Below are 56,875 nucleotides of genomic sequence, written 5' to 3' on the forward strand. Positions count from 1 at the left end.
GTCAACAACGCGGGCATGCTGGTGAGCGGCGCGTTCGTGGATCTGACACCCGCCGACTGGGATCGCCAGCTGAGCGTGAACCTGCTCGGCGTGGTACACGGCTGCCGGGTGTTCGGGCAGCAGATGATCGACGACCGCAAGCGCGGGCACATCGTGAATATCGCGTCGGCGGCGGCCTTTACGCCGACGCCGGTGATGTCGGCGTACTCGGTGTCCAAGGCCGGGGTGAAGATGCTCACCGAGTGCCTGCGACTCGAGTTCGGGCCCAAGGGGATCGGGGTCAGCGCGATCTGTCCCGGGGTGATCAACACCAATATCGGCGAGCATGCCGTCACCGTCGGTGTCGACCAGGAGTTGATCGCGCGCGGCAAGGAACTGGCGCGGCGAGTGCAGGAGGTGGCGGCGAAGCTGCCGTTCTCGCCGATGAGTCCGGATCTGGTGGCGCGGGCGGCACAGCGCGCGGTGCGGTACGACCTCGCCGTCGTTCCGGTCCGGACCGAGGCGTGGTTGGGCTACTTCATGCTGCGGATCGCGCCGGGGGTGAATCGGCGGATCACCCAGCCGTTGGACGTCGAGCGGATCGAACGGATCGGGCGCCGGGTGCTCCGGTTGATCGATCCGGTATCGGCGACTCCTGCGGCGGTGCAGTCTGTTTCCGTACCGGTCGAGGTGCCGAGGTAGCACGTTGAGCGAGCGCAGCGAGCGAACAAAAGGCACAGCCGCATTCGCGGCCATGCCGGAACCGAGCGCCAGCGAGGTGGAGGCATGACCGCCGACAAAGGCGTCCATGAGCTGAAGGTCGGCGCGGTGGTCGAGGAGACGGCTGATGCCCGCACGTTGATCTTCGAGGTGCCCGACGAGCTCAGTGAGCGGTTCCGATACCGCCCTGGCCAGTTCCTCACCCTGCGGGTGCCGAGTGCGCGTACCGGCTCTGTGGCCCGGTGCTATTCACTGTGCAGCAGCCCGCACTGTGATGATCGGATCGCGGTGACGGTCAAGCGGATCGCGGACGGTTATGCCTCGAACCTGATCTGCGACACCGTCGCGGTCGGCGATCTGATCACGGTGCTGGAGCCGTCCGGCTCGTTCGGGCCGCGTGAGCTGGATACCGATGTGCTGCTGTGCGCGGCGGGCAGCGGCATCACGCCGGTCCTCTCGATCATCAAATCCACGATGGTCGGCGGCAGTGGGAATGTCGTTGTGCTGTATGCCAATCGGGATCGGCAGTCGGTGATCTTCGCAGACGTACTCGACGACCTGGCACACCGCTACCGAGGTCGGCTGCAGGTCCTGCATTGGCTCGAATCCGAGCGCGGGCTGCCAACCGCTGTGGCCGTCGCGGAACTGGTACGACCGCACTCTGGTCGAGACTGGTTCCTCTGCGGACCTGCCGGATTCATGACGGTGGTCGGTGCCGCAGCCGCCGCGCTGCGGGTGCCGACGACCCGCATCCACACCGAGGAATACCGCTCCCTCCAATCGAATCCGTTCGAGGAACCCATCCGCACCAACGGAAACACGCCACTCGGTGACGTAGCCGTTGTCGAGGTGGACATCGACGGCGAAACCCACGTCCTGGATTGGCCCAAGCACACTCCCCTACTGGATGTGTTGCTGGACAACGGAATCGACGCACCATACGTCTGCCGCGAATCGGCTTGCGGCACTTGCGTCTGCTCGGTGAAACAGGGACGCACCCGGATGCGGCAGAACGAGGCTCTCATCGATGACGAACTCGCCCTCGGACTGACCCTCGCCTGCCAAACCCTCCCGGAGTCACCCCGGGTGCACATCGCCTTCGACCAGTAACTCACTCCGGCTCGAACGCGAGATGCGCCGGTTTCTCCACGTCGAGCGGCAGGTTGTTGAGCTCGGCGACCCCGTCCAGCATGTTCCTGGCGATGATGCTCACATGCTGGGCGAACCGCTCGGTCGACATCACCTCGGCCCTGGCCCGGTTGGCGCCGAGCCACCAGTCGGTGGCCGAGCCGACCGCGCCGAAGATGGCATAGGCGGTCAACTCCAGGCTGCCGGTGTCGACGTTCTGCCCTTCGAGGCGTTCCTCGATCATCTGGGCCGCCAGCAGCGCCGACCGCTGCGCCACCTCGATGGCGCGTTCGGGCTGCTCGGCCTGCTGCGCCAGCCGGCTGTGCACCAGGAAACGAAACACGTCGGGCTGCGCCTCCACCACCGCGACATACTCGGCGATGGCGGTGCGAATCAGCTCTGCCACCGAATCGGTGGTCAGGCTGATCTTCGTGAGCACCCGCTCCCACAGCATGCTCTGCACCCGCTCCAGGATGGCCAGGTACAGGTCGGTCTTATCCGCGAAGTGCCGATACAGCTTCGGCTTGGCGCAGCCCGCCGCCCGCGCGATGTCGTCCATGCTCACGTCGGGCCCGTGTTCGGCGAGCGCCCGGAACGCGGCGTCGACGAACTCGCCGCGCACCTGCTCCCGATGCGCGCGCCATCGTTCGGTCCTGGCATCCGGACGCGGCGCGTCGGGCGAGCTGCTACCGGCGGCCGTCATGCTTGTCATGATATTGAATGCCGGCCGCGGCCACGCGCTTCGGGCCACGACAAGGTCAGCGCAGCCAGCCCTTTCGCTTGATGTAGGCGAGCGGGATCACGGCGGCCACCAGTGTCATGAGGGTGGTGGCGAGAAATCCGTGCTGCCATTCCAGTTCGGGCATCCAGGTGAAGTTCATGCCGTAAAAGGTGGCGATCAGGGTGGGCGGCAGGAAGACCGCGGTGATGATGGTGAACACCTTGACGATCTGGTTCTGTTTGACGTCGAGCCAGGTCATCACCGACTGCTGCAGGTAGCGCACCTTGTCGTGCTCGAAGCCCGCGTGCTGTTTCACCCCGTCGACGTCGGCGATCAGGATGGCCAGCAGGCTCTCCAGTTCGGCGCTGTGCACGGTGATATCGGCCATCAGATGTCGTGCGGCACGGGCTAATTGGAGCTGGGTCTCCTGGGTGCGCGAGACGATCTCCTCGGCCGCGTTCATCCGCGACATGGTGCCGCGCATGTCGGCGACGCCGATCTCGCGGCCGCGCTGGTCGTAACCGTTGGTGGCCATCTCGATCTCGTCGTTCATCGCCTCCAGCGCGTCGCTGGCGTAGTAGATGACCCGCTCGGACGCCTCGTTCAGCGCCCATAACAGCGCGTACATCACGCCGTGCGAGGAGCCGGTGAGGGTCGGGTTGCGGCGCATCTTCGCGATCGCCTTGTCGAATGGGATGAAGTGCTCGTCCGGTTGCAGCGTCACCAGGAATTCCGAACCCAGTGCGAAGACGATGGTTTCGCGTTCGATGGTGTCGCCGCGCTTGTAGTTGGCGACGACCGGTAAGTACAGGAAGTTATCGGTCTCCCAGACCCGGTTGCGGGCCGCGGCGAAGTCGACGCCGAGCCGCTCGCGCAGTACCGCGGCGGTATCGGCGTCGGCGGCCGCCAACGGAATCCAATGTTGTTGCAGGACTTCGGTGTCGAACCGGTCGGTGGTCACGGCGTTGGTGAGGGCACGCATCGCTACTGACCGTAGGACGAGTGGGCGGGCGAGACGGACGACGAGCCGACGGGCGCCTGCGGGTGGGCGTAATGCATCGTCAGCAGTCCCGCGCTGATCAGCAGATAGAGACCGACCGTGAACCAGATCGACTGCCGCTCCAAATTCGGTGCGCGGTGCGGTGTTTCGGCCCTCTTGAACATGATCGCCATGGCGGAACTCCAATGCTTCGTAGCGTCTGATGGTGACAACGTCTGGTGGTGATACGCCCGCCCGCCGCGGGCCGGGCGCGGACAGCAGGCAGCCGCGCCCGGATGCCGGTGCGGCCGTCGGGGACGGTCACACCGACTACTCAGGCCGACGCCATGCGCGCCGGCCCCTCGGGTCGAAGAATGTTGAGAATTGGTGCCGCGTCAGGCGATCGGCCGGCCGCTCAGCTCGGCCGCGGATCGCGCGGGCAGATCAACGACGAACCGGCACAACCCGTTTCGCTAAGGCGGTCCGGCTAGAGACGTCGATACTGTCAACCGGCATCAGCCGCTCACCCCGCTTCGGTTGGTCGCTCACTACGCAGAATTGCGCACCCATTATTAGAAACCCGCCGTCATACGTTCGTCAATCAGTTGCGCAAGTATTCGACTCCGTGCCACGCTACGGAAAGGCGGCCTCGCGCATTCGCGCTCGCAAGCGCTCCCTGTTGGAGGCGGACGTGACCGAGCACGGCGAGCCGGGTCCCATCCCGGCGGCTCAACTACATGACACGGCAGCGGTTTTCGGCATGCTCGCGGCCACCGCCCGGCTGCAGATCCTCTGGCTGCTCAGTCAGGGCGAACGCGACGTCGGCTCGCTGGCCGCCGAGATCGGCCAAACCGTGCCCGCGGCCAGCCAGCACCTCGCGAAGCTCAGACTGGCCGGTCTGGTGCACATGCGTAAAGAGGGGCGGCGCAACGTCTACGTGATCGCCGATCCCGGCATCGCCGACATCGTCCGCCTCGCCTTCCGGCACCACCGGCTGCACGGCGGGCAGCTGCCGGAGGGCCTGGGCGACTGAGAGCAAGATCGCGCCTGCTCAGGTCGCGTTCCGGCGGGCCGCTGGGTACCGTGACCTGGTCTGACCCGTTAATGATCCAGAAAGGGAGCGGTGATGAACCCGTTCTCTGTCCGTAATGCCGGACTTGCCGTTATTGCCCTGGCCGGATTGGTGACGGGATGTAGCAGCGCGAGCACGCCGGACGCCGCCCCCGCGGCGCCCGCGAACCCGTTCGCCGATTGCGCGCCGCTGACCAACCAGCAGATCAGCGACGCCGTGCACGCGAGCAGCCTGACCACGCACCACTCGCCGCAGGTGTGCTACTGGGAGGCGCAGGTCGGCGACGGCGACGCGACCGTCAGCTTCACCTACTCCGCGCAGGACTCGCTGCAGCAGCTGTGGGACCGCGCCCGAGCCGACGGTTTCCGGACCGAGCACATGGTGATCACCAAGCACGTCCTCGGCACGGTCACCGCGACCGCGTTCTACGTCCGCAACCCGCACGACCCCGGCGACTGCGCGGTCACCGCCGCCGCCAACGGCGCCATTACCTGGCGGGTCCAGAACCGTTCGGACACAACAGCACTCGACCCTTGCGCGGCCGCGCTCGACCTGGCCACCATGATGGTCGACCTGTCGCCGTAGCCGTCAGAACAGGAAATACCGCTGGGCCATCGGAAGTTCGGTGGCGGGCTGCTCGGTCCAGACCTCGCCGTCGATGCGGACGGTGAAGGTGTCCGGATCGACTTCGATGCGCGGCATGGCGTCGTTGTGCGGCATGTCGGTCTTCTTGCGATCGCGAACGTTCTTGACCGGGGCCAGTTTTCGATTGATCCGCAGGCGGTCGGCGAGGCCGTCGTCGATGGCCTGCTCGGAAACGAAATGCAGTGAGGTGGCGGCCGCGACGAGCGGCGCCGCGCCGAACATCGGGCGGGGCAGCACCGGCTGCGGGGTCGGGATGGACGCGTTGGCGTCGCCCATCGCGGCCCAGGCGATGGCACCGCCCTTGAGCACCGCGTGCGGGCGGACGCCGAAGAAGGCGGGCTCCCACAGCACCAGGTCGGCGAGCTTGCCGACCTCGACGGAGCCGATCTCGTGGTCCAGGCCGTGCGCGACGGCCGGGCAGATGGTGTATTTCGCGATGTAGCGCCGCACCCTGGCGTTATCGGCCGCGCCGTCGCCGGGCAACGCGCCGCGGCGGCGCTTCATCACATGCGCGGTCTGCCAGGTACGCATGACCACCTCGCCGATCCGGCCCATGGCCTGGGAGTCGCTGCCGATCATCGAGATCGCGCCGAGGTCGTGCAACAGGTCCTCGGCCGCGATGGTGGACGGGCGGATCCGGCTCTCCGCGAACGCGAGGTCCTCCGGGATGGAGGCGCTGAGGTGGTGGCACACCATGAGCATGTCGAGGTGCTCGTCGAGGGTGTTGACGGTGTGCGGGCGGGTCGGGTTGGTGGAGCTGGGCAACACGTTGAGATGTGCTGCGACGGTGATGATGTCGGGCGCGTGCCCGCCGCCCGCGCCCTCGGTGTGATAGGCGTGGATGCCGCGGCCCGCGATGGCGCCGAGGGTGTCCTCGACGAAACCGGCCTCGTTCAACGTGTCCGAGTGCAGGGCCACCTGGACGCCCGCCGCGTCGGCGACGGTGAGGCAGGCGTCGATCGCGGCCGGGGTGGAGCCCCAGTCCTCGTGCAGCTTGAAACCCGCTGCACCGCCGCGCAATTGCTCCCACATCGCCTCGGCGCTGACGGTGTTGCCTTTGCCGAGCAGCACGATGTTCATCGGCCAGCCGTCGGTGGCCTCCAGCATCCGGGCCAGATGCCAGGAACCGGGCGTGACCGTGGTCGCTTTGCTGCCCTCGGCGGGGCCGGTGCCGCCGCCGATCAAGGTGGTGATGCCGCCGCCGAGCGCCTCGTCCATCAGCTGCGGACAGATGAAGTGCACGTGACAGTCGATGGCGCCCGCGGTGAGGATGCGGCCGTTGCCCGAGATGATCTCGGTGGAGGGGCCGACCACCAGGTCGGGGTGCACCCCGTTCATGGTGTCGGGGTTGCCCGCCTTGCCGATGGCGCAGATGCGGCCGTCACGAATGCCGATGTCGGCCTTGATGATTCCCCAGTGATCGATGATCACCGCGCCGGTGATCACGGTGTCCGGCGCACCGTCGGCCCGGGTTGCGCGGGCCTGGCCCATCGATTCACGCAGCACCTTGCCACCGCCGAAGACCGCCTCGTCGCCCGCGAGACCCGGTCCGCCGCTGCGGTCTTCGGTGATCTCGACGAATAGGTCGGTGTCGGCCAGGCGAATTCGGTCACCGGTCGTCGGGCCGAACAGTTCCGCGTAACGGGCGCGGCTCAACTCAGTCATGGTGCCCCTCCAAGGTGGCCGCGCACCAGTCCTGATCCCCCGCACCGAAAATCGCATGCGATTCCAGGTGCGGGAAATCGGAAATGGTGCGGCTGTGCTTGCTCACTGCTTCTCGTCCAGGTGGCCGGGGGGCGTCAGGCTGATGCCGTATACCTCGCGGGTGCCGCCCAGCGGGACGAGCGAAACACGTTGACCCAGGCCGGGTTCGAAGCGCACCGCGGTGCCAGCGGGGATATCGAGGCGGTGGCCGTGCGCAGCGGCGCGGTCGAAGCGCAGCGCGGCATTGGACTGCGGGAAGTGCACATGGCTGCCGACCTGCACGGGACGGTCGCCGGTGTTCACGACGTCGAGTTCGATTCGCTTGGCACCCGCGTTGAGCTCGATAGTGCCCTCGGCACAGAGATATTCACCGGGAACCAGGCCTGCACCGGTCCGCTCGATGTCGACAGGCACGCGACTTTCGGTGCCGACACCTGCCCGCTCGGAGTGATCACTCATCCCGTCCTCCTAGCCGATCGGATGGTGGACGGTGACCAGCTTGGTGCCATCCGGAAAGGTGGCCTCGATCTGGACATCATGGATCATCTCCGGCACGCCCTCCATCACGTCGGCACGCGTGAGAACCGTTCGGCCAGAAGACATCAGCTCGGCGACCGAGCGTCCGTCCCGCGCGCCTTCGAGCACGTGGTCGCTGATCAGCGCCACGGCCTCCGGATGGTTGAGCTTGAGCCCGCGCGCCTGCCTGCGCCGGGCCAGCTCGGCCGCGTAGCTCAGCAGCAGCCGTTCCTGCTCATGCGGCGACAGTCGCATCCAGGCTCCTCACCGGGTCGGTTTATGGGTGACGGTCATTCTGGCACGCCCGTTCCGGCGACGCGGGACGAGCGCCTCGCCGAGCGGCCGCGACTTCTCCGGCCAAGAGGCTGTGGCGTCCTGACCGGAGGCTGTGCCAGTCCCTAGCCGGGCAGGTTCTGCAGCCGAACCTGGCCGCGCGCGACCACTCGCCCTTGCTCGTCGGTGATCACCACCTGCCACAGCTGCTGCAACCTGCCGCGGTGGATCGGGGTCGCCTCGCCGACGAGATTGCCGTCGCGGACCGCGCGCAGGAAGTCGGTGTTGTTGTTCACCCCGACGACCGTGCCCTTTGCGCCGTACCAGATTCCGCCCGCGACGCTGGCGAGCGTTTCGATGACGGTGCTGTAGACGCCACCGTTCTGAATACCCGCTGGCTGGTACAGGTGCGGCTTGACGGTCCACTCACCGCGCACCCGGTCCGGGGTTGTTTCCGTGTAGCGCAGGCCGATCAGGTCGGTGAACGTGCCTTCGCTGACCTTCGTCATCTGCTCCGGCGTGATGGTCGCGAGCCAATCCGCCGCCCGGGTCTCCTGATCTGTCATGCGGTCCACTTTTGCACAGCGGCCGCAATCCGATTAACGCTGGCTCGCCCGTTGCGTCGCCGGAAAAATAAGCGATGGGCTCCACGGCTAGACGTGGAGCCCATCGCGGCAATGGATCGGGGGTCACCGCAGCCCTCGGGACTCTCGACCAATCCTTACGCCGGTTATGAGTATAGGTCAGGCTTACCTAACTAAGCAAGGCCGTCGCGCGACGAACCGGTAATCCGCGCTGCTCCAAGGCAGCCAAGAGCCCTTGACCGCGGCGGGTACCGACCACCGCGTCGGTGCCGGCGAGGTCCGGCACGTATGTCGAAGCGCCCGCGATGGATTCACCGACCAGCAACCAGAATCGGCGTGCGCTCAAACCCGAGTAGCGGGCCATGCTCGACTGGATCAGCGTCAGCGAGGGCTCGCAGCGATGCGCGAGCCAGACATACATCGCACCCTCGCACGGCAGGCTCACCGCGCCGGACTCCTCGGCCAGCGGGTCGCCCTCGAGCACGCGAATGGTGGTGTCGCCCAAGCCCGCCCAGTCGATGCCGCCGTCGTTGTCGGTGTGGATCCACAGGTTCTCCAGGCCGGGATCCCAGGCCCGCCCCTCGGCCACCAGCAGCGCGATCACCCGGCCGATCACCGCGTGGATCAGCGCGGTCGCCACCACCTCGGCCGCGACATCGGCGCGGATCATCTCCGCGGCATGCCTGCGATACATCCGTTCGATGCGACCCTCGCGCACCCCGTCGGCCAACCGCCACCAGCGCCGCTTGCCCTGCTCGACCATCGCCGCCACCGCGTACACACGCGGATGCTCAGGTTGCAGCGCACGCAACCTGTCACATGTGCGATCGAACGCCATGTGGGCATGACGCGGCGGGCAGGTGGTCATGAGCTCGGGCATTGAACCTCCTCGAGGATTGGCCATAGCGGTGCGGACCGCAAGATAGGTTAGGCTTACCAGACCAACCGGTTCTCTGCTACAACGAATCTCAGGAGTAGTTCGTCACCGTGACCACGCTCGGCAACACACGGCGGCGGCGCCTTTCCGGCCTGCTCGTGCTGACCGTTCTGCTCCTGCTCACCGTGCTCGCCAGTGTCGCGATCGGTACCAGGTCGCTGTCGCCCGGCACCGTCTACGACGCCGTGCACCACGCGATCACCTGTCAAGGCGGTCCGTTCAGCTGCCCGGCCGGATCCACCGCCGAGGAGATCGTACGTGGACTTCGGCTACCTCGCACGGCACTGGCGCTGGTCACCGGACTCGCCCTCGGCATCGCGGGCGCGTTGATTCAGGGCTACACCCGCAATCCGCTCGCCGACGCGGGGCTGCTCGGCTTGAACGCGGGTGCGGCTTTCCTTGCGGCGCTGAGCATGTACCTGTTCGCGTTCACGACGCCGGAGCAGTACATCTGGTTCGCGTTCGCGGGTGCGTTGATCGCGGGCGTTGTGGTGTTCGCGGCGTCGTCGATCGGCGGCGGCAAGGCGAGTCCGTTGAGCCTGGTGCTGGCCGGCGCGGCAGTCACCGCATTTTTGCAGGCGATGACGAATGCCATTGTGCTGCTGGATCCGGCGTCGCTGGACACCTACCGGTTCTGGGTGGTCGGCACCGTCGCCGGGCGCGATATCACGGTGTTTTGGCAGGTACTGCCATTCCTGGCGTTCGGGGTGCTGCTCGCGCTCATCGCTTCACCCGGGTTGAACCTACTGAGTCTCGGTGACGATGTGGCGCGTGGTCTCGGCGTGAATATCGGACGCAGTCGTGCGCTCGGACTGGCCGCGATCGTGCTGCTGTCCGGCGCGGCGACCGCGGCGATCGGGCCGATCGCGTTCATCGGCCTCGTGGTACCGCATCTCGCACGCGTCATCACCGGACCGGACTATCGCTGGCTGGTCCCGTATTCCGGCTTGATCGGCGCGGTGCTGCTGCTGATCGCCGACATCGTCGGCCGCGTCGTGGCCAAGCCCGGCGAGCTGCAGGTGGGCGTGATGCTCGCGGTGATCGGTGCGCCGTTCTTCATCGCGTTCGTCCGGCGTCGGAAGTTGGTGAGCCTGTGACTGTTTCAGTGAAGACCGACAGCGTTCGGCCCGCGCTGCGGGTCGGGCCCGTCTCGGTGGTGTTGCGGCCGGTGATGGTTTTCATCGTGATCGCGCTGGTCGCATTGATGCTGCTGTGCTTCTGTCTGGACATCGCCACCGGTGAAACGCATATTCCGCTCGGGCGCGTGATCGACGTGCTGAGCGGCGGCGGAACGCGATCGCAGCGGTTCATCGTGCTCGACTCCCGGCTGCCGCGGGCGCTCACCGCGCTGGTGGTCGGCACCGCGCTCGGACTCTCGGGCGCGATTACCCAATCCATCCTGCACAACCCGCTGGCCGCGCCGGACATGCTCGGCATCACCTCCGGTGCCAGCCTCGGCGCCGTCGCGGTGGTCGTCGGCGGCGGCGGGACCGGCCTGCTCGCGACGTTCGGCGCGCCGCTGGCCGCGCTGGTCGGTGGTCTGCTCACGGCCGCGGCGATCTACCTGCTGGCTTGGGGACGCAGCCCGACCGGGGATCGGGGCGTCACCGGTGTGCGGCTGGTCTTGATCGGCGTCGGCTTGAACGCGGTGCTGATCGCGGGCATCAGCTGGCTGCTCACCCGCGCGACGCTGCAGGACGCGCAGCGGGCGCAGTTGTGGCTCAACGGATCTCTCAACGCCGCCGATCGATCCGGTTTGCTGCCTGCCACCCTCGCGCTGGTCGTCGTGGTGGTGGTCGCGCTCGGTTCGGCGCGCACGCTGGCCGCGCTGCGGCTCGGCGCCGACACCACCCGCTCGCTCGGCGTGCGGATCCAGACCCAGCAGGCGATCTTGATCGGCGCGGCGGTGGTCGGCGCCTCGGTGGCGACGGCAGCCGTCGGTCCGGTGAGTTTCGTCGCGCTGGCCGCGCCGCAGATCGCGCGACGATTGCTGCGCACCCCCGGCGAACCATTGATCGGGTCGGCGCTCGTCGGTGCCATCCTGGTGGTCGGCGCGGATGTCGCGTCGCGCACGGTGTTTCCGGCGAATCTGCCGGTGGGCATCGTCACCGCGGCGTTCGGCGGACCGTTCCTGCTCTACCTGCTCATCCGCATGAATCGAAAGGCGACGCTGTGATGACCACTGACGCTGCGACCAGCGCGGAGCCCACCCGGCTCGCCGCCGACGACGTCACGCTCGCCTACGGCGACCGGGTGATCATCGACGGACTCACCCTCGACATCGCGCCCGGCGTGATCACCACGGTGATCGGCCCGAACGGCTGCGGTAAATCCACGCTGCTGCGCTCGCTCGGGCGGCTGCTGCGCCCGCAGCAGGGGCGAGTGTTGTTGGACGGCAAGGCCATTTCGACGATGAAGACTAAAGACGTGGCCAGGGTGATCGGCATGCTGCCGCAGTCCCCGGTCGCGCCGGAGGGGCTCACCGTCGCCGATCTCGTTGCGCGCGGGCGTCATCCGCATCAGACCTGGTTCCGGCAGTGGTCGGCGTCCGACGAGGACGAGGTGCTGGCCGCGCTCGGGCAGACCGGCATCGCCGACCTGGCCGACCGCGCGCTCGACGAGCTGTCCGGCGGACAACGCCAGCGGGCCTGGATCTCCATGGCGCTGGCGCAGGGCACCGACATCCTGCTGCTCGACGAGCCGACCACCTACCTCGACCTCGCGCACGCGGTCGACGTGCTCGATCTGGTCGACCGGCTGCATGCCGAGCTCGGCCGCACCGTGGTGATGGTGCTGCACGATCTCAATCTGGCGATCCGCTACAGCGATGAATTGATCGTCATGCGCGAGGGACGGATTGTCGCGCAGGGTCGTCCCGCCGACATCATCACCGTCGCGTTGCTGCGCGAGGTTTTCGACCTCGACGCCTCGGTGCTGGAGGATCCGGTCTCCGGTCGGCCGATGGTGGTTCCCATCGGAACGCGGCATGTTGTGGGCAAGGCAGGCGGGCCCGTCATGCCCGAATCCACCGCCGTATGACAATTAACACACCAGCTATTCCATAGTTACGACACCCTGTAGTACGCATGCGCGTCGTTGAGTCCGTAAAATTGTGGGATGGCAGGACTTGGTGAACTCGAGAAAGCGGTCATGGACCAGTTGTGGTCGACCGATGAACCGCAGACAGTCCGGCAGGTGCACGAGGCATTGGCCGCACGCCGCGAGCTCGCGTACACCACGGTGATGACAGTGCTGCAACGACTCGCGAAGAAGAACCTCGTGGTCCAGCAGCGCGACGACCGTGCTCATCGCTACGCGCCGGTGCACACCCGGGATGAATTGGTCGCCAGTCTGATGGTGGACGCACTGCAACAGGCCGACGCCGCGGGCAGCCGCGCCGCCGCGCTGGTGCACTTCGTGGAACAGGTCGGTAAGGATGAGGCTGACGCGCTGCGGGAGGCACTCGCTAAGCTCGAAGCAACCGAGGACACACCGCCCCCGCAGTAGACTCCTCGCGACCTTGCCCCCAACGCAGTGAGCTGAGTCGATGAACGCAACCGCGCCGGTATTCGCCGGACTCGCATTGCTTCTCGCGGGGCCTGCCCCGGCCCTGCTCAGCCGGGCGACCTGGACATACCGGACGCCCCGCGCAGCATTGGTGCTGTGGCAGGCCATCGCGCTGGCCGCCGTGCTCAGTGCGTTCGGGTCCGGCCTGGCCATCGCCGCCGAACTGCTGGTGCCCGGTCTCGACGGTCGGCCGACCACGCAACCCACCCGCGAGATCGACGCGCTCGGGTTACCGCTGTGGTTGGCGTATGTCTTCGTGTTCGCGCTGACGCTGCTGGTCGGTGCGCGGCTGTGTTACGCGATCGTCCGGGTCGGGGTGCACACGCGGCGGCGGCGGGCCAGGCATCGGATGCTGGTCGACCTGCTCGATCAAAGCGGGCCGCGTCGGCGCGCCTCCGACATCCGGGTGCTCGCCGCGACCGAGCCGATCGCCTACTGCCTACCCGGCCTGCGGCAGCGCGTGGTGATCAGCGAGGGGACGCTGACCAACCTCGACGATGCCGAGATCACCGCGATCGTCAGTCATGAACGCTCGCACCTGCGCGCCAGGCACGACCTGGTGCTCGAGGCGTTTACCGCTGTGCACGAAGCGTTTCCGCGGTTCGTGCGCAGCAAGGCCGCGCTCGGCTCGGTGAAACTGCTCATCGAATTGCTCGCCGACGATTCCGCCGTGAAGGTCACCGGGCCGAAGCCGCTGGCCCGCGCGCTCGTCGCGTGCTCGAAATCCACCGCGCCCCAGGGTGCGCTCGCCGCGGGCGGGCCGACCACCCTGATTCGCATCCAGCGCCTCACCGGGCGGATCGGTGATGTTCGGATCGCCAGCGCCGCCTACCTGGGCTCGGCCGCCATCCTGGTCGTTCCGACGATGGCCGTCGCGGTGCCGTGGCTTGTTGAGCTGGGGCGACTCTTCCGCGGCTAGACAGTCATAGGACGTATCCTGAACACTTGGCCTGCCACCCGGTCGGCCTGATTTCGCGCTGCACCCCTTTTGGTCGCAGTGCGCGGTGCACCGAACCGGTCTCCGCCCGATCCACCGAACAGCGCGCAGCCCGAGCGCGTCGTCTTACGAAAGGCCCACACCACCCGTGACCTCCTCGACGCCAGTCGCCGCTGCGCCCGTGACCTTCATGGACCTCGGCCTGCCCGCCGTGCTCGTGCAAGCACTGCGGAACGACGGCATCGAGGCACCGTTCCCGATCCAGGCCGCGACCATTCCTGATGTGCTGGCGGGCAAGGACGTACTCGGCCGCGGGCCGACGGGTTCCGGCAAGACGCTGGCCTTCGGGCTGCCGATGCTGGTTCGGCTGGCCAGTGGGGCGACGAAGCCAGGTAGGCCGCGAGGCTTGGTGCTCGTACCCACTCGCGAATTGGCCGCGCAGATCGAACGCGCGTTGGACACACCCGCGCTCGCGGTTGGACTGCGGGTCGCGTCGGTGGTCGGCGGCGCGCCGATTCGGCGGCAGGCCGAGCGGCTCGCGCGTGGCGTCGATCTGTTGATCGCCACGCCGGGGCGACTCGCCGATCTGATCGCGCAAGGTTCGGCGGGGCTGGGCGACGTGCAGATCACCGCGTTGGACGAGGCCGATCACATGGCCGACATGGGGTTCCTGCCGCAGGTGACCAAGTTGCTCGATCAGACGCCGAAAGATGGTCAGCGGCTGCTGTTCTCGGCCACGCTGGACGGGGAGGTGGACAAGCTCGTCAAGCGCTACCTGCGCTCCCCCGTCACGCACTCCACCGCGCCCGCTTCCGCGTCGGTCGCGACGATGACGCACCATCTGCTCTTCGTACGCGACAAGCTGGCGAAGCGGACCGTCGCCGCGGAGATCGCCGCGCGGGACGGGCTGACCATCATGTTCGTGCGGACCAAGCACGGGGCCGATCGGTTGGCCAAGCAGTTGCGCGGGGCCGGGATAGCGACCGGTGCGCTGCATGGCGGGAAGGCGCAGAACAACCGGACGCGGACGTTGGCGGCGTTCGCGGATGGTTCGATTCCGGTGTTGGTGACCACCGATGTCGCGGCGCGCGGCATTCACGTCGACAACATTTCCCTTGTGGTGCACGTTGATCCGCCTGCTGAGTCGAAGGCGTATCTGCATCGTGCCGGGCGTACCGCGCGGGCGGGCGAGGACGGTGTGGTCGTCACGCTGGTGATGGACGAGGAGCGGCGCGAGGTCGAGGCGATGACGCGTAAGGCGGGCGTCGAGATCGTGGGTATCGAGGTGCGGCCCGGGGATCGACGGTTGATCGAGATCACCGGGGCGCGGCAGCCGTCCGGGATTCCGGTCGCGGCGCCCGCTCCGCCCAAACAGCCTGTCGCGGAAGGGGCCTCGAAGGCGGGGACCGGTCGGCGACGTGGTGGATCGGGGCGGCGGACGACGGAGACTCGGGGCGGAGGCGCTCCGGTGCGGGCCGAGGCGTCGGCGAGTGAACGTCGCAAGGACGGGTCCATCAAGGGATCCTCGCGCGATACGGGTTCATCGAGCCGGTCCGGTGGGGCGGGCGCTGGCTCAGGGGCTGGCGGTGCGCGCGGATCGGGGGCGGCTAAGGGCGGCACGGGTGGCGCTCGCGGGTCGGCTGGCTCCGGCCGCAACGCTGGGGGTGCATCGGGATTCTCCGGTCGCTCAACCGGTTCCACCTCCGGTTTCGCCGGTCGCTCGGGCGGCTCCACCAGCGGCGACACGCCCGGGAGTACACGGCGACGCGCCGTACGCCCGGAGCGCGCGCCGGGGACCCGCAATCGTGGGGCAAACTGACGGTTGTGTCCAACCATCCAGTGGGCGCTATTGCCTGCGCCCTGCTGGCAGCGCTGTTCTTCGCGGTAGCGGCCGTCGCGCAGCAGCGCGCGGCCGCCGCAGTCCCCGAGGGTGATTCGCTCGTCCGCGCACTACTGCGCAACCCGCGCTGGTGGGCCGGCATCGTCGGCGACATCGGCGGATACGCGATGCAGGTCGCCGCGCTCGCATTAGGGGCGGTCCTACTGGTCCAACCAATCCTGGTGAGCGCGTTGGTATTCGCGCTACCACTCGCCGCCAGACTGAACGGCCGCAGCATCACCGCCCGCACCTGGGCCACCGCACTCGCACTCACTGCCGCACTCGTCTGTTTCCTGCTCGTCGGCAACCCCTCCGAGGGCAATACCAATGCGCCACTACATGATTGGCTGCTCCCACTGATCATCCTGGTCGCCCTCATCGGCGCAGCTACGATCATCGGCCGCACCAGCACCGACCCCGGCCGACGAGCCCTACTCCTCGGTACCGCAAGCGGCTCCCTCTACGGACTGGCCGCCGCCCTCACCTCCTACGTCACCTCACTCTTCGACCACGGCATCAGCGAAGTACTGAGCAGCTGGCAAACCTGGGCACTGATCGCCGCTGGAATCACCGGCGTCTACCTGCAACAACGAGCATTCCAAGCGGGCCCACTCTCGGCTTCACTCCCCGCAGTCACCATCGCCGAACCCCTCGCCGCAGCCTTCATCGGCGTAACCGTCCTAGACGAACGCTTCCGCACCAACACCTTCGGCCTAGCAATAACAGCCCTCGCCGTAATAATCATGTGCGCCACCACAATCCGCCTCTCCCGAGCCCAAGCCACCACCTGACGCCCCCTCCGCGCACCTCCTCGCCCGCCGCGCACGAAATTGCTGACAGATTCGTGCGCGGCAGGCAAATCTGTACGCGGCAGGCCGATCCGTGCGCCGCGGCGCCCGATGGCGGCGCGCTCGCAAGCGAACCGCGCGGTTGCCACGCCGCGCACTTGATCGCGTGCTGCGCACGAAATTGCTGACAGATTCATGCGCGGCAGGCAAATCTGTACGCGGCGCGGTGCTCGCTGGCGATGCGTAGGCGGGCAGCCTGTGTGGGTTTGCTACCGCCAGCGCGCCGAATTGTTCGCTGCGCATGAGATTGCTGGCGGGTTTGCGCGCGGCGGGTGAATTCGTGCGCAGGGCTGTTCGCGATGGATGCGCGCGGGGGCGTTGCGGGCGGGGGGGTGGGGGGTGGGGTTGGTGACGGCAGCGGGGTGCTGTTCGCTGTGAACTTCGTCTCCGCCGAGTGCTGGAGAATTGCGCGGTACCGGGCGGACTTGGTTATCATCGGTTAAGTGCAGTTTCTCCCTGGCCATCAGCCGCCGTATGACCTGACCTACGACGACCTCTTCCTCGTCCCTAATCGGACGGATGTCGCCTCGAGGTTCGATGTCGACCTTTCCACCGTCGACGGGTCCGGCACCACCATTCCCATTGTCGTGGCCAATATGACCGCGGTCGCGGGTCGTCGGATGGCCGAGACGGTCGCCCGTCGAGGTGGCCTCGTTGTGCTCCCGCAGGATCTGCCGATCAGCGCGGCCGCCGACACCATCGCGTTCGTCAAGAGCCGCTCGCTCACCGCCGACACCCCGGTCATCCTCGGCCCGGAGCATTCGGTGTCCGAGGCCGTCGCCCTGATGCACAAGCGCGCCCATGGCGCCGTCGTCGTGGTGGACGAGACCGGACGTCCGATCGGTGTCGTCACCGAGGCGTCGTGCACCGATGTCGACCGGTTCGCCCGGCTGCGTGACGTCGCGATCACCGATTTCGTGCAGGCCCCGGCCAGCACCTCGCCGCGCGACATCTTCGAACTGCTCGAGGCCAAGCACACCCAGCTCGCGGTGCTCACCGCCGAGGACGGCACCCTGGCCGGCGTGATGACCCGCACCGGCTCGGTCCGCGCCGGGATCTACCAGCCTGCCGTCGACAATCAGCACCAGTTGCGCGTCGCCGCCGCGGTCGGCATCAACGGTGACGTCGTCGCCAAGGCCAAGGCCCTTGCCGACGCGGGTGCCGACGTCCTCGTGATGGACACCGCGCACGGCCACCAGGCCAAGATGCTCGAATCCCTCAGCGCCGTCCGCGATCTCGGCCTCGGCCTGCCGCTGGTGGCCGGCAATGTGGTGTCCGCGCAGGGCACCCGCGACCTGGCCGCCGCGGGCGCCGACATCATCAAGGTCGGCGTCGGCCCCGGCGCCATGTGCACCACCCGGATGATGACCGGCGTCGGCCGCCCGCAGTTCTCCGCGGTCGCCGAATGCGCCGCCGCCGCCAAGGAACTCGGCGTGCACATCTGGGCCGACGGCGGCGTGCGGCACCCGCGCGACGTCGCCCTAGCGCTGGCCGCTGGCGCGTCGAACGTGATGATCGGCTCGTGGTTCGCCGGTACCTACGAATCCCCCGGCGACCTGCGCACCGACCGCGACGGCAACGCCTACAAGGAAAGCTTCGGCATGGCGTCCAAGCGTGCCGTCGCCGCCCGCACTGCCACCGACAGCGCGTTCGATCGGGCCCGCAAGGCTCTGTTCGAGGAGGGCATCTCCAGCTCGCGCATGCGGCTGGACCCGGAACGCCCCGGCGTCGAGGACCTCATCGACCACATCTGCTCCGGCGTGCGCAGCGCCTGCACCTACGCGGGTGCACGCAGCCTGGCCGAGTTGCACGAGAAGGCCGTGCTCGGCGTGCAGTCGGCCGCCGGTTTCGCCGAGGGTCGCCCGCTGCCCAGCGGTTGGTGAGCTGTAACTAGTTGCAGCGCTTGTAAGTTCGCGGCATTCCGCTGGTGACCGAGGCACACAGTTCCGCCTCGGTCACGCGGCAGTGCTCGATGTGCCATCCCACGCGCGGACCGCTGCGCGGTGATCGCCTTGCGACACGCCCACGACGCCACGACCACCGGCCCACGCGACCCGACGCGTGGGCCGGTAACATAGTGGTTGCCGGTCTCCGGCCCAACATCTTCGGCTTGCGAAAGGATCCAGTTGTCACCCGCGTCCGAGGGCGCAGCACAGGAGGGCTCCTCTACCGAGCCGGGTGACAAACCCGGCGTCCTCCTACTCCCAGCCCCACGTCCCACCGGCCAGTTCCCAGTACCGTTCGGCGGGTGCTGACGATGTCCGTCACACTCACGGTGCTCAGCCTGCTGGGATTCGTCGCTCTCACGGCAGGCACCGCCCTCTTCGTCGCCGCCGAATTCTCCCTCACCGCGCTGGAACGCAGCACCGTAGAAGCGCACGCGCGCGACGGTGATGTCCGCGCCAGAATGGTCCGCCAAGCGCATCGGACGCTGTCGTTCCAGCTGTCCGGCGCCCAGCTCGGCATCACCATCACCACCCTGATCACCGGTTACATCGCCGAGCCCGTGCTGGCCCGGCTGCTGGATCCGCTGTTCAGCGGCATCGGACTGAGCGACGGCGCCGCGCACGGCATCTCGCTGGCCCTAGCGCTGGTGTTGGCCACGTCGCTATCGATGATCTACGGCGAGTTGGTGCCGAAGAACATCGCCATCGCCAAGCCCCTCGCGACCGCGCGCACCACGGCTCCCCCGATGGTCGCCTTCTCCGTCATCTTCAAGTGGCTGATCCACTTCCTCAACAACACTGCGAACTGGGTCGTCCGCAGGCTCGGCGTGGAACCGGCCGAGGAACTGCGTTCCGCGCGATCGCCGCAGGAACTCGGCTCGCTGGTCCGCACCTCCGCATTGCGCGGCGCGCTCGACCAGCGCACCGCCCTGGTGATCGATCGGTCGCTGCAGTTCGGCGAGCGCAGCGCCGAGGAACTGATGACCCCGCGGGTGAAGATCGAAGCGCTGGACAAACTGGACACCATCGCCGACCTGATCGACGCCGCCCGCCGCACCGGCTACTCCCGGTTCCCGGTGATCGACGGCGACCTCGACAACACCCTCGGCGTGGTGCACATCAAGCAGGCGTTCACCCATCCGACGAATGTGCGGCGCACCATCCCGCTGCAGATGCTGGCCCATCCGGTCCCGATCGTGCCCGCCAGCCTGGACGGCGACGAGGTGCTGGAACGGATCCGGGCCGACGGCATGCAGGTCGCGCTGGTCGTCGACGAATACGGCGGCACTGCGGGCATCGTCACCATGGAGGACATCATCGAGGAGATCCTCGGCGACGTCCGCGACGAGCACGACGAGGAAGAACTCGACGTGCGCCGGGTCTCGGACGGCTGGGACTGCTCCGGCCTGCTGCGCATCGACGAGGTGTCCCGCGCCACCGGATACGACGCTCCCGAAGGCGAATACGAAACGCTCGGCGGCCTCGTGCTCACCCGACTTGGTCGCATCCCGGTGGCCGGTGACGAGGTCGTGTTGCCGAATCCGCGCTCGCAGCAATGGTCTTCGAGCGACCAGCCGACCACCGGCGGGTGGATCGCCCGGGTGGAACGCATGGACGGACGCCGGATCGACCGCGTTCGGTTGATTCCGGTCGCCCCCGACGACCTCGCGTTCCGACAGCTGCAAGCCGAGCCAGAGCAGGAGCACAGCCATGGGTGACCTCCTCGCTGTCCTGCTCACCGCGGTGCTGCTGGCGAGCAACGCGTTCTTCGTCGCGGCCGAGTTCGCCCTGATCTCGGCCCGCCGCGATCGCCTGGAAGCGCTGGCCGCGCAGGGAAAGCGCAACGCCGACATCGTGATTCGGGCGGGCGAGAACCTGTCGATGATGCTTGCCGCCGCTCAGCTCGGCATCACCATCTGCTCGATCCTGCTCGGTCGCGTCGGCGAACCCGCGGTGGCGCATCTGCTGGAGGGCCCGTTCGATTTCCTCGGGCTGCCCGAACAGCTGCTGCACCCGGTGTCTTTCGCGCTCGCGCTGGCCATCGTGGTGATCCTGCACATCCTGTTCGGCGAGATGATCCCGAAGAACATCGCACTGGCCGGCCCGGAACGCAGTGCGCTGCTGCTGGTTCCGGTGCACCTCATGTGGCTGCGCCTGGCCCGCCCGCTCATCGCCCTCTACAACCTGGCCGCGAATCTGACGCTGCGACTGCTGCGGATCGAGCCGAAGGACGAGCTGCAGGCGACCGTCTCCTCGGTGGAACTCGCCGAGATGATCGGCGAGTCGCGCTCGGAGGGCCTGCTCGACGAGGAGGAACACCGCAGGCTCACCCAGGCGCTCGGTACCAGCGACCGGGTGGTCGCCGACGTGATGGTGGCGCTGGATACGACAAGGACAGTTCCGTTGCGCGGCAACGGAACCACCCTCGGTGACATCGAAACAGCCGTCGCCGAAACGGGTTTCTCCCGCTATCCGGTGGAGGCCGGCGACGGCTCGCTGGTCGGCTACCTGCACGTCAAGGACGTGCTGGACAAGGTCGCCGACGAGAGCGCCGGACCGGGAACGCCCATCCCGCGCACCGACATTCGCCCGCTGCCGACGGTCAGCCTGCACACGCCGCTGTACGAGGCGCTGGCCAGGCTGCGCCGCACCAACAGTCACCTCGGTCGTGTCGTGGATGCTCGCGGCAACACGACGGGCATTGTGGCGCTGGAAGATCTGGTGGAAGAGTTCGTCGGCACCGTCCGCGACGGGACGCACCGGATTATCGAATGAGTGGGCGGGGCAAGCGGGTGCGCGCCGAGTCTCGGGCGACGGCATGAGCGGGGCCGAGGTGGTGGTGCTGACCGAAGAGCAGTGGCGTGCCCAGGTGGCCGAGCACCTCGTTCGAGTGGATCGACTGGTCGGGCCGTATGTCGAACGGCGAGCGGCGGGTTCGTCGCATCCGGTGATCGATTTTCTGTTCACCTACTACGGGCATAAGCCCGCCCAGTTGCGGCGCTGGCATCCGGGGTTCGGCGTCGGGCTGGTCGGCGCTCGTGAATACGACGGTGCTCGCGGGTACCACCGGATCTCGGCCACCGCAGATTCCGTTGCACGGCAGTCAGTCTTTACGGCGGACCCCGCTTACCTGGCCCGCCGTCGCGACACCGTCGAGTTCGTCGCGAAGCTGTTGCGCGCCACCGCATCACGGCCCGCACAACTGTCCTGCTTCGGGTTGCACGAATGGGCGATGGTGTACCGCACCGAAGACGTCCGGCATCAGCAGGTGCCGCTGCGTCTGGGCCGAGCGGGCACCGACGAGGTCGTCGAATCGATGTCGCTGCGCTGCACCCACTTCGACGCGTTCCGCTTCTTCACCCCGGACGCGGTCGGCCGCAATATCGAGCCGCTGACCCGCGCCGACCAGGTCAGCCGGGAACAGCCCGGCTGCCTGCACGCGAATATGGATCTCTACAAGTGGGGTTTCAAGCTGGTCCCACTGATCTCGTCGGCGCTGGTCCTGGACTGCTTCGAACTCGCCTGCGCGGCACGCGAACTCGACATGCGGGCCAGTCCCTACGATCTATCCGAATACGGATACGAACCGGTCCGGATCGAAACACCTTCCGGGCGTGCGGAGTACGTGCGATCCCAGTCCGCACTGGCCGAACGGTCGGCAGAGTTACGCCGGGTTCTGCTGGCAGCCTGCGATGAGCTCCTCGCCTACGACCTGGCTCAGCTCGCCACCGACTGAACGCCGCCCGCCCGCCACACCGATCGGACGCTGGCCGCCCGCGGCTCGTTCCGACGAGTCCCACGCACCAGACCCGCATCCAACGCGGACCGCAGCGCTGAAATCTGCGCACTCTCTCGGGATCTGCACCGACTATTGACCCCTATACCGAGTGCAGATCCCGAGAGTCGGTGCGGCTGTTGCCGACATCGGGCATCGGCGGACGTTCCCGACCAGCCACTTCATCGGATTTCCGCGAAACCTGCCACATAAGTTAACGGCAGTTACTACCATTCAGTCAGTTCCCTCAGCTGTCCCAGTCAGCGGAGGGATGACGGATCAACTGATGAAGGTTGGGGAACCCGACGATGCGCTCACTGACGAGCTTGCGCCGTTTCAAACCGCTGGCCCTGGTCACGGTCGGCCTCGCCGCCGTGCTGATGCTGCCGAGCAGCGCATCGGCGGATCTACAGTCCGACCTCCAGAACGCCGTCCAGGAATTCCTGGACGTCGGCCGCACTTCGGTCCCGCGCGCGGACTGCGGGCCCGGCTCGCGGCCGGAGAACGGCATGCAGGGCGACGTCACCGCCGCCGACCGAGACAGTGGCCGCAGCACCCAGGGCTACCGCTGCAATATGTCGTTCGTCGGCGGCTTCGCCGGTCGCGGCGCGGGCATCACCTCGACCAGCTTCGAGCACTGCTCCTACATGGGCTCCTTCTTCCCCGGCGACCTGATCAGCGAGGGCCGTGGCGTCCAGGTCCTGGATGTGTCGGACCCGGCGAACCCCCGACCGACCGCCACGCTCACCGAACCCGCGATGCTCGCGGGCACCTGGGAGAGCCTGAAGGTCAACACCGCACGCAAGCTGCTGGTCGGCACCGGCGTTCCGGTGGGCACCGGCGTCGGCTACCTGTCGGTCTACGACATCTCCGACTGCGCGCATCCGCGACTGCTCAATCCCGGCCCGGGCACGAATATGCTGATGCCCCTACCGATTACGACGCACGAGGGCGGCTTCTCCCCCGACGGCAACACCTACTGGGCCTCGGGCATCGCGCCCGGTTTCGTCAGCGCCGTCGATCTCACGGATCCGACCAACCCGCACGTCGTCTGGCAGGGCCTGACCGGCATCGAGGCGCACGGCTTCGGCGTCAGCGCCGACGGCAACCGGATGTACCTGTCCGCGCTCGGCGGCTTCACCGTGCTCGACATCAGCGCGGTGCAGCGCCGCGATCCGAACCCGCAGGTGCTGCACATCGGACGGGTCTTCTGGACCGACGGCTGGGCCACTCAGCACAGCATCCCGGTCACCTACAACGGCAAGCCCTACCTCTACACCGTCGACGAAGGTGGTTCCGGCGGTGTGAAACTCATCGATATCGCCGACGACACCAACCCGAAGGTCGCCGCGAAGATCAAGCTGGAAATCAACCTGCCGCAGAACATCGACAGCAATATCGGTTCGTCCATGGGCGGTTCGGCCTTCGCCTACGAATCGCACTACTGCACGGCCGACCGCAGGGACAACCCGACGGCTCTCGCGTGCGGCTGGATCTCTTCCGGTATCAGGGTTTTCGATGTGCGTGACCCGTTCAACATCCATGAGATCGCCTACTACAACCCGCCCGCCCGCACGGGCCAGAACCTGAGCTTGTGGAATTCGCCGCACGCGCTCGCGTCGATCATCGGTGTGCCGTTGATGAGCGCGCCGCCCGCGATTCGCGCGGTACTGGAGGGACAGTTCAATCCGTTGGACGCGCTCACCCCGCGCACCGGCAGGCTGGCCTTCGGCGACGTCTCCACCGACTGGTGCCTCTCGCCGCCGGAATGGCGTGGCTCGCAACTGTATGTCACGTGCAGCGACAACGGATTCATGGTGTTGCAGCTGGACAACGACGTGTATTCGCCTCCGGCGGACCAAGAGTCGATCGTCGGGTCATAGCGATGCCACGCTGGATGCGCGGTGCCGCGCTCACCTCGCTCGCGTTCGTCCTGCTGGTGCTCGGCGCGGCGCTGCGCCCGCTCGTACTGCCGGAAACACACACGGCCACACCGATTCTCAACTCGGTCGAGATCGGCTTCGTCCAGGACATGACCGCGCATCATCAGCAGGCACTGATCATGGTGCAACGCCTCGATCGCACTATCGATCCCGTGGTCGTGCGCCTGGCCGACCAGCTGGACGACACACAGCGGCTGGAGATCGGCACCATGCTCGGCTGGCTGCGCCTGGCCAACGCATCGCCGGTGCCAACCCATCCGATGGCCTGGATGCACACCGATGACGCTGTGCCCCATCAGCATTCGGCACCGGTCGCGATGTCGGACAAGAAGAGGCCGGACAACCTGATGCCTGGAATGGCGACGATGCCCGAACTCGACGCCCTTGCCGCCGCGCACGGCCGCGACGCCGAAATCCTGTTCCTGCAGTTGATGTTTCGGCACCACCAGGGCGGGATCGCCATGGCACAGGCCGCCGATGAACTGCTGCCGTCCGGACCGGTGAAGGAGACCGCGCGCTCGATGATCCAGGCTCAGGGCCAAGAGGCAGGGGTCATGGGAATGCTACTCACCCAACTCGGCGCCACCCCCCTGCCCTGATCAGGTGACGTGCAGTCCGAATCCGGTCACGTCCGCGGATTCCAGGCCTGGCTCCAGTCGCAGACTGCGGTCATAGTCACCGCCGCCCTGCGGTCGATACCGGGACGACATTTCCTCCTCGACAGCCACCCAGCCAGGGCCTATCGGACTCTCGGAATGCGCGACAGTTTCGCCGTGTTGCCGACAACGAAGGTCGGCACTGATCGCTGACCGACGACAGAGAGGCACGGCATTGTCCGAAAAGACGTTCGCGGAGCAGCATATTGTCGTCACCGGCGGCGGGACCGGCATCGGCCGCGCCGCAGCGCTCGCGTTCGCGGAACAGGGCGCGGCCAGCGTGACCATCACCGGTCGCCGCAGCGAGCCGCTCGACGAGGTCGCCGCACTGCACCCGGCGGTGATCCCGGTGGTCGCCGACGTCGCGACCGAGGCAGGCACCGACGCGATCGCCGCAGCCGTCCAAGCGCGCGGCGGCACGCTCGACGTACTCGTCCACAACGCAGGCGTTTTCGGCCTCACCCCCCTCGACGACCTCGATCCCGCCGACGTCCGCCACCAGTTCGAGGTCAACGTCTTCGGCCCAATCCTGTTGACCGCCAAACTACTTCCCCTGCTCCGCTCCCCTGGCGGCAACATCGTCGTCGTCTCCAGCATCTCCGCCCGCCTGGCCTCCCCCGAACAATCGGTCTACTCGGCAAGCAAAGCCGCCGTAGACAGCCTGATCCGCAGCTGGGCAGTCGAACTCGGCCCCAAGGGCATCCGCGTCAACGGCGTAGCCCCCGGCAACGTCCGCACCCCCATCCTCACCACCGGCGGCCTCTCCGACGAAACCGTCACCACCTGGCGCACCGGCTACGCCGACCGAGCCCCCACCGGCCGCATAGGCGAAGTCTCCGACATAACCCCCTGGATCACCCGCCTAGCCGAACCCACCAGCTCCTGGATCACCGGCGAAATCATCGTCGTAGACGGCGGCCGCCTCGTCGCCTAACCACTCCCAAACCCCCACCCCCACAGCGCACTTGACGCAAGTTGCATGCTCTTGACGTAGGTTGCAGCATGCGTCAAGAGCATGCTTCCTACGTCAAGTGCGCGGCTCGGTTGATGGCGTGACGCCAGCGGGTGGCGGTGGGGTGGAAGGGGTCGAGGTCGGGCCAGGTCCAGCGGAGGACTTGGAGGTTTTGGGCTCGGATGGCGTCCTCGCGGAGTTTTTCTTCGTATACCGCTCGGGCGGGGGTGGTGTGGGGGCGGAGGAGGCGGTCGTATTTGGCGCGGCCGTCGAATTCGCCGATTATGCCCAATTCGGGGAGGGCGAAGTCGACGCGGGCGAGGAAATTGGTGGCGGCGTCGGTTACCACGTGTTGGAGTTCTGGTTTGGGGAGGCCTGCCCAGTGCATGCGGACGCGGCTGCGCGATTCGCCGGAGCTTTCGCTGCGGGCGTCCATGAAGGCGATCACCCTTCGCGCCTTTGCCGCTCCGGGCCTGCGTGGCCAGTGGTCGAGGGCTGTCAGCAGATCTTCAGTCGTGAGCCGATAGTCGCGCATCGCAGCGTCGCCAACCACGACAGCTTCTTCGAACGGCAACGCCCGGGCCAGATCTGCCACAGTGCGAGCCGGCGACAGCACCCGCATACCGTCGACAATCGTCAACTCGGTTTCATCGAACGGCGAACTGTGCACATGAAGATGGTTCGCCTTCCGAGCACGCCCGCGCTGACAAGCAGTCACGTGCACTCGCCCCAATTCCATATTCCACACCGGCAGCCCCAGCACGATCGCCGCCGACTGATGGCTCACCGCCACATCCCCGCCGAGCCCACTGACCGCAGCCCGCACAGCTAAGACATGCCGCGCCCCGACATCAAGCCCCTCGAGTTCCGCCCGCTCGACGTAAACCCCTCGATGAACCCGCGCCAACTCCCCGCGCCGCCGCCCAGCCCGCAACTCGCCATCCGAAACCCCTTCCCGCCGAACATCCTTCCGAAAAATCAATGACCCCATACCCCATCCCACTCCGAACGCCCACCAAAAACCACCCCCACCTGCCAACATGTGAACACCACGTACTTCGACCCGCCCCAGCAAGCCGGGGCGGCCCACTTGACGCACGAACCACGCTCTTGACGCAAGCTGCAGCATCAGTCAAGAGCATGCAACCTACGTCAAGTCGGCGTGGTGGTTGTGGATGGACACGGATGTGGTGGTTAGGACTCTTCGGTGAAGCGGTACCAGTTGCCTTGGAACGGTTCGTATCCGAGGCCGGAGCTGGGGGTGCCGATGTAGGGTGGGGCGGCGTCGGGGAAGTAGGCGAAGCCGCGGGATGAGTTGGATTCTCCGCCTTCGGTGTAGAAGAGGCAGCCGCCGTCTCGGCGGGTTACGTAGGTGATGGTGTAGACGCCGAGGCGGGTGCGGTGGCCGGGGTTGGCGCAGTCGGTGGCCTGGTTTTGCAGGATGTTGCGGGAGAGCTTCCAGCCGGTGGTTTCGGGGACGTTCTGCCAGACGAGGGCGACGAAGGCGCCGATCACGACGAGGGCGATGAGGCTGTAGAAGAAGGAGTGGTAGCGGAACAGGCCGAGTAGGCCGAAGAGCAGCGCGATCGCGCCGAGCACGCCGATGGCCACCCACAGGATGACCTTGATCGGGAAGGTGCCCTCGGCGGCCAACTGCCAGAACAAGATTAGGCAGCACAGCACGATCAGGGCGGTCAGTAGCCCCATCCAGAGAACGAACCATCCAGGCGTGCGGCGCGTCGTGCCAGCAGTCTTCACGGTGCTCAACATACGGGGGACATACCCCGATGGACGCGGAAAACCCCTAACCCGACTGTGATCAGGAACCGTCGGGCTACGAGGGGCGGATGATCAGAGTGGCGGGAACCCGGCGGAACCGGTGTACATCCAGTTCCAGAAGGCCGCGGCCCGCAGAATGATCAGGTTGACGACGTCGAGGGCAGTGCTTCCCATCGATTTTCCTAACAATCAGACAAATCGCTGTCGAGTCACCACGGTAGCCATCGAAGCCCTCCCCCGCTGGAAAGTGCTACAAGCCCGGCAAATACACGAACGCCCCGGCCGCAAGGCCAGGGCGTTCGCCGAACGAACCGTTCATCGCGAAATCACAGCGGTGGAAACCCGGACGACCCGGTCGCCATCCAATTCCAGAACATCGCCGCACGATTGGCGAGCAACGCGACAACGTCGAGGACAACGCTTCCCATAAATCTTCCTCACATCCGACAATCTCCAGTGCAGCGCCCAGGGTAGTCGATCGGCATTCCGTCGACCCCGGCGCGGACGACAATCCCCCGGAGACGGCGTCTACTTACCGGACGACGATCCGAGCGAGGCGTCGAAGATCACCGCGATCAGCACCATCGGATCGGTCGAGCTGAGCCGCGATCTTTCGGCACTCACTGACTGGGTTGGGGCACGTTGACCTGGCAGTTCTCGACTTTCGGGTTCATGCCGAGGTAGTTGAGCGGGCCTGCGACGATGGTGACAGCGATCGTTCCGCCGCTGGCGCAGTTGGTGGGCGCGGTGTTGTAGTAGTGCCGTTGCGCACCGGCGATGACACCGATGATCAGCCAGACGAACACCAGTCCCATAACTATGCTGGTCATTCCCGAACGGCGACCCCCGCGCATCCTCCTGCTGTCGTTTTCGTATGTTCGCATTTCCTGTCTCCAAATGTTCGAACTTCACACTGCTGGTACATGTTCGGTGATCGGATGCACCACCCGACTGCTGCTCCGGCTGCGCCGGGACCGATCAGTAGTAGTGGCGCCGACCACCGACTGCGTGGCCTGCCATACCGGCGACCATGAGCACGACACCGATGATCAGGACGATGACTCCGACGGTGATGAGCAGTGGAATGCTGAGCAGGAATCCAGCGATGAGAAGGATGACTCCGAGAACGATCATGGGTGATACCGGCTTTCGGTGGAGAGGTGTGTGAGATGGGCCCGGCTGCAGGCTTCTTGCCATGCAGGGTGCGGACATGCCCAGGTGCGCACGAATTGCCAGGGCAGGTTGCGGCTGTGGTGCGCGGGGCCAGGCTTCGAATCCCTTGTCCGGCAACGTTGTCGGATGCGTCGGTCGCAGCGGCATCGCCGGAGTGGCCGGAGTGAACTGAATGTCCGGGTACCTGTAAGTAGACGCCGCCCACAGCAGCGTGTCAACACTGTAGGTCTACGATGATGAACTACATATAAGAACGAGATCTTCGCGCGATGACCGAATCGCGGTGAATCGCGCGACCGTCCACTAATGGAAGAGGCCCCGCTCCGGGTGTCTCCGGTGCGGGGCCTCGAGGATCAGCAGCTTTGACCGAAGCCCGCCGGGTCGACACCGCCGGGGATGGGTTCTGCCGGTTCGTAGGGCGCGCGGGTGAACACATAGCTCACGAGTTCGAGGCGCTGCGCCGCGTCGTCGGGGCCGCGCACGACCGTCATGCGCTCACCGGCGTAGTAGCCATCGAGTCCGGTCCAGGAGCCGTCGGCCTCGGGGCGGAACCGAGATTGCCGCCCGCCGTGCGCGAGGGCCTTGAGCTCCAGCAGGCCATCGGCCCGCAGGTGCAGCGCGATCGAGGCGGTGCCCCAATACCAAGTTCCGGTGAGCGCCAACAACTCTGGGTCCACGGTGGCGGCGGGCAGCCATTCTTCGGGCAAGGCCGGCTCGTGCTCGGCCAGAATGTCGAGCAGCGCGCCGCCCAGTTTGCCCTGGATGCCACCGTAGGTCGTGTTGGACAGAAACAGCACGCCGGTGTGGTCCTTGGGGTCGGCCCAGACGGCGGCGATGAAGCCGGGCATGGCGCCGGTGTGGCCGGCCAGCCGACGGCCCTTGCGGCGCAGCAGCTGCAGGCCAAGTCCGTACCCGGACTGCCACTCGTCGCCGTCCTGGATCGTGGCAGGCTCACGCATCTCCGCCACTGTGTCGGCGGCGAGCACCTCGCTGCCGTCACCCCCGACGAACGCCGCCCAGCGGGCCAGGTCGGCGACCGTGGACCACAGCTGGCCTGCCGCGCCCATCGCCCCGTTGTCGTGCGATGGCTCCGGCAGCGTCACGTCCGCCCACGGGTGCACCGCCCGGCCGGTGGCGTGCGGGGCCGCGGGCAACACTGTGGTGCGGTCCATGCCGAGCGGGGCGAGCACCTCGGCCTGCAGTGCCGCGAACCAACTGTGGCCGCGCAGCTGGGCGACCAACTCGCCGAGCGCGGCGAAGCCGAGGTTGGAATAGTGGAACCGCCGACCCGCTCGGTGCAACAGCGCTTTGCTGCCCGCGTCACTGTCCAGGCTGTCGGCCAGTTCGGCCCAGTCCCCGCCCTCGGTGCGCTCCCACCAGTCACCGGGCGACTCCGCGCGCAGGCCGGAGGTGTGTGAAAGCAGCTGGGCGACAGTCCGATCGCCCAGCCTTGCGCCGGGCACGTGCTTCTCCAGCGGATCGGCCAGGTCGAGTTTGCCCTCGTCGCGCAACCGCAGCACCACGACGGCCACCATCGACTTGGTGATCGAGCCGATGCGGTACTGCGTGTCGGTGGTCGGCCTGCTCCCATCGACCCGGCCTCGGGCCCCCGACCAAGCCAGTTGTCCGTCCCGCACCACCGCGGCGATCAGCGAGGGCACCCGATACTCCGCTTGCTCGACGGCGACCCGGTGCAACAACGCCCGCTCGGTCGATGGCAACAGCATCCCGCGATTTCCCTTCACTTCAGCAACTCGGACGGACCAACGGGCGGCTGCGCCTTGCGATCCGCGATATCGGCAGCGCCGTCGTATGTCGTCCTCAGACTAACGCCGGTCCGAAGGCAGCTCGGTCGGGCGTTCAGGCCTCTCGCTCGTCGAGCTGGCCCAACTTGCGGGCGGATACCTGGATGTGGGCGATCCGGCGCGCGGCGCCGAGTGCCGCTTCACCGAGGATCGTCATCAGGGCCGCCCCGTCGACCACTTCGGCTCGCTCCGAAATGCGCAACGAATGCTCGACATCGATCTCGGCAACCCGCTCGGCGGCGTCCAGGTAGGTATCCAGCGCTTCGGATGCCCAACTCCCATAACCCAACTGGGACATCCGGACCAGCACACCGACCAACGTGTCGATCGCCGAAGCACGGAACTCGAGATCCCAGCCGCGCCGACGGAACGCCGCATCCACTTCGGCTCGCGCACGAGCCACTTCGCTGTCGTCGTTCAACGGCTGCGGATTGTCCAGCGTGCCGGTGACCACACCGAGCAACTCGAACCTCGACAATTCCGGTCCGTCGACCGCACTCAGCACATCGCCGATGGCCGCCACCGACAGTCCACCGACTTCGATCAACGCACGGATCATCCGCAGGCGGCGCACATGCTCCGCGCCGTAGCCCGCCTGGTTGGGGCTGGAGAGTTCGCCGGGCATGAGCAGCCCTTCGCGCAGGTAGTACTTGATGGTGGGCACGGAAACCCCGCTGCGCTTGCTCAGCTCGGCCATCCGCATCCGTTCATCCACGGTTTCCCTCTCCTCGCCAGCAGCCATGTAGATAGTCTAGCTATCCGTTAACGGCTCTCTCGTCGTCGCGGCGCTCACGGGGCGGCGCACACGGCGGCATCGAAGGCCTTCAGAACCGCGTCGTCGCTCGGGCCGCTGTCGAGCACCTGATTGACGACGATGGTCACCGCACGCCCGTCAGCGGTCACACCGTTGCGGGTGCGGAATCCGGAAATGGAACCGCCGTGTCCCCAGACCTCCTTGCCGCACGGCACCGGGTAGTGGATCAGTCCCAGCCCGTATCCCGCGCCCGGCATGCGGTCGAAGGGCAGCGGGTTGCGCTTCATCTCGGCCAATTGCGCTGGGGGCAGCAGTTTTCCGGCGAGCAGAGCGATGAAGAACCGATTCAGCTCCGCGCCGGTAGAGATCATCGCGCCCGCCGCGCCGGCCCAGGACGGGTCGAAGTCGGTGTAGTCGACGAGGCGTCCGTCGAACTCCGCATAGCCCAATGGATGCGGATCGCGCAGACCGTTCTCGCCGGGCGCCGGGTAATAGGTCTCTCGCAGCCCGAGCGGCTCGATGATCCGGCGAGTGATCTCCGCGGCGATCGGCTGCCCGGTTACCCGCTCGATGAGCATGCCGATAAGCAGATAGTTCGTGTTGGAGTATTCGGCTTTCGCGCCGGGCGCGAAACGCGACGGCAAGGTCAGGACCTGCCGCACCACGTCCGCAGCGTCGAACCGCTGCCAGCGCATCCTCGCCAGGTCGGGTTGCGGAGCCTTCGATAGCAGTTGCTCCATATCGGGCAGACCGCTGGTGTGCTGCAAAAGATTCCGCACTGTGATCCGAGTGCCGTCGTTGCCGAAGCCCTGCACAACCCCGGGTAGATACCGCTCTACCGGCGCGTCCAACCCCACCTTGCCCTCGGCGACCAACTGCAGCAGCACGGTGGCCGTGAACGTCTTGGTATTGCTACCGATTCGAATATGACCGTTGTCCGGAAAACGCGCACCGGTGGCGAGATCGCCGACTCCCGATGTCGCGATCCAGTCCCGATCCCGCTCGGTGACCACGACCTGCGCGCCGGGCAATCCCGCCCGCACCACCGCGTCCAGCGCCCGAACAGTCGCGTCCCGGCCCGATTCCGCGGCCACTGGCCGCAGCTCGGACATCGAATCAGCGGCACACGAGGTGGCCGCGCACACGACAGCCATCGCAGCGAGTATCGCCGCTCGTTCTCTCACACACCGAAATCGGCTGTTACTCAAGGGTTTCCCTTCCTCTGCGGTGGCATGACCAAAGCCGGTCAGCCACCAGCAACCACACGAAGAGGCAACCCTCTCCCTAAATGGATAGGCGAACTATCCGCTAACAGATAGTCACACTATCCACCTGCCCCTCGGGTCGGCAAGGGGGCTTCCGATGAACACCGAGGAACGAGTGAAGATCGCGGAGTCGCGCAAGCGCAGTGGGGTTTCCGCTCCCGCGATCAAGTCCTACTTGCGCGACGGACCGCTGATGTCCATGGACGGCCAAACCTTCCGCTACCTGCGGGAATGAGATCGATGATTGGCCGATGAGCGCCCGCTCGCTTCCGCACGGCGCAGATCACGATGGCTGCCGATCGGGGCCGTCGCGGCCGCCGTGGTGATCGCGGGGACCGCCGCCTGCAGCACGAGCGGTGACCAATCATCGCCGCAGGCCCCCGCCGCGGCGGCCGACCCTGACCTGGGGTTGCCCGCCGGCCAGTACCTCTACGTGGGGAACCGCAGCGACGGGATCGGAAATGCCTGGGGCGACGTCGCTTAGCAGACCGAGGCAACCAGGGAAATCTGGATGCCGGCCACCTGGACCGACGAATGGATGGAACGCCGCAACCACGCCCGGCCGGTCAAAATAATACCCGCCAGCGACGACAGCCCCGAGCGACAGCGGTCGCTCGAACAGAGCTACTTCTCCGGCGAATGGCGGGCCGCCTGCGGGTCGTGGAGCTATATGGGCGTGAACGTCGACAAACCCGCCTGCCGCCCGATCGAGGGCGAGTGGCACCGGCCCACCCCGGACTTCCTCGCCGCGCTACCACGGGACCCGGACGCGTTGCTGGCCAAACTGAAGGAAGGCCCCTCACCCGACGCCAAGATCAGCCCGGAACTCGATGCCTTCGGTGACGCCCAGGAGTTCCTCACCACCGGCATGGTGCCCAAGGACCTGCGCACCGTGCTGCACCAAGCCCTCCTGCGGCTGCCCGGCATCAAAGTCGCGGAGAACGTTGCGAACCTGGACGGACGCAAGGGCACCGCGCTCGGTTTCGTGGACGCCACCCGCTTCGTGCCGCAGGGCACCCGACTCGACGAGATCATCATCGATCCGGTCAGCGAGCAGATCATCGGCACCCGCAGCACCATGGTTCGCGACATGGTGCTCGGCGAGGGCAACCAGACCAATCCGGCCGTGGTCTTCGGCACGGGCAAGGTGATGCACCACTCCGCGATCACCATCGGCGTCGTCGCCCACCCCGGCATCAAACCCGCCGCCTGACCCTTCCAGCAAACGAAGAGGCCCCGCGCCGGATGTCTCCGGTGCGGGGGCCTCGAGCTGAAAAGCGCTGTTAGGCGTTACTTTTCAGGTGCCGAACGTTGCCTACAGGCAGTTGAGCGCCTTGGCCTCACGCCGACGCCGGTGCAGGATCGGCTCGGTGTCGCAGTCCGAGCAAATCAATCCCTCTGACCTGCGTGGACACCTGGAATCTCCCGCCGTGTGGCCGTTTTCAGCAGGCCATACCTGATCACGCAGTCTCACCTGGCATCAGCGAAGTCCACCACCGCGCGCTCCTCGTCCTCAACCGTTGCTCACTCGTTCACTTCGGCCCGCGACGGCACTCCCCTACAGCCATACCGCGCGGCGAGAGCGCCGTCGACCAGCGGTATCCGCTCGGCCCGGCACAGTGGGTGCATGATCCCGGCCGCCGCGTCGCACGAGAGCACCGAGGTCCCCGTCCCGCACGCGGCGACGGGAGGTTGCGGTCTCGATCATGGCGGGGACTTACACGGTTCTTCGCCGCCTTCTCCAGTTCATAGTGCTCCCCAGTTGGTCAACTGGGGAGCACACCCCCCCCGAAAATCATTGTCTTGCACTTCTTTTCGCTCCATCACTAGCGTGAGATACGACAAGTCGATCGCGATGAAGTGGGGTATGGAAATGGACGTTCTACTGGAACTGGCGCCACGCAATGCGGGCGCGACGGTCGTCGAAACGGATACCATCTTCGATGCTCCGGACCCACTGCACAATCTTTCCGCCTGTCCGGCGAGCAATATCTGTCTCGACAACACCGAGATCTGCACTGTCAGCTACCCGCCCTTCAGCAACTAGCCAGGTCGTCGACGGAAACCTCGGTACGCGGCGATTCTGAACGGGTGCTGTTGGTATGACCGAACTCGAGCTCACCGATATCGAGCAGCGGGTGGCGCAGGCGGCGATCGATTACGATCACCGGCTGCGCCGGTCGCCGATTTGGCTGTATGTCGACAATCCCGAGGTAGCGCTTCCCGACCATGGCTGGAAGCTGCACATTTCGGCGCGCACCTCGGAATTCGATCGCATCATCGACATCGTGGTCCCGGTATTGCTGGCGGCCGGGTGCCCGTTCAAGATGGCCCGATCACGGCGGGTGCTGCAATCGCTGAACGACGGAAGACGCGGCGCGGCAACGGTCGGCAAGGCGTGGACGATCTACCCGGATCCCGCACATATCCAACAGTTGGGCATTCGGCTTGCCGAATTGCTGCACGGCGAGAAAGCGCCGCGGGTGCTCTCCGACCGCAAGGTCAGCGATGACGCACCGGTCTATTACCGGTACGGCCCCTTTCGGCGACAGCTGGTCGCGGACGTCGACGGCCAACTGACCACGACGATGACCGGGCCGAACGGCGAAAGCTTCGACGGCCACGCGAAACCCACTTACCGCCAGCCGCCGTGGGTGGTCGATCCGTTCACCGGGTTGGTCGCCGACGGCACCGCGGACCTGGTCGATATCCTCGGCGACCATTACCGCCCGCTGGCGGGATTGCTCCAGGCCGGGCACGGCAATGTCTACCGCGCCGAGGACATCCGCACCGGCGAATCCGTCGTCGTCAAACAGGCGCGCGCGTATGTCGCGGAATCGGCCTCCGGCGACGACGCCCGGCTCAGGTTGCGCAACGAGCGATATGTCCTCGAACGTCTCGCCGGACTAACGGGCGTCCCCAGGTACTTCGACCACTTCCGGCACGGCGACGACGAATACCTGGTCACCAGTTTCTGCGGCGAATTCAACCTGGCCGAGGACGTCCCTCGCAACGGACGCTATCGGCCGTCATCACCTGCGGTTACCGGACGCACCCTCGACCGACTGGCCATTCGACTGGCGCAGATTTTGACCGACGTCCACGACAACGGATTCATCGTCGCCGACCTTTCGCCGAAGAACATCGTCATCAGCCAATCCACCGGCGAGCCGACCCTCATCGATTTCGGACTGTGCAATCACGGCACCGTCCGAATCCCCGGCGGCACACCAGGTTACGCATCCCCTGCGCAATTGAACGGTGAACCAGCGACATTCGCCGGCGACCTCCGTGCGCTCGGGATGACGCTGCTGTTCGCCGCGACCGGCGCAAACCCGGTCACCACGGCGGCCGATCCCCACCTCAGCGCGTTGCAGACGATCGGGCGGATCTACGGCGGCACTCCCCCTCCGACGGTCCGGTGCGTCATCGGGCTGTTGCGCGCCGACGTCGAGGCCCTGCAGGCACTCAAAGCCGGTCACCCAGAACACTTTTCCGATACCACCGCGCTGCCGCCGGTCAACAGGATCGGTCGAACCGACGTGCCCGAACTCATCGACCACCTCCTGGACGATCTGCTCGTCCGAGTCGACAAACTGCTCGACCATTCCGGCGAATGGCCCGAGGTGAACGCGTACCGCGGCGCGGCGGGAGTCGGCTTGGAACTGCTCCATCACGCACACCGGCCGGACGCCAGCGAGATGGCGCAGCGGCTCACGCGATTCGCCGCCGCGGGCGCGCAACGAACACGTCTCCAGCCCGGATTGTTCGTCGGATCGACCGGTATCGCGATACTGCTCCAGCGCCTCCACGAGGCAAACCTCGATATCCCAAGGCTACCAACCGATCTCGCAAGACCCGCAACGGACTGGCAGCCCCACGGAGTCGATCTCGTCGTCGGCGCGGCCGGTGTCGGGCTCGGCCACTTACTGCAAGCCGAATCAGCGTCGACCGCACCGCACGACCGACAGCACCACCTCGCCGTGGCCAGGCGATGCGCGAACATACTCAGCGATCACCCGCACGCCGAATCCCGTTACACCGCAGCAGACCTCCCGCTGGCCGCCGGACTCGACGCCGCCGCCGGGCTGTCACACGGACAGGCGGGAATCATCACCTTCCTCCTACACCTGACCCGCACCGGGACGATCGGCCACGACTATCCCGCGCTGCAAACCGGAATCGATACGCTCTACCAGCAAACCCGCTCACTCATCGAACGATCCGAGCACAGCACCGCCGTACCCCTGTGCGTCTCATGGTGCCGTGGGCTGGCCGGAATCGGCACCACCCTGCTCCGGATCGCGGAAACCCGCGACGACGCCCAAGCAATGGATCTCGCGATCGCCGCCGGAAACACCTGTGCCGCATGGATTCCCTACCTCGCCTACCCCGGCGCATGCTGTGGCATCGCCGGAGTCGGCGACTTCTTGGTAAGCCTCGCCGCCGCCACTCACGATGATCGCTTCACCGAGGCCGCTTGGTCGGCCGCGACCCAACTGATCATCCGTGGCATCGCCGCCGACAACGAGTCCAGCTACACGGCCGAACAGTCCAACATCGTGTGCTGGGCAACCGGCCACGCCGGAACTCTCGCCTTCCTGCGCCGACTGCACACCGGAGATCCACCGTCGGTGATCGGACCGTTCTGACCGGACACACGCACCCCCGTCTGTGACCGTTTCGAGGGTGACGGACTCGTATTCGAGCTGATCTCCACTAATGGAAAGAGGCCCCGCCCCGGGTGTCTCCGGTGCGGGGCCTCAGGCCGAAAAGAGCTGTTAGGAACTACTTTTCAGCCACTGGACATCACTCACTTGCACGCAGCCTTGGCTTCTCGCCGACGACGGTGCAGGATCGGCTCGGTGTATCCGTTGGGCTGCTTGGTGCCCTCGAGGATGAGCTCCTTGGCGGCCTGGAAGGCGATGCTGCCTGCGAAGTCCGGGGCCAGCGGGCGGTAGCTCGCGTCGCCCGCGTTCTGCCGATCCACCACCGGCGCCATCCGCTCCAGGCTTTCCACCACTTCGTCGGTGGAGACGATGCCGTGGCGCAGCCAGTTGGCCAGCAGCTGGCTCGAAATGCGCAGGGTGGCACGGTCTTCCATCAGCGCGACATCCTCGATGTCGGGCACCTTGGAGCAGCCGACACCCTGGTCGATCCAGCGCACCACGTAGCCGAGGATCGACTGGGCGCTGTTGTCCAGCTCCTGCTTCTTCTCCTCGGCGGTCCAGTTCGGCGTCGCGGCGAGCGGGATCTCCAGGATCTGATCGACGGTGGCGCGGCGGCCACCCTTGAGGATCTCCTGCTGGCGCTCCAGCACGTTCACCTGGTGGTAGTGCGTCGCGTGCAGGGTGGCGGCGGTCGGCGACGGCACCCACGCGGTGTTCGCGCCGGCCTTCGGGTGACCGATCTTCTGCACCAGCATGTCCGCCATCAGATCCGGCATGGCCCACATGCCCTTGCCGATCTGCGCCTTGCCCGGCAGCCCGGTGGCCAAGCCGGTATCGACGTTCCAGTCCTCGTAGGACTTGATCCACTGCTGGGCCTTCATGTCGGCCTTGCGGACCATCGGCCCGGCCTCCATCGAGGTGTGGATCTCGTCGCCGGTGCGGTCGAGGAAGCCGGTGTTGATGAACACGACGCGGTCGGCGGCGGCCTGGATACAGGCCTTGAGGTTCACCGTGGTGCGGCGCTCCTCGTCCATGATGCCGACCTTGAGGGTGTTGCGCGGCACGCCGAGCACGTCCTCGATCCGGCCGAACAGCTCGGTGGTGAACGCGACCTCGTCCGGTCCGTGCATCTTCGGCTTCACGATGTAGACCGAGCCGGTGCGGCTGTTCTTCAGTTCGGTGTCGCCGCGCAGCGAGTGGGTGGCGATGAGCGAGGTGACGAGGCCGTCGAGGATGCCCTCGGGGATCTCGTTGCCGTCCTTGTCGATGATCGCGTCGCTGGTCATCAGATGACCGACGTTGCGCACGAACAGCAGCGAACGACCGTGCAGCACAAGGTCACTGCCGTCGAGCGCGGTGTAGACGCGGTCGGGGTTCATGGTGCGGGTGAAGGTCTTCTCGCCCTTGCGCACCTTCTCGGTCAGATCGCCCTTCATCAGGCCGAGCCAGTTGTGGTAGCAGAGGACCTTGTCCTCGGCGTCCACGGCGGCGACCGAATCCTCGAAGTCCATGATCGTGGTGATCGCGGACTCCAGCACCAGATCCTTGACGCCCGCGGTGTCGGTGCTGCCGACCGGCGAGGACGGATCGATCTGAATCTCGATGTGCAAACCGTTGTGCTTCAACAGCACCGAGGTCGGCGATGCCGGATCGCCGAGGTAGCCGACGAGCTGCGACGGATCGGCGAGACCGATCTCGGTGCCGTCCTCCAGGCCGACCTCGAGCTCACCGTCGACGATCTTGTACGAGGTCGAGCCGATGTGCGAGCCGGTGATCAGCGTCGCGGAGTCGTCGAGGAAGTTACGCGCCCACTCGATGACCTTGTCGCCGCGAACCTTGTTGTAGCCCTTGCCCTTTTCCGCGCCGTTGGCCTCGGAGATGGCGTCAGTGCCGTAGAGCGCGTCGTAGAGCGAACCCCAGCGCGCGTTGGCGGCGTTGATCGCGAAGCGGGCGTTCATCACCGGCACCACGAGCTGCGGGCCCGCGGTGGTGGCGATCTCGGTGTCCACGTTCTGGGTGGCGATCTGGAAATCGGCGGGCTCCGCACGCAGATAGCCGATTTCGCCGAGGAAGCTCTTGTAGGCGGCCTTGTCATAGTCGGCGCCGGGGTGTTCCGCGTGCCAGGCGTCGACCTTGCCCTGGATCTCGTCGCGCTCGGCGAGCAGCGCGCGGTTGCGCGGCGCGAGATCGTTGATGACCTGCTCGGCTCCGGCCCAGAACGCGGCGGAATCTACGCCGGTTCCGGGGAGCGCCTCGTTCTCGATGAACTCGTGGAGAACGCTGGCCACCTGAAGCCCGCCGACCTGAATCCGCTCTGTCATCTACTGCCTCACTTCTGAGAAAGCCGGGTGGGAAAGACGCATCCATGTTACCCGTGGGTAGTGATACCACCCTGTAGCGGGTCGAACGCGGCGTCTCGCCGGGAAATTCCGGCGCGCCGATCCGGATGGGATGTATCGGTCGGCGCGTCTCGGTGTGTCGGCGGTCGGCCTAACAACCCCTTGATTGTATCGCCGCGGGGATTTAATGTACTGATCGGAACATTTTCTGATCTGCAGGAGTGTGTGTGTCGCTCACGGACAAGGTGGTCGTGGTCACCGGTGGCAGCCGGGGACTCGGCAAGGAGATGGTGCTCGCGTTCGCCGCGGCGGGCGCGGACGTGGTGATCGCCAGCCGCAAACTCGACGATTGCGTGGCGCTGGCGGACGAGGTGAAGAACGCGCACGGTCGTCGCGCGCTGCCGGTGGCCTGCAATGTCAGCGACTGGGCGCAGTGCGACGCGCTCGTGGAGACCGTGTACGCCGAATTCGGCCGGGTCGACGTGCTGGTGAACAACGCGGGCCTCTCCCCGCTCTACCCGAGCCTGGATCAGGTCTCGGAGGCCTTGTTCGACAAGGTGATCGGCGTGAATCTGAAAGGGCCGTTCCGGCTTTCGTCGCTGATCGGCACCCGCATGGCGGCCGACGGCGGCGGATCCATCATCAACATCTCCTCGATCGAGGCGGTCCGCCCCGCGCCGTTCGCACTGCCCTACGCCGCGGCCAAGGCCGGATTGAACACGCTCACCGCGGGTCTCGCGCAGAGTTTCGGACCGACGGTGCGGGTCAACACGATTCAGTGCGGCGCCTTCGCCACCGACATCTCCAAGGCCTGGCCCGACGAGATGCGCGCCCAGATCAGCTCGCTCAACGCGCAACAACGCGTCGGTGAACCCGACGAGATCGTCGGCGCCGCAATATTCTTCGCCACGGACGCCGCTGCCTTCTGCACGGGCGCCACCCTCGCACTGGACGGTGGATGGCGATGAAAGCACTGACTTACCAAGGCCCACGGCAGATCTCGTACTCCGACGTGCCCGACCCGATCCTCACCGGGCCGGACGGCGCGATCATCCGGGTCACCGCGAGCGGCATCTGCGGCAGCGACCTGCACATCTACGGCGGGCACGGGTTCACCGACAAGATCGGCTACAGCGTCGGGCACGAAGCCGTCGGCGAGATCGTCGAACTCGGTCCCGAGGTGCGCAGACTCTCGGTCGGCGACCGGGTACTGGTGTCCGCGTCAGCCGGGTGCGATCGATGCGCGAACTGCCGGGTCGGCATTGTCGCCGCCTGCGAGCGCACGCCCGCGCCGATCGACGCCTGCTACGGCCTCGGCGGCTCGTTGCCCGGCGGCCAAGCCCAGCTGCTGGCCGTCCCGCACGCCGACGGAAATCTGATCCGGCTACCCGAGGGCATCAGCGACGAAGCCGCGGTCGTGCTCACCGACAATGCCCCGACCGCCTGGTACGGGGCCCGGCGCGCACGTATCGCACCCGGGGAGACCGTGGTGGTGATCGGACTCGGACCCGTCGGGCTGATGGCGATCCAGTCGGCGTTCGCGATGGGCGCGGCGCGAGCGCTCGGCGTCGACCTGATCGCCGAACGACGCAAGCTGGCCGCCGAACTCGGCGCCGAACCGGTCGAGGCGGACGATCCGAAGCTCGGGATCCGCGAAATGCTGGGCGGCGGCGCGGATGTCGCGATCGAGGCGGTCGGCGCCGACGCCACGATCAAGTTGGCGATCAGCGCGGCCGGGCATCGCGGCCGGGTAAGCGTCATCGGCGTCAACCAGAACCGGGCCTATCCGTTCAACATGCCCCTGGCCCAGGTCAAGGAGCTCGAATTCCACATCGGCCTGTGCTCGATCCAATACGAGCTGCCCACCTTGCTGAAACTGACCGCGGCGGGCCGGCTGCGCCCGGAAGCCGTTGTCACCCATCCCCTCCCGATGTCCGACGGCGCGAACGCCTACCAGCTGTTCGCCGAGCGCGCGGACGGCGTGAGCAAGGTAGTGCTGGACCCGGCGCGATGAGTACCGCACCGGTGCGCGGCACGGGTGGGCCCGACGTGGCGCCCGCGCGCAGGCGCGGCCGCCCGCCCGCCGCCGAATCGACGGCGGGCGACACCAGGGAACGTATCGTGCGGGCCGCAGTGGATCTGTTCGCGGAGAAGGGCTTCCACGGCACCGGCGTCGCGGAGATCGGCGACCGCGCCGACGTCCAGCGGGGCGCGCTGTACTACCACATCGGCTCCAAGGAGGAACTGCTCTGGCAGATCCTGCACGACTACATTCAGCTGATGCTGGTCGACGCCGAACGCATCGCGGCAGGCACCGACGACCCGATCAGCAAGCTGCGCAAGCTGATCCACAGCCACGTGGGCCTGATCATCGACCACCGCCGCGAGGTCGCGATCCAGCTGCGCGACGTCACCGCGCTCAGCGGCGAACGCGGCGCGCAGCTGCAGGAACTGCGTGATCGCGTGCAACACTGCTGGCAGCGGGTGCTCGATACGGGCCACGCCGCCGGACTGCTGCGCACCAACGACCACGTGGTGACCAACAGCGTGCTCGGCATGCTGAACATGGTGACCTTCTGGTATCGACCGCACGGCGGGCACTCCCCCGCCGAGATCGCCGACCTACTCGCGACCACGTTCCTCGACGGCGTGGTGACCACGACCGACAACCACACGAAAGGCTGACCATGGCTTGGGATTTCGAGACCGACCCGGACTTCCAGCGGAAGCTGGACTGGGCGGCGGAATTCGTCCGCACCGAGGTGGAGCCCCTCGACCTGCTCTACCCGAACCCGTACGACCGCACCGACAAAGAGGCGATGGCGCTGATGCGCCCGCTCAAGGAGCAGGTCAAGGAGCAGGGGCTGTGGGCCTGCCACCTCGGTCCCGAGCTCGGCGGCCAGGGCTACGGGCAGATGAAGCTGGCCCTGCTCAACGAGGTGCTCGGCACGTCGTTCTGGGCACCGTCGGTATTCGGTTGCCAGGCACCGGATTCCGGCAATGCCGAGATCTTGGCGCACTACGGCACCGAGGAGCAGAAGGCCGAGTACCTGGCGCCGCTGCTGGCCGGCGAGATCGGCTCCTGTTATGTGATGACCGAACCCACCGGCGGCTCGGACCCGACGACGTTCAAGACGCGCGCGGTCCGCGACGGCGACCACTGGGTGATCAACGGCGAGAAGTGGTTCAACTCCAACGCGCAGTTCGCCAGCTTCCACATCGTCATGGTGGTCACCAACCCCGACGTCAGTGCCTACCAAGGCATGTCGATGTTCATCGTGCCCGCGGACACGCCCGGCCTGGAGATCGTCAAGAACTTCCACGTGCACGGGTTCAGCGAGCACGAGGGCCACCTGCGCTTCACCAACGTCCGAGTGCCCGCCGACCACCTGCTCGGCGCCGAGGGCCAGGGCTTCATCGTGGCGCAGACCCGCCTCGGCGGCGGCCGCGTGCACCACGCGATGCGCACGGTCGCGTTGGTACGCAAGGCCTTCGACATGATGGCCGAACGCGTCGTCTCCCGCCCGATGCGCAAGGGCCCCCTCGCAGGCCTGCAGATGACCCAGGAACGCATCGCGGACAGCTGGATCGAGATGGAACAGTTCCGCCTGCTCGTGCTGCGCACCGCCTGGCGCATCGACAAGGAACAGGACTACCTGAAGGTGCGCAAGGACATCGCCGCCATCAAGGTCGCCATGCCCAAGGTCATGCACGACATCGCCCAGCGCGCCCTGCACCTGCACGGCGCCATCGGCGTCAGCACCGACCTGCCCTTCGTCGACATGATGAACTACGCCGAGGTGATGGCGATCGCCGACGGCCCCACCGAGGTCCACAAGATCACCCTCGCCAAGGAGGTCCTGAAGGACTACGCCCCAGCCGACCCCGTGTACCCCAGCGGCTACCGCCCCGCCCTGCGCGAAAAGGCCAGGGAACTCGTCGCACAACGCCTCGAACACATCGTCGGCAACCTGTAGATCGCGGCAATCGGACCTCGATGTAAACCATCGAGGTCCGCACCACTCCCAGCCGTCAACCAAGCGACAGATAGGTTCGGCTCCGCACAGCTGTTCAGGCGCGCGGCGTGATCTTCCAGCCTGGCCGGCCTGCTGTGGTGGCGCATCGAGACCTTCGGAACCCAAGTTCGGTGTGCAATAGCCCGTTCCAGCGCCGCCAGGCAGCTGCCGTCACCCGACAGAGAATCGAGTCGAGTCAAATGGTCGCTACTTGATCTTCAACAACGACCTTTTGACTCGACTCAACGCAGCCAGAACGACTTGACGTACGAAGCGTCCTCTTGACGGAGGTTGCAGCATGCGTCGAGAGCATGCAACGTACGTCAAGTGGCACCGCACTTACTCGAATCGGCACCACCGACTACACCGCACCCGAGTCAGCCCCCGCCCAAGGCTCTCGAGAACAGCACCGCAGCCCGGCCAGTCAGGCTGAGACCGTGGAGGTTTCGTGGGTGGAGACTCTTCGTGAAGGTGCACGCGTCCCATGTATTTACCCAATAGTGCTGAGCGCGTGAGGTGGGGTTCCCGACCTTCCCCGTACGGTCAGGCGCGCGGCGTGATCTTCCAGCCTGGCTGGCCCGCTGTGGTGGCGTATCGAGACCTTCGGAACCCAAGTTCGGTGCGTGATGGCCCGTTCCAGCGTCGTCAGGCAGCTGCCGTTGCGCGACAAGCGCGTTCAGAAGATCGCATCGAGTCGAGTCAAATGGTCGCTACTTGATCTTCAACAACGACCTTTTGACTCGACTCAACGCAGCCACGACGACTTGACGTACGAAGCGTCCTCTTGACGGAGGTTGCAGCGTGCGTCAAGAGGACACAATGTGCGTCAAGTGGCACTGGACTGACTCGAATCGGCACCACCGACTACACCGCACCCGAGTCAGTCCCCTGGCCATGTCTCTCGAGAACAGCACCACAGCCGGCCAGCCAGGCTGGAACCGCCACTTCCGTGACCAAACAGCAGGGTAAGGCCGGGAACCCCACCTCACGCGCCCAGCACTACTCGATCATTCCCGAACCAGCAGACATCCCTGAACAGTTGATGCATCGGCAGCACCGCACCCCACACCCGGCCCGCAACCAACAACGCGAGTCACCAGACACAGTCCAACCCCGCCGTATACCATCAATCACGAAGCGCGCGTGGCGAAGTCGGTCGGGACCGGGTTCAGGTACGGTGCCATCGGGCTCAGCCGGAGGACCGACGGCATGCGGCGGGTCAGTGCCGACGGGCCGCTGAAGGTGAGTCGTCCCGTCCGAATCGCCTGCGCCAGTGGCACTCTGCCGAGCCAGACCTGGTACAGCGAGCTGACGTCGGAGACGATGACTACATCGACCGGGTAGCCCGGGTCAGCGGCGCAGACCGAGGGCACCCCCGATTCGATGACGATCCAAAATCGGTCCGGCACATCGGAAAACCGCACGGCCAGCACCTGTCGCTTGCCGGGGAACGACGAGGTGTCGAGGCGGGTGTGCATCCACCAGACCAGGACCGCCGGGTCGAGTTCCTCCGGTTGTGGGTCGCCGAAAGTCCAACGCGCGCCCCACTCGCCGAGGCCGAACAGGATCGGTTCGAGTTCCTGGCCCGCGGCGGTGAGCAGGTATTCGGAGCCGATCTTGTCGACCAGACCGGCCCGTTCGAACTGGCGCAGCCGCTTGGCGAGCAGGCTGCGCGACAAGCCGGGTAGACCGCGCGCGAGATCGTTGAAACGCGTTGTGCCCAAGAACAAATCGCGGACGATCAGCAGCGACCAGCGCTCGCCGAGCACGTCGAGCGCCCGGGAAATCGGACAGTATTGGCCGTAGCCGGGTGTCGTCATGGTCACCTCGCGATCGGGGGTCCAACTTTTGGACCGGCGGAGTCCACTTTGTGGACTATTCGGTTATCGCGACCGTTCCTACCTTCGAAACATGACGACAACTTCCCCTGACATCACCATCGACTGGATCACCCTCGCGCGACAGGTCGGCGAATCCCTGAGCCCGGAGGTGGCCGACCGCGACCGCAGCGGCGAGTTCTCCCGCACCGCGTTCGAGATCCTGCGCGTCACCGGGCTGTCCGCCGCCCTGGTGCCCACCGAATTCGGTGGCGGCGGTGCCACCCATCGCGAGATGGGCGCGATCCTGCGCGAACTCGGCCGCCACGATCCCTCCACCGCGGTCGCGTTCGCGATGCACACCCACCTCGTCGCCGCACAGGTGTGGCGGCACAACCACGGCATCGACGCGGCACCGCTGTTCCGCAAGGTGGTCGATGGGGCGATCCTGATCAGCACCGGCGCGGCGGACTGGGTCGGCTCCAGCGGCCAAGCCGAGAAGGTCGACGGCGGCTACCGGGTGCACGCACGCAAGGCACCGGCCAGCGGCGTCGAGGCGGGCACCGTGCTGGTCACCAGCATTCGCTGGGATGACGCACCCGACGGCCCGCACGTCCTGCACTGCGCCATCCCCGTGCACGCGCCCGGCGTCAGCATCGAAACGACCTGGGACACACTCGGATTGCGGGCAAGCGGCTCACACACCGTGATATTCGACGACGTCTTCGTCCCCGATGCCGCCGTATCCCTGCTCCGTCGCGCCGACACCTGGCCGCCGGTACTGAATGTCGTGATGGGCGCGGCGATGCCGCTGGTCATGGCGGCCTACCTCGGCATCGCCGACGGTGCGGTGGACCTCGCCGCAGCCTTGGTCGCCGACCGCACCGATGCCCCGACCTTCCAACTCGCGGGCGAAATGGTCAACGCGCACACCACCGCCGCCGACCTGATCGAGGCCATGTTCACCGGTTCCGACAACCTGCATTTCGACAACACCGACAGCTACGCCAGCAAAACCCTCAGCCGCAAGACGGCGGCCGCCGAGGCCGTCATCAACACCGTCCGCCTGGCCATCGAAACCGTTGGCGGCCTCGGCTTTTCGCGCACCTGCGAGCTGGAGATGCGCTACCGCGACGTGCACGGCTGCCTGTTCCACCCGCTGCCGCGCGCCAAGCAGACCCATTTCACCGGCCGAGTTCTGCTCGGGCACACACCGATCGGCTGACCTCGCCCGCAGCCCCCATTGCCCGGATGGGGGCGAAACCCCTCGGGGACGGCACACCGACCGCTGCCGCTCGCTCCGACGACGACATCGGCCTCGATATCCGTCACCGTTCGGTCACAGTTCGACACCCGGAAATGGGCCCTCGACCGTGTTCAATCGAGGAAGCACTCGTCGCATATCGGCCCCGAGGAGAACCATGGTTTCAGCACGCAAGATCGTCCGGTCCCCCATCACCTGGACGTTGACCGTCTTGCTGGTCATCGGGCTCGGGGTCGGCTTGGCGCTGGCCCAGCCGTGGCGTCTGTTCACCAACAACACCGTCATCGAGGCCGCGCCCACCGCACCGGGAGCGCCCGCGGATCCGCGCACCATCGCCACCGGCACCCTCATCTCGCACGAGCACGACACCGCCGGAACCGTGCGCATCCTGCAACTCCCCGACGGCAGCCGAGTCCTCCGACTCGAAGACCTCGACACCTCCGACGGCCCCGACCTGCACGTATGGCTGACAAACGCCGAGGTCATCGCGGGAAAAGCAGGCTGGTTCGTCTTCGACGACGCCCAGCACACCGACCTCGGCAGCCTCAAAGGCAACAAGGGCCGCCAGAACTACCCCATCCCCGCCGACACCGACCTGACCGCACTCACCAGCGTCACCATCTGGTGCCAGCGGTTCCACGTCTCCTTCGGCGCCGCTCAGCTGACCGAAAATAAATGACCCGACAGCGGTAGGCCCGTTATGTCACCATGGGATTCGACGATGATCACCAGGTAGCGGTGATCCACGAGCACGAGGAGAGGAGGAGGTGGCGATGATTCCGAAGAACCCGATTCGGGCGAACATCGATGCGGCACAACGGTTGTCAACCAGGAAACCCGTATTCGATCCCCAGCTGTGCAGCGGACGCGAAGACGGCCACCTCCCGGCCGGTCACTGACCGCCCAACCTCCTCGCTCGACTCCTCCCGAAACATGGTGATTCCCATGACATTCCGCCATGCCGCCAACCCTGCGGCACTAACCGCCGACAACTGGATACACACCGGAGTGCTGGTGCTCAACGCCTCCTACGAGGCCCTCACCGAGATCAGCGCCGACCGGGCCGTCGTGCTGCTCATGTCCGGTGCCGCGGAGTCGATCGCCGACCGCACCCCGAACTTCCCGATCCGGTCCCAGCACTCCGAGCTACTGCTACCGGAAACCATCCGGCTGCTTCGCTACGTCTATATCGAGCACACCGCGCGGGTGCACGACGAGAGCCGCGCCACCCTGGCCGGTGTGCTGCGGCGGGACAGCCACCGGTGCGGCTACTGCGCCGCCTGGGCCCGCACCGTCGACCACATCCGGCCGCGCAGCCGGGGCGGGCCGAACACCTGGAGCAACCTCGTCGCCTGCTGCGGCCCGTGCAATACGACCAAGGCCGACCGCACCCCCGAGGAAGCGGGCATGCGGCTGCTCTGGCAACCCAAGGCGCCCAACCACCAGGCCAAGCAACAGCGGCGGATCTGGAAGCAGCTCGCCACCACCTGAACATCCGAGAAAGGAGAGGATCGCGATGACCGTTCGCACTGAGACCACCGCGGTCGTGGAGCTGACCCTGGCCGAGCTGCTCCCGCTCTCGGACTCCCGAGAGTGGCATCGGGCCGCCTGCCGCGGTGACCCGCATCACGAGGCCTGGTTCCCGTACCCGTCACAGGACTTCGCCTACGCGCGCGGCGTCTGCGCGGGCTGCCCGATCCGGGCGGCCTGTGGTGAGTTCGCCGAGCACACCGGCCAGTCCGGGGTCTGGGGCGGCCACGAGTTCGACCGCGGGCAGCTGATCCGCCCGTGAATACCGCCGCCGTGTCCGACCGGGACACGGCGGCGGACACTTTTGCTACGGCTCGCCGCCGTAGGCCGGACTCACCGAGCCCGCAAACCGCAGGTGAACATACACTGTGCACCGTGGGCACTCATCGCAGCGGAATCAAATCCCGGGGCGTCAGCAAAGGTCCGGTTATCGCAGTGGTGGCCATCGTGCTGCTCGTCGCTGGGGTCGTCGCGTGGTTTCAGCTACGCGACCGAGCCGCCGATGAGGACAGCGCCGCGGCGGCGGAATGTGTCTCCGGGCCCACGACGCTCTATGTGACCGCCGATCCGGACATTGCCGCGCAGGTCAGGAGCGCGGCGGACCGATACAACGCGACCAAACCGAAGGTGCGTGATCACTGCGCGCAGGTGGTGGTGACCGCGCAGCCGTCCGCGTCGATCGTCGCGGCATTCACCAACGGCAAGCCCTGGGATCCGAATCTCGGCCCGCAGCCGGTGCTGTGGATTCCCGATTCGACCCGCTCGATCGAGTCCATGCGGGTGCCCGGCATGATCGAAGGCACACCCGCGCCGATCGCGGTGAGCCCGATCGTGCTCGCCGTGCCGGACGAATTGCGTGGCGCGCTAGCACAAGCCAAGACCACATGGTCGGATCTGCCACGCCTGCAACAAGGTTCGCTCAACGAGGTCGGCCTGTCCGGCTGGGGTGGTCTTCGAATGGCGTTGCCGCCCGGCGATTCCTCGCTGGCCGCCGCCGTCGCGGTGGGCTCCGCGATCTCGGGCGCCGAACCGCTCAGCGAGCAGGCCGCACAGTCCGGGCAGGCCGTTTCCGCGATCTCCGGGCTCGCCGCCAACGCGCCGGACGCCGCCGACACCACCGCGGCCTTCGGCATCATCGCGGGCGCACCGCAGTCCGCCACTGTGCACGCGGTCGCCACCACCGAACAACAGGTGAAAGGCCAAGCGGGACTTACCGTCTTCCGCCCCGCCGGTGCCGCGCCGAGCGCCGACCACCCCGCCGCGCTGATGTCTGGACCGTGGGTCGACAAGACCCAGAATCTGGTCGGCGGCCTCTTCGCGGACTACCTGCGCGCCCCCGAACAAGCACAGGCCTTCACCGCTGCGGGCTTCACCACCGCTCCGGCCGCCACCCCCGCACCGCCACGGGCCGCACTCGACAAGGTCCGTGCCACCATGGCCAATCCGGTACTCGGCGTGCAATCCACTGTCCTGGTTGACGTCTCGTCGTCCATGTCGACCACCGACGGCTCGATGACCCGGCTCGCGAATGTCCTCGGCGCACTGAACTCCACGCTCACCGTCATGCCACCCGACTTCGGCTTCGGTCTCTGGACCTACGGCAAGAACCTCGACGGCACAACGCCTTACAAGGTTCAGGCCGCCACGGCGCCGCTCTCCAACGACCAACGCACCAAGGTCAGCAACGCGCTCGACGCCGTCGAGGCCAGCGAGGTGCGCTCGGATCAGGCGTATCCGACACTCATCGCCGCATACAAGAGCGCCGTCAAGGGATACACCGCAGGCCGCACGAATTCGGTGCTGCTCATCACCGATGGGCCCGAAGACGATTCGACCGTCACCGGTGCCAAACTCGCCAGCGACATGGCCGCCGCGCTCGACAAGGAGCACCCCGTCCGCGTCGACATCATCGTCATCGGCGGCAAAGGCACGCAAACCCTGCAGAGCATCTCCGAGCAATCCGGCGGCACCTACACCCGCCTGGCCACCTCAGACGACATCGCCTTCGGCTCCGCAGTCGTGCACTCCCTCACCACCCCATAACGCCCAACCGACCGAAGGCGCCCTTCAGCTGGTCTCAGCGAATGAAGGGCGCCCTCGGTCCATGCCAGGTAACGGGTGAACGGTCGACCGAAGGGGCCGGTCAGCCGGTGTTGGGGGCTGAAGGGCGCCTTCGGTCGGTGTGATCAGTCGGCGTAGGCCTCGAGCGGCGGGCACGAGCAGACCAGGTTGCGGTCGCCGTATGCGCCGTCGATCCGACGGACCGGCGGCCATACCTTGGCCCGCGCGTGGCCGAGACCCCGTGGGTACACGGCGGTTTCGCGGCTGTACGGGTGCTCCCACTCGCCGACCAGGCAGGCCGCGGTGTGCGGGGCGCCGCGCAGCGGGTTGTCGGTGACGGGCCAGACGCCGGCGGCGACCTGATCGATCTCCTTGCGGATCGCGATCATCGCCTCGATGAAATCGTCCAGCTCGGCCAGGTTTTCGCTCTCGGTGGGCTCCACCATCAGGGTGCCTGCGACCGGGAAGCTCATCGTGGGCGCGTGGAAACCGTAGTCTGCCAGCCGCTTCGCCACATCGTCGACGGTGACACCGGTCTGCTTGGTGATCTCCCGCAGGTCCAGGATGCACTCGTGCGCGACCATCCCGTGCTCGCCGGTGTAGAGCACCGGGAAGTACTCGTCGAGCTTGCGCGCGATGTAGTTGGCCGAGGCGATGGCCGTCAGTGTGGCGTCACGCAGGCCGTCCGCACCCATCATCCGGATGTAGGCCCAGGTGATCGGCAGGATCGAGGCGGAGCCGTAGTTGGCGGCCGACACCGCGTGCGAGTCGGTCACCAGCGGATCGCCCGGCAGGTACGGCGCCAGGTGCGAGCGCACCGCCACCGGCCCGACACCCGGACCGCCGCCGCCGTGCGGGATGCAGAAGGTCTTGTGCAGGTTCAGGTGGCTGACGTCGCCGCCGAACCGGCCCGGACGGGCAAGCCCGACAAGGGCATTCAGGTTCGCGCCGTCGACGTACACCTGGCCACCGGCGTCGTGCACCAGCGCGCACAGCTCGGCGACCTCGTGCTCGTAGACACCGTGCGTGGACGGGTAGGTGATCATGATGCAGGCCAGCCGGTCGGCGTGGTCGGCGATCTTGGCCCGCAGGTCGTCCAGGTCGACGTCGCCGTTCTCGCGGCACTTGACCACCTCGACGCGCAGCCCCGCCATCGCCGCCGAGGCCGCGTTGGTGCCGTGCGCGCTGGACGGGATCAGGCAGGTATCCCGGTGCGTGTCACCACGATCCAGGTGGTACCGGCGGATCGCCAGCAGGCCGGCGTACTCGCCCTGGCTGCCCGCGTTCGGCTGCAGGCTGACCGAGTCGTAGCCGGTGATGTCGGACAGCCACCGCTCCAGGTCGTGGATCACCTGCAGTAGGCCCGGCGCGTCCTCGACCGGCGCGTACGGGTGCACGCGGGCGAAGCCGGGCCAGGTGATGGCCTCCATCTCGGCGGTCGCGTTGAGCTTCATGGTGCACGAGCCGAGCGGAATCATGCTGCGGTCCAAGGCAATGTCCTTGTCGGACAGCGACCGCAGGTAGCGCAGCATGGCGGTTTCGGTGTGGTACTTGGTGAACGCCGGGTGGTCGAGGAACTCGGAGGTGCGGTTCTCGATCGCGACGGCAGGCGCGGGTGCGGGCTGCTCGGAAGACAGTGCGGTGCCGAAGGATTCGAGCACAGCCGCGACGTGCGACTCGGTCGTCGCCTCGTCACAGGCGATACCGACATGATCGGCGTCGACCAGGCGCAGGTTGATCCCGCGCGACTTCGCCTTCGCGACAACGGCTTCCGCACCACCGGGCACATGCGCGAGCACGGTGTCGAAGAACGTGTCGTGCACGACCGCACCATCGAGCCCGGCGGCGATGGTGGCCGCATGCCGGTGCACACGACGCGCGATCTCGCGCAGGCCGTCGGCACCGTGGTAGCTCGCGTACATCGCCGCGACGATGGCCAGCAGCACCTGCGCGGTACAGATGTTGGAGGTCGCCTTCTCGCGGCGGATGTGCTGCTCGCGCGTCTGGAGTGCCAGCCGGTAGGCCACATCGCCGTCCGCGTCCACCGAGACACCGACCAGTCGGCCCGGCAGCTGCCTGGCATACGCCGTGCGCACTGCCAGATACCCGGCGTGCGGGCCACCGAAGCCGAGCGGGACACCGAAACGCTGGGTGGTCCCGAAGCACACGTCCGCGCCCTGGTCACCCGGCGAGGCGATCAACGTCATCGCCAGCAGATCAGCGCCCACCGCGACCAACGCGCCACGCTCGTGCGCCGCACTGATAACCGACGTCCAGTCCACTACCCGCCCGGAAGCGCCCGGCGCTTGCACCAGCACACCGAAGAATTCACCTTCCGGCAACTCGCCGGACGCCAGATCCGCAGGCACCAGCTCGATCCCGAGCGGCTGCGCCCGGGTGGTCAGCACGGTCTTCGTCTGCGGGAACAGGTCGGTATCAATAACGAGACGCACAGACTTGGACCGGCTGGCCCGCTGCAGCAGCGTCATCGCCTCGGCGGCCGCGGTGGCCTCGTCGAGCATGGACGCGTTGGCCACGTCCATGCCGGTCAGCTCCGACACCATGGTCTGGAAGTTGAGCAGCGCCTCGAGCCTGCCCTGGCTGATCTCCGGCTGGTACGGCGTGTACGCGGTGTACCAGGCCGGGTTTTCCAGCAGGTTGCGCACCAGCACCGGCGGGGTCAGCGTGTCGTAGTAGCCGAGCCCGATCATCGAGGTGGCCACCGTGTTCGAATGGGCGAGGCCGGCGAGTTCGGCCAGCACCTCGTGTTCGGTTGCGGCAGGCGGCAATCCGGCCAGACCGGATCCGTCGAGAATGGTGGCGGGCAGGGCCTTCGTGGCGAGCTCGTCCAGCGAGTCGACGCCGACGACGTCCAGGATCCGGGCGATTTCGCCCCGATCGGGTCCGATATGGCGGTCGGCGAATGAGCGAGTCACGGCAGCTCCCATGTGGGTCGGGCGGGTCGACGGCGGTCGACGGGTACCAGCCCTCCCCCTCTGTCGTGTTGCCTGAGAGATTCGGACGCGCGACCGCAATGAAGGTCGAGCCCCTTTCCCCATGGGCGGGCGGCCCGAAGCCACCGCTTTCCAGAGGCGCCCAAGCCCGCACGGTCCCTGATGCCTGAGAGATTGACGGGGAGGTGCTGCTCCTTCGGCGCCCGGGACTCTGTCGAACCCGGGACTCTCCCGCACGGCGTTGGCGCGCCACCAGTTTAAGCCGACGACACGCCGGAACGTGTCACTGGTCCCGTCCTTGCGGGTGTCGCGCTGGTCACGCCGGTGCGCGGGGTCCCCAACCAGGAACATACATAAATGCGCATATCTACTTAACCTGATGTTTTTGGTACGTTCCAAACCGAGCGGTCCAGACCACGCCCCCACCGCCGAAAATCAAGTGCCATACAGCACGACACCCCGCTACCCTCGGTATGTCGGGGAGGCGGGGTGTCGGGTCAGTTGTCTACTTTTAACCGGTCTTGCGACTCATCCGTGCCTTACGCCGGTAGGACAGCTCGTCCTCCGGCCGCTCGGTCACCGCTGACGCGCGCTCTGCCGGGAAGTTGGCGATGGCGCCGGTGAGTTCGTGCATGGCACCGCTGATCGCGATGCCGAAAACGCCCTGCCCGCCCTGCAGTAAATCGACTACCTCCTCGGCCGAGGTGCACTCGTATACCGAGGTGCCGTCGGAGAACAGGGTGATCCCGGCGAGATCCTGCACTCCCCTGCTGCGTAGATGGTCGACCGCGATCCGGATGTTCTGCAGCGAGATGCCCGCGTCGAGCAGCCGCTTCACGATCTTGAGGACCAGGATGTCCTTGAACGAGTACAGGCGCTGGCTCCCCGAGCCCGCGGCGCTGCGAATGGAGGGCACGACCAATCCGGTACGCGCCCAGTAGTCGAGCTGCCGGTAGGTGATCCCGGCCACCTGGCATGCACTGGGAACCCGGTAGCCGACCAGATCGTCGGGAACCGAGTCGTCCGGGAACAGGCCTGGCTGCACCACATTTTGCGATTCCTCTGCCACTGACCACTCCCTTGCTCCGCCGACGGCTAGCCTCATCGATGACCCGGCTCCGCTTCGACCACTGCTGTACTGACGACCTGGCCAAAACGGACGTGGCCCAACTATCGAGATTACTCCCCCTGATTGTCCAGGGAGCACCCTCGTCAGGCCAAACGCGACGCGCGGTTAAACTCTCAAGCTCTGGTTAAGGGCTGATCCCCCGGTCATCCCGCGAAAACGCCGGATTGCCGGAAACATCCTGTTCAGCTATCTGTGGCCTTGAAATCGTCGGGCGAGACCGACTCCAGGAATTCCTTGAACTTCTCCACCTCGTCCTCGCGCTCGTCCGGCATCACCAGCCCGGCTTCCTCGAGCACCGGCTCCTCGGCATAGATCGGGCAACCCACCCGCAAGGCGATCGCTACCGAATCCGACGGCCGCGCCGAGATGTGCAGATCGTTCTCGAACACCAGATCCGCGTAGAACGTGCCCTCCTGCAGATCGACGATGCGCACTTCCTTGAGGGTGTGCCCGAGCTCGGTGATCAGGATCTTGATCAGATCGTGGGTCAGCGGGCGGATCGGGGTCACCCCCTCCTGCTCCAGCACGATCGCGGTCGCCTCGGCCTGCCCGATCCAGATTGGTAGGTACCGATCCCCCGAAACCTCGCGGAGCAACAGCACGGGCTGATTCTGTGGCTGTTCGACACGAATGCCGATCACGCGCATTTCACTCATGCCTCCACCTCGCTAGCGCTCGGTTCCGGCACGCGCGATGCACGCTGTGACATGATTCGTTCGCTTCGCTCACTCATCGCACTGCCTCCCATTACTCGCCGGCCGCCCGGCACGACCACCGCCCAGCTCGCCGTACCAACGAGTCTAGGCGAACGCACGCGAGTGCAGCGATCGGTGTGCACAGCCGAAATCGGCGTGTTGGCTGACCGCAACATGACACGGATTCGGTGTCAACGGTTCGACCGGGATGTTCAGCCGCCCAGTGACGTCCGCACCGACGACTTCACCAGACACGCGTGCAGCGTCAGCGACAGCGCCGCGAGTTCGCGCACCGTTTCTTCGGCTCGGGCGCGCGCGCCGGCGTCGCGGCTCTTCGCGATCGGGGCGGCGATCTGTGCGACCAGCGCGGCCTCGCGATCGGCGGCCAGCTTGAACGCACGCAAATGCCGTGCCTCCAAACCGAATTCGGCCATCGCCTTGGCGGTCTTGGCCAGCGTCACCGAATCGCCGTCGAAGAATCCGGCGGCGCCGGGCGTGATCAGATTCGCCCGGATCAGGTCGTTGAGGAAGGCCTCGTCGATCTCGGCCTGCGCCAGCAGATCCACGCGGGTGATGCGGATTTCGTGATCGAAGCGCAGATCGTCGGGGGAAATCTCGCTGGGCACCACGCCGAGCCTCCTCGGCGCCGTGGCGCCGTTCCTGTTCCCGCCAGGCGCGGTGGGGTGCTCGGAGTCGGCGACTGCCGACTCCGACGCACCCGTACGGCCGGAGTGCGCCCGGGCGCGGGCTTCCCGCACACCGAGCGTCGCCGCACCGCTGTCGATCGCTTCGAGTTGTTCCTTGATCACCTTCAGCGGCAGGTACTGATCGCGTTGCGCGGTCAGCACGAACCGAAGCCGTTCACAATCGGCGATGGAGAATCTGCGGTAGCCCGAGGGCGTGCGCTCCGGCCGAATCAGGCCTTCCGCTTCCAGGAAGCGGATCTTCGAAATGGTGACGTCCGGAAAATCCGGGCGCAACAGGTCGAGCACGGAGCCGATCGACATGCCTCCGCGCGCCCACTGCGCCGCGCCGGTCACAGCGCTCGATCTCTCGAGTCACTGTGAGCCTTCATGACCCCGAGCCTTTCATGTCGCGAAAGAACCCAGCGCCGCGTGCTCATAGGCTCCCTGCACCCGCAGACGGCTCGTTGACCTGGGCCCGCGGTCCGGTGAGGAACACGAGACGGAACTTACCGATCTGTACCTCGTCGCCGTTCTGGAGTTCCGAGGAGTCCACCGGCTCCCGATTCACATAGGTGCCGTTCAGGCTGCCGACATCGACAACCTGGAACGAGTCGTCGTCCTGACGGAACTCGGCATGCCGACGGCTGACGGTGACGTCATCGAGAAAGATGTCACTGTCGGGGTGGCGGCCCGCCGACGTAGTCGGCTGATCCAGCAGGAATCGCGAGCCCGCGTTCGGACCGCGCTTGACGACCAGGAGGGCTGCGCCAACGGGCAGACCCTCGACCCCTTGGACCGGCTGTTCACCGGTCGGCTCTCCGGAGCGCGACGCGTCGACCTCGTTCAGGAAATCCGCGCGGAAGACCGACGTCGTCTCGGCCGCGGTCTCCCCGTAACCCGGGTCTTTGTTCTCGCTCACCGTTTCTCTCCTCCTCGAACCTGATTATCCATGCAAGCAGGTGATACCTGTGGCACCACGACCTGCCGTCGAGTCCCTAGATTCGGCGACAATGACTGTCGGCGCATCTGTTGGCATTGACCGTACCCTGCCAGGGCGTGCCCGTGCAGGTAGAACCGGGAAGGCTGATTCAGCCCCCGATAACTCCTTGATAACCTGCCGCATCCAACAGTTCATCAAGGGTCTTGTCGAGGCCGGCGGCGTCCGCGACCTCGAGTT

The 56,875-nt window shown here is 66.6% G+C and carries 55 protein-coding genes and 1 riboswitch (2 of these 56 only partly in view); of the genes, 31 read left to right on the plus strand and 24 right to left on the minus strand.

The annotated features are described in order from the left end of the window. Nucleotides 1-681, plus strand: partial view of an SDR family NAD(P)-dependent oxidoreductase gene (locus tag ACIBK2_RS25840; protein WP_396970576.1) — the 3' portion only. The gene continues 267 nt to the left of window position 1, outside the view; the window shows 681 of its 948 coding nt (coding positions 268-948); the start codon falls outside the window, past its left edge; it ends in the stop codon at nt 679-681. Between the two features lie 84 nt (nt 682-765). Then, nucleotides 766-1,809: a 2Fe-2S iron-sulfur cluster-binding protein gene (locus ACIBK2_RS25845; RefSeq protein WP_396970578.1), complete on the plus strand. Its 1,044-nt coding sequence runs from the start codon at nt 766-768 to the stop codon at nt 1,807-1,809. Between the two features lies 1 nt (nt 1,810). On the opposite strand, the gene ACIBK2_RS25850 is transcribed toward ACIBK2_RS25845, so the two are convergent. The 3 genes from ACIBK2_RS25850 to ACIBK2_RS25860 are packed head-to-tail and all read right to left on the minus strand — an operon-like array spanning nt 1,811 to nt 3,721. Then, entirely contained in the window at nt 1,811-2,530 is a 720-nt protein-coding gene (locus ACIBK2_RS25850) for a TetR/AcrR family transcriptional regulator (protein WP_396970580.1), read from the minus strand. Between the two features lie 55 nt (nt 2,531-2,585). Continuing rightward, entirely contained in the window at nt 2,586-3,530 is a 945-nt protein-coding gene (locus tag ACIBK2_RS25855) for a CorA family divalent cation transporter (protein ID WP_396970582.1), read from the minus strand. Between the two features lie 2 nt (nt 3,531-3,532). After that, nucleotides 3,533-3,721, minus strand: coding sequence for a hypothetical protein (locus ACIBK2_RS25860; protein WP_379291521.1), 189 nt, complete (start codon nt 3,719-3,721; stop codon nt 3,533-3,535). Nucleotides 3,722-4,218: 497 nt separating this feature from the next. Between ACIBK2_RS25860 and ACIBK2_RS25865 the strand changes: the two genes are divergently transcribed. Then, nucleotides 4,219-4,560 (plus strand): ArsR/SmtB family transcription factor, encoded by a 342-nt coding sequence (locus ACIBK2_RS25865; RefSeq protein WP_396970584.1) that lies wholly within the window; start codon nt 4,219-4,221, stop codon nt 4,558-4,560. Between the two features lie 93 nt (nt 4,561-4,653). Continuing rightward, nucleotides 4,654-5,184, plus strand: coding sequence for a DUF3558 family protein (locus tag ACIBK2_RS25870; protein WP_396970586.1), 531 nt, complete (start codon nt 4,654-4,656; stop codon nt 5,182-5,184). A 3-nt stretch (nt 5,185-5,187) separates the two neighbouring features. Here ACIBK2_RS25870 and ACIBK2_RS25875 read toward each other — a convergent pair whose 3' ends face one another. The 5 genes from ACIBK2_RS25875 to ACIBK2_RS25895 all read right to left on the minus strand — a co-directional run bounded on the left by ACIBK2_RS25875 (nt 5,188) and on the right by ACIBK2_RS25895 (nt 9,201). Next, the gene (locus ACIBK2_RS25875) at nt 5,188-6,909 is read right to left on the minus strand and encodes an urease subunit alpha (RefSeq protein ID WP_396970588.1); all 1,722 of its coding nucleotides are present in this window, start codon (nt 6,907-6,909) and stop codon (nt 5,188-5,190) included. 102 nt (nt 6,910-7,011) lie between these two features. After that, nucleotides 7,012-7,329 (minus strand): urease subunit beta, encoded by a 318-nt coding sequence (locus ACIBK2_RS25880; RefSeq protein ID WP_396970826.1) that lies wholly within the window; start codon nt 7,327-7,329, stop codon nt 7,012-7,014. An 87-nt stretch (nt 7,330-7,416) separates the two neighbouring features. Continuing rightward, nucleotides 7,417-7,719 carry an urease subunit gamma gene (locus ACIBK2_RS25885; RefSeq protein ID WP_396970590.1) on the minus strand — a complete coding sequence of 101 codons (303 nt, stop codon included), beginning with the start codon at nt 7,717-7,719 and terminating at the stop codon, nt 7,417-7,419. A 143-nt stretch (nt 7,720-7,862) separates the two neighbouring features. Further along, nucleotides 7,863-8,303, minus strand: a complete 441-nt coding sequence (locus tag ACIBK2_RS25890; RefSeq protein WP_379291512.1) for a PaaI family thioesterase — start codon at nt 8,301-8,303, stop codon at nt 7,863-7,865. Between the two features lie 187 nt (nt 8,304-8,490). Beyond that, on the minus strand, nt 8,491-9,201 hold the full coding sequence (locus tag ACIBK2_RS25895; protein WP_396970591.1) for a hypothetical protein: 711 nt from the start codon (nt 9,199-9,201) through the stop codon (nt 8,491-8,493). A 107-nt stretch (nt 9,202-9,308) separates the two neighbouring features. Here ACIBK2_RS25895 and ACIBK2_RS25900 point away from each other — a divergent pair, with 107 nt between their 5' ends. The 13 genes from ACIBK2_RS25900 (at nt 9,309) to ACIBK2_RS25960 (ending at nt 24,752) form a co-directional block, all read left to right on the plus strand. Next, nucleotides 9,309-10,355 (plus strand): FecCD family ABC transporter permease, encoded by a 1,047-nt coding sequence (locus ACIBK2_RS25900; RefSeq protein WP_396970593.1) that lies wholly within the window; start codon nt 9,309-9,311, stop codon nt 10,353-10,355. Beyond that, the gene (locus ACIBK2_RS25905; RefSeq protein ID WP_396970595.1) at nt 10,352-11,434 is read left to right on the plus strand and encodes a FecCD family ABC transporter permease; all 1,083 of its coding nucleotides are present in this window, start codon (nt 10,352-10,354) and stop codon (nt 11,432-11,434) included. The genes ACIBK2_RS25900 and ACIBK2_RS25905 overlap by 4 nt, the downstream gene beginning before the upstream one ends. Beyond that, nucleotides 11,434-12,297, plus strand: a complete 864-nt coding sequence (locus ACIBK2_RS25910; protein ID WP_396970597.1) for an ABC transporter ATP-binding protein — start codon at nt 11,434-11,436, stop codon at nt 12,295-12,297. Before ACIBK2_RS25905 ends, ACIBK2_RS25910 begins: the two co-directional genes overlap by 1 nt. A gap of 78 nt (nt 12,298-12,375) precedes the next feature. Continuing rightward, complete coding sequence (locus ACIBK2_RS25915) at nt 12,376-12,765, plus strand: BlaI/MecI/CopY family transcriptional regulator (protein WP_150401655.1); 390 nt, start codon at nt 12,376-12,378, stop codon at nt 12,763-12,765. Between the two features lie 40 nt (nt 12,766-12,805). After that, on the plus strand, nt 12,806-13,744 hold the full coding sequence (locus ACIBK2_RS25920) for a M48 family metalloprotease (protein ID WP_379291503.1): 939 nt from the start codon (nt 12,806-12,808) through the stop codon (nt 13,742-13,744). 208 nt (nt 13,745-13,952) lie between these two features. Next, the gene (locus ACIBK2_RS25925; protein ID WP_396970828.1) at nt 13,953-15,581 is read left to right on the plus strand and encodes a DEAD/DEAH box helicase; all 1,629 of its coding nucleotides are present in this window, start codon (nt 13,953-13,955) and stop codon (nt 15,579-15,581) included. 5 nt (nt 15,582-15,586) lie between these two features. After that, nucleotides 15,587-16,432, plus strand: coding sequence for a DMT family transporter (locus tag ACIBK2_RS25930; protein WP_396970600.1), 846 nt, complete (start codon nt 15,587-15,589; stop codon nt 16,430-16,432). 500 nt (nt 16,433-16,932) lie between these two features. Continuing rightward, on the plus strand, nt 16,933-18,372 hold the full coding sequence (locus tag ACIBK2_RS25935; protein WP_396970602.1) for a GuaB1 family IMP dehydrogenase-related protein: 1,440 nt from the start codon (nt 16,933-16,935) through the stop codon (nt 18,370-18,372). Nucleotides 18,373-18,746: 374 nt separating this feature from the next. After that, nucleotides 18,747-20,153 (plus strand): hemolysin family protein, encoded by a 1,407-nt coding sequence (locus ACIBK2_RS25940; RefSeq protein ID WP_357388307.1) that lies wholly within the window; start codon nt 18,747-18,749, stop codon nt 20,151-20,153. Further along, nucleotides 20,146-21,210 (plus strand): hemolysin family protein, encoded by a 1,065-nt coding sequence (locus tag ACIBK2_RS25945; RefSeq protein WP_396970604.1) that lies wholly within the window; start codon nt 20,146-20,148, stop codon nt 21,208-21,210. Before ACIBK2_RS25940 ends, ACIBK2_RS25945 begins: the two co-directional genes overlap by 8 nt. Before the next feature lie 43 nt (nt 21,211-21,253). Next, nucleotides 21,254-22,171, plus strand: coding sequence for a 3-methyladenine DNA glycosylase (locus ACIBK2_RS25950; protein ID WP_396970606.1), 918 nt, complete (start codon nt 21,254-21,256; stop codon nt 22,169-22,171). Nucleotides 22,172-22,518: 347 nt separating this feature from the next. Continuing rightward, nucleotides 22,519-24,093 (plus strand): LVIVD repeat-containing protein, encoded by a 1,575-nt coding sequence (locus ACIBK2_RS25955; protein WP_396970608.1) that lies wholly within the window; start codon nt 22,519-22,521, stop codon nt 24,091-24,093. A 2-nt stretch (nt 24,094-24,095) separates the two neighbouring features. Beyond that, nucleotides 24,096-24,752, plus strand: coding sequence for a DUF305 domain-containing protein (locus ACIBK2_RS25960; protein WP_396970610.1), 657 nt, complete (start codon nt 24,096-24,098; stop codon nt 24,750-24,752). On the opposite strand, the gene ACIBK2_RS25965 is transcribed toward ACIBK2_RS25960, so the two are convergent. Next, a complete protein-coding gene (locus tag ACIBK2_RS25965; RefSeq protein WP_396970612.1) occupies nt 24,753-24,881 on the minus strand; it encodes a hypothetical protein in 129 nt (42 codons plus the stop codon). Between the two features lie 103 nt (nt 24,882-24,984). On the opposite strand from ACIBK2_RS25965, the gene ACIBK2_RS25970 reads away from it, so the two are divergent. Next, complete coding sequence (locus ACIBK2_RS25970) at nt 24,985-25,743, plus strand: SDR family NAD(P)-dependent oxidoreductase (RefSeq protein ID WP_396970614.1); 759 nt, start codon at nt 24,985-24,987, stop codon at nt 25,741-25,743. Nucleotides 25,744-25,831: 88 nt separating this feature from the next. Here the strand turns inward: ACIBK2_RS25970 and ACIBK2_RS25975 are convergent, their stop codons facing one another. From ACIBK2_RS25975 to ACIBK2_RS26005, 7 genes are all read right to left on the minus strand, one after another. Further along, nucleotides 25,832-26,890: a type IV toxin-antitoxin system AbiEi family antitoxin domain-containing protein gene (locus tag ACIBK2_RS25975; RefSeq protein WP_396970616.1), complete on the minus strand. Its 1,059-nt coding sequence runs from the start codon at nt 26,888-26,890 to the stop codon at nt 25,832-25,834. A gap of 65 nt (nt 26,891-26,955) precedes the next feature. Then, the gene (locus tag ACIBK2_RS25980; protein WP_396970617.1) at nt 26,956-27,519 is read right to left on the minus strand and encodes a hypothetical protein; all 564 of its coding nucleotides are present in this window, start codon (nt 27,517-27,519) and stop codon (nt 26,956-26,958) included. A gap of 641 nt (nt 27,520-28,160) precedes the next feature. Then, nucleotides 28,161-28,370: a hypothetical protein gene (locus ACIBK2_RS25985; protein WP_396970619.1), complete on the minus strand. Its 210-nt coding sequence runs from the start codon at nt 28,368-28,370 to the stop codon at nt 28,161-28,163. Between the two features lie 148 nt (nt 28,371-28,518). Continuing rightward, complete coding sequence (locus tag ACIBK2_RS25990) at nt 28,519-28,674, minus strand: DUF6131 family protein (protein ID WP_396970620.1); 156 nt, start codon at nt 28,672-28,674, stop codon at nt 28,519-28,521. A gap of 392 nt (nt 28,675-29,066) precedes the next feature. Further along, nucleotides 29,067-30,440, minus strand: a complete 1,374-nt coding sequence (locus ACIBK2_RS25995) for a serine hydrolase domain-containing protein (RefSeq protein ID WP_396970622.1) — start codon at nt 30,438-30,440, stop codon at nt 29,067-29,069. Nucleotides 30,441-30,573: 133 nt separating this feature from the next. Then, nucleotides 30,574-31,260 (minus strand): MerR family transcriptional regulator, encoded by a 687-nt coding sequence (locus tag ACIBK2_RS26000; protein WP_396970624.1) that lies wholly within the window; start codon nt 31,258-31,260, stop codon nt 30,574-30,576. Nucleotides 31,261-31,307: 47 nt separating this feature from the next. Further along, nucleotides 31,308-32,426, minus strand: coding sequence for a serine hydrolase domain-containing protein (locus tag ACIBK2_RS26005; protein WP_396970625.1), 1,119 nt, complete (start codon nt 32,424-32,426; stop codon nt 31,308-31,310). A 208-nt stretch (nt 32,427-32,634) separates the two neighbouring features. Here ACIBK2_RS26005 and ACIBK2_RS26010 point away from each other — a divergent pair, with 208 nt between their 5' ends. The 4 genes from ACIBK2_RS26010 to ACIBK2_RS26025 all read left to right on the plus strand — a co-directional run bounded on the left by ACIBK2_RS26010 (nt 32,635) and on the right by ACIBK2_RS26025 (nt 37,189). Further along, entirely contained in the window at nt 32,635-32,772 is a 138-nt protein-coding gene (locus ACIBK2_RS26010) for a hypothetical protein (RefSeq protein WP_396970627.1), read from the plus strand. Between the two features lie 276 nt (nt 32,773-33,048). Next, on the plus strand, nt 33,049-33,750 hold the full coding sequence (locus ACIBK2_RS26015; RefSeq protein WP_396970629.1) for a hypothetical protein: 702 nt from the start codon (nt 33,049-33,051) through the stop codon (nt 33,748-33,750). A gap of 618 nt (nt 33,751-34,368) precedes the next feature. Then, entirely contained in the window at nt 34,369-34,584 is a 216-nt protein-coding gene (locus ACIBK2_RS26020; protein ID WP_396970630.1) for a hypothetical protein, read from the plus strand. A gap of 55 nt (nt 34,585-34,639) precedes the next feature. Then, nucleotides 34,640-37,189, plus strand: coding sequence for a lanthionine synthetase LanC family protein (locus ACIBK2_RS26025; protein WP_396970632.1), 2,550 nt, complete (start codon nt 34,640-34,642; stop codon nt 37,187-37,189). Nucleotides 37,190-37,350: 161 nt separating this feature from the next. On the opposite strand, the gene ACIBK2_RS26030 is transcribed toward ACIBK2_RS26025, so the two are convergent. Continuing rightward, the gene (locus ACIBK2_RS26030; RefSeq protein WP_396970634.1) at nt 37,351-39,528 is read right to left on the minus strand and encodes a malate synthase G; all 2,178 of its coding nucleotides are present in this window, start codon (nt 39,526-39,528) and stop codon (nt 37,351-37,353) included. A 245-nt stretch (nt 39,529-39,773) separates the two neighbouring features. Here ACIBK2_RS26030 and ACIBK2_RS26035 point away from each other — a divergent pair, with 245 nt between their 5' ends. From ACIBK2_RS26035 to ACIBK2_RS26050, 4 genes are read left to right on the plus strand one after another with little or no spacing between them, the layout of a single operon-like run. After that, nucleotides 39,774-40,514 carry an SDR family NAD(P)-dependent oxidoreductase gene (locus tag ACIBK2_RS26035; protein ID WP_396970636.1) on the plus strand — a complete coding sequence of 247 codons (741 nt, stop codon included), beginning with the start codon at nt 39,774-39,776 and terminating at the stop codon, nt 40,512-40,514. After that, nucleotides 40,511-41,560, plus strand: coding sequence for an alcohol dehydrogenase catalytic domain-containing protein (locus ACIBK2_RS26040; RefSeq protein ID WP_396970637.1), 1,050 nt, complete (start codon nt 40,511-40,513; stop codon nt 41,558-41,560). Before ACIBK2_RS26035 ends, ACIBK2_RS26040 begins: the two co-directional genes overlap by 4 nt. Then, on the plus strand, nt 41,557-42,231 hold the full coding sequence (locus tag ACIBK2_RS26045; RefSeq protein ID WP_396970639.1) for a TetR/AcrR family transcriptional regulator: 675 nt from the start codon (nt 41,557-41,559) through the stop codon (nt 42,229-42,231). Before ACIBK2_RS26040 ends, ACIBK2_RS26045 begins: the two co-directional genes overlap by 4 nt. A gap of 2 nt (nt 42,232-42,233) precedes the next feature. Then, a complete protein-coding gene (locus ACIBK2_RS26050; RefSeq protein ID WP_396970641.1) occupies nt 42,234-43,523 on the plus strand; it encodes an acyl-CoA dehydrogenase family protein in 1,290 nt (429 codons plus the stop codon). A 1,169-nt stretch (nt 43,524-44,692) separates the two neighbouring features. Here the strand turns inward: ACIBK2_RS26050 and ACIBK2_RS26055 are convergent. Next, nucleotides 44,693-45,382, minus strand: coding sequence for a winged helix-turn-helix transcriptional regulator (locus ACIBK2_RS26055; protein WP_396970642.1), 690 nt, complete (start codon nt 45,380-45,382; stop codon nt 44,693-44,695). Between the two features lie 91 nt (nt 45,383-45,473). Between ACIBK2_RS26055 and ACIBK2_RS26060 the strand changes: the two genes are divergently transcribed. The 5 genes from ACIBK2_RS26060 to ACIBK2_RS26080 all read left to right on the plus strand — a co-directional run bounded on the left by ACIBK2_RS26060 (nt 45,474) and on the right by ACIBK2_RS26080 (nt 50,216). Next, a complete protein-coding gene (locus tag ACIBK2_RS26060) occupies nt 45,474-46,604 on the plus strand; it encodes an acyl-CoA dehydrogenase family protein (protein ID WP_396970644.1) in 1,131 nt (376 codons plus the stop codon). A 196-nt stretch (nt 46,605-46,800) separates the two neighbouring features. Next, nucleotides 46,801-47,322: a DM13 domain-containing protein gene (locus ACIBK2_RS26065; RefSeq protein WP_396970646.1), complete on the plus strand. Its 522-nt coding sequence runs from the start codon at nt 46,801-46,803 to the stop codon at nt 47,320-47,322. Between the two features lie 266 nt (nt 47,323-47,588). After that, nucleotides 47,589-48,134 carry an HNH endonuclease gene (locus tag ACIBK2_RS26070; protein ID WP_396970647.1) on the plus strand — a complete coding sequence of 182 codons (546 nt, stop codon included), beginning with the start codon at nt 47,589-47,591 and terminating at the stop codon, nt 48,132-48,134. A gap of 25 nt (nt 48,135-48,159) precedes the next feature. Next, nucleotides 48,160-48,435 (plus strand): WhiB family transcriptional regulator, encoded by a 276-nt coding sequence (locus tag ACIBK2_RS26075; RefSeq protein ID WP_396970649.1) that lies wholly within the window; start codon nt 48,160-48,162, stop codon nt 48,433-48,435. Nucleotides 48,436-48,548: 113 nt separating this feature from the next. After that, complete coding sequence (locus ACIBK2_RS26080; protein ID WP_396970651.1) at nt 48,549-50,216, plus strand: VWA domain-containing protein; 1,668 nt, start codon at nt 48,549-48,551, stop codon at nt 50,214-50,216. A gap of 143 nt (nt 50,217-50,359) precedes the next feature. Here the strand turns inward: ACIBK2_RS26080 and gcvP are convergent, their stop codons facing one another. The 6 genes from gcvP to gcvH all read right to left on the minus strand — a co-directional run. Then, entirely contained in the window at nt 50,360-53,182 is a 2,823-nt protein-coding gene (gene gcvP / locus ACIBK2_RS26085; RefSeq protein ID WP_396970653.1) for an aminomethyl-transferring glycine dehydrogenase, read from the minus strand. Nucleotides 53,183-53,331: 149 nt separating this feature from the next. Next, a riboswitch (glycine riboswitch) is annotated at nt 53,332-53,432 on the minus strand. A 267-nt stretch (nt 53,433-53,699) separates the two neighbouring features. After that, nucleotides 53,700-54,293 (minus strand): MerR family transcriptional regulator, encoded by a 594-nt coding sequence (locus ACIBK2_RS26090; protein WP_357388126.1) that lies wholly within the window; start codon nt 54,291-54,293, stop codon nt 53,700-53,702. Nucleotides 54,294-54,499: 206 nt separating this feature from the next. After that, the gene (locus tag ACIBK2_RS26095) at nt 54,500-54,973 is read right to left on the minus strand and encodes a bifunctional nuclease family protein (RefSeq protein WP_069160942.1); all 474 of its coding nucleotides are present in this window, start codon (nt 54,971-54,973) and stop codon (nt 54,500-54,502) included. A gap of 251 nt (nt 54,974-55,224) precedes the next feature. Beyond that, the gene (locus ACIBK2_RS26100) at nt 55,225-56,019 is read right to left on the minus strand and encodes a MerR family transcriptional regulator (protein ID WP_396970655.1); all 795 of its coding nucleotides are present in this window, start codon (nt 56,017-56,019) and stop codon (nt 55,225-55,227) included. Nucleotides 56,020-56,131: 112 nt separating this feature from the next. Continuing rightward, the gene (locus tag ACIBK2_RS26105) at nt 56,132-56,617 is read right to left on the minus strand and encodes an FHA domain-containing protein (protein ID WP_040734653.1); all 486 of its coding nucleotides are present in this window, start codon (nt 56,615-56,617) and stop codon (nt 56,132-56,134) included. 169 nt (nt 56,618-56,786) lie between these two features. Further along, nucleotides 56,787-56,875 carry the final stretch of a glycine cleavage system protein GcvH gene (gene gcvH / locus ACIBK2_RS26110; RefSeq protein ID WP_396970658.1) on the minus strand. It continues 310 nt past the right edge of the window, so only the last 89 of its 399 coding nucleotides appear in the window; its start codon lies beyond the right edge, outside the window — the gene reads right to left on this strand; its stop codon occupies nt 56,787-56,789.

Origin of the sequence: Nocardia sp. NPDC050175 (assembly GCF_044459885.1) — a bacterium.
Taxonomy (GTDB): Bacteria; Actinomycetota; Actinomycetes; order Mycobacteriales; family Mycobacteriaceae; genus Nocardia.

What these genes read in the sequence shown, in the direction of transcription:
- ACIBK2_RS25845 (WP_396970578.1), top strand. Translation starts at nt 766, where the DNA reads ATGACCGCCGACAAAGGCGTCCATGAGCTGAAGGTCGGCGCGGTGGTC.
- ACIBK2_RS25850 (WP_396970580.1), bottom strand. Translation starts at nt 2,530, where the DNA reads ATGACGGCCGCCGGTAGCAGCTCGCCCGACGCGCCGCGTCCGGATGCC.
- ACIBK2_RS25855 (WP_396970582.1), bottom strand. Translation starts at nt 3,530, where the DNA reads ATGCGTGCCCTCACCAACGCCGTGACCACCGACCGGTTCGACACCGAA.
- ACIBK2_RS25860 (WP_379291521.1), bottom strand. Translation starts at nt 3,721, where the DNA reads ATGGCGATCATGTTCAAGAGGGCCGAAACACCGCACCGCGCACCGAAT.
- ACIBK2_RS25870 (WP_396970586.1), top strand. Translation starts at nt 4,654, where the DNA reads ATGAACCCGTTCTCTGTCCGTAATGCCGGACTTGCCGTTATTGCCCTG.
- ACIBK2_RS25875 (WP_396970588.1), bottom strand. Translation starts at nt 6,909, where the DNA reads ATGACTGAGTTGAGCCGCGCCCGTTACGCGGAACTGTTCGGCCCGACG.
- ACIBK2_RS25885 (WP_396970590.1), bottom strand. Translation starts at nt 7,719, where the DNA reads ATGCGACTGTCGCCGCATGAGCAGGAACGGCTGCTGCTGAGCTACGCG.
- ACIBK2_RS25890 (WP_379291512.1), bottom strand. Translation starts at nt 8,303, where the DNA reads ATGACAGATCAGGAGACCCGGGCGGCGGATTGGCTCGCGACCATCACG.
- ACIBK2_RS25895 (WP_396970591.1), bottom strand. Translation starts at nt 9,201, where the DNA reads ATGCCCGAGCTCATGACCACCTGCCCGCCGCGTCATGCCCACATGGCG.
- ACIBK2_RS25910 (WP_396970597.1), top strand. Translation starts at nt 11,434, where the DNA reads ATGACCACTGACGCTGCGACCAGCGCGGAGCCCACCCGGCTCGCCGCC.
- ACIBK2_RS25915 (WP_150401655.1), top strand. Translation starts at nt 12,376, where the DNA reads ATGGCAGGACTTGGTGAACTCGAGAAAGCGGTCATGGACCAGTTGTGG.
- ACIBK2_RS25920 (WP_379291503.1), top strand. Translation starts at nt 12,806, where the DNA reads ATGAACGCAACCGCGCCGGTATTCGCCGGACTCGCATTGCTTCTCGCG.
- ACIBK2_RS25925 (WP_396970828.1), top strand. Translation starts at nt 13,953, where the DNA reads ATGGACCTCGGCCTGCCCGCCGTGCTCGTGCAAGCACTGCGGAACGAC.
- ACIBK2_RS25940 (WP_357388307.1), top strand. Translation starts at nt 18,747, where the DNA reads ATGTCCGTCACACTCACGGTGCTCAGCCTGCTGGGATTCGTCGCTCTC.
- ACIBK2_RS25945 (WP_396970604.1), top strand. Translation starts at nt 20,146, where the DNA reads ATGGGTGACCTCCTCGCTGTCCTGCTCACCGCGGTGCTGCTGGCGAGC.
- ACIBK2_RS25950 (WP_396970606.1), top strand. Translation starts at nt 21,254, where the DNA reads ATGAGCGGGGCCGAGGTGGTGGTGCTGACCGAAGAGCAGTGGCGTGCC.
- ACIBK2_RS25955 (WP_396970608.1), top strand. Translation starts at nt 22,519, where the DNA reads ATGCGCTCACTGACGAGCTTGCGCCGTTTCAAACCGCTGGCCCTGGTC.
- ACIBK2_RS25960 (WP_396970610.1), top strand. Translation starts at nt 24,096, where the DNA reads ATGCCACGCTGGATGCGCGGTGCCGCGCTCACCTCGCTCGCGTTCGTC.
- ACIBK2_RS25975 (WP_396970616.1), bottom strand. Translation starts at nt 26,890, where the DNA reads ATGCTGCAGCTTGCGTCAAGAGCGTGGTTCGTGCGTCAAGTGGGCCGC.
- ACIBK2_RS25985 (WP_396970619.1), bottom strand. Translation starts at nt 28,370, where the DNA reads ATGACCAGCATAGTTATGGGACTGGTGTTCGTCTGGCTGATCATCGGT.
- ACIBK2_RS25990 (WP_396970620.1), bottom strand. Translation starts at nt 28,674, where the DNA reads ATGATCGTTCTCGGAGTCATCCTTCTCATCGCTGGATTCCTGCTCAGC.
- ACIBK2_RS25995 (WP_396970622.1), bottom strand. Translation starts at nt 30,440, where the DNA reads ATGCTGTTGCCATCGACCGAGCGGGCGTTGTTGCACCGGGTCGCCGTC.
- ACIBK2_RS26000 (WP_396970624.1), bottom strand. Translation starts at nt 31,260, where the DNA reads ATGGCTGCTGGCGAGGAGAGGGAAACCGTGGATGAACGGATGCGGATG.
- ACIBK2_RS26005 (WP_396970625.1), bottom strand. Translation starts at nt 32,426, where the DNA reads ATGGCTGTCGTGTGCGCGGCCACCTCGTGTGCCGCTGATTCGATGTCC.
- ACIBK2_RS26010 (WP_396970627.1), top strand. Translation starts at nt 32,635, where the DNA reads ATGAACACCGAGGAACGAGTGAAGATCGCGGAGTCGCGCAAGCGCAGT.
- ACIBK2_RS26015 (WP_396970629.1), top strand. Translation starts at nt 33,049, where the DNA reads ATGCCGGCCACCTGGACCGACGAATGGATGGAACGCCGCAACCACGCC.
- ACIBK2_RS26025 (WP_396970632.1), top strand. Translation starts at nt 34,640, where the DNA reads ATGACCGAACTCGAGCTCACCGATATCGAGCAGCGGGTGGCGCAGGCG.
- ACIBK2_RS26030 (WP_396970634.1), bottom strand. Translation starts at nt 39,528, where the DNA reads ATGACAGAGCGGATTCAGGTCGGCGGGCTTCAGGTGGCCAGCGTTCTC.
- ACIBK2_RS26040 (WP_396970637.1), top strand. Translation starts at nt 40,511, where the DNA reads ATGAAAGCACTGACTTACCAAGGCCCACGGCAGATCTCGTACTCCGAC.
- ACIBK2_RS26045 (WP_396970639.1), top strand. Translation starts at nt 41,557, where the DNA reads ATGAGTACCGCACCGGTGCGCGGCACGGGTGGGCCCGACGTGGCGCCC.
- ACIBK2_RS26050 (WP_396970641.1), top strand. Translation starts at nt 42,234, where the DNA reads ATGGCTTGGGATTTCGAGACCGACCCGGACTTCCAGCGGAAGCTGGAC.
- ACIBK2_RS26055 (WP_396970642.1), bottom strand. Translation starts at nt 45,382, where the DNA reads ATGACGACACCCGGCTACGGCCAATACTGTCCGATTTCCCGGGCGCTC.
- ACIBK2_RS26060 (WP_396970644.1), top strand. Translation starts at nt 45,474, where the DNA reads ATGACGACAACTTCCCCTGACATCACCATCGACTGGATCACCCTCGCG.
- ACIBK2_RS26065 (WP_396970646.1), top strand. Translation starts at nt 46,801, where the DNA reads ATGGTTTCAGCACGCAAGATCGTCCGGTCCCCCATCACCTGGACGTTG.
- ACIBK2_RS26070 (WP_396970647.1), top strand. Translation starts at nt 47,589, where the DNA reads ATGACATTCCGCCATGCCGCCAACCCTGCGGCACTAACCGCCGACAAC.
- ACIBK2_RS26075 (WP_396970649.1), top strand. Translation starts at nt 48,160, where the DNA reads ATGACCGTTCGCACTGAGACCACCGCGGTCGTGGAGCTGACCCTGGCC.
- gcvP (WP_396970653.1), bottom strand. Translation starts at nt 53,182, where the DNA reads ATGGGAGCTGCCGTGACTCGCTCATTCGCCGACCGCCATATCGGACCC.
- ACIBK2_RS26090 (WP_357388126.1), bottom strand. Translation starts at nt 54,293, where the DNA reads ATGAGGCTAGCCGTCGGCGGAGCAAGGGAGTGGTCAGTGGCAGAGGAA.
- ACIBK2_RS26095 (WP_069160942.1), bottom strand. Translation starts at nt 54,973, where the DNA reads ATGAGTGAAATGCGCGTGATCGGCATTCGTGTCGAACAGCCACAGAAT.
- ACIBK2_RS26100 (WP_396970655.1), bottom strand. Translation starts at nt 56,019, where the DNA reads ATGTCGATCGGCTCCGTGCTCGACCTGTTGCGCCCGGATTTTCCGGAC.